The sequence below is a fragment of the Paracoccus sp. J39 genome, assembly GCF_000518925.1.
Classification (GTDB): domain Bacteria; phylum Pseudomonadota; class Alphaproteobacteria; order Rhodobacterales; family Rhodobacteraceae; genus Paracoccus.
In genome coordinates, this window is record NZ_JAEN01000011.1 from 105,269 (window position 1) to 160,637 (window position 55,369).

The 55,369-nt window shown below is 69.6% G+C and carries 48 protein-coding genes, 4 tRNA genes and 1 riboswitch (1 of these 53 only partly in view); of the genes, 30 read left to right on the forward strand and 22 right to left on the reverse strand.

What is annotated here, in order from left to right; translation table 11 throughout:
- From L632_RS0112570 to cobU, 5 genes are all read right to left on the reverse strand, one after another.
- A protein-coding gene (locus L632_RS0112570) for a TRAP transporter large permease subunit (RefSeq protein WP_028712090.1) crosses the window boundary here: on the reverse strand, positions 1-1,025 show its 5' portion. Its footprint begins 898 nt before the window's first position; the window shows 1,025 of its 1,923 coding nt (coding positions 1-1,025); its start codon is at positions 1,023-1,025; its stop codon lies off the left edge, out of view.
- A complete protein-coding gene (locus L632_RS0112575) occupies positions 1,022-1,645 on the reverse strand; it encodes a TRAP transporter small permease subunit (RefSeq protein WP_028712091.1) in 624 nt (207 codons plus the stop codon). Before L632_RS0112575 ends, L632_RS0112570 begins: the two co-directional genes overlap by 4 nt.
- A gap of 120 nt (positions 1,646-1,765) precedes the next feature.
- Positions 1,766-2,533 carry an adenosylcobinamide-GDP ribazoletransferase gene (gene cobS / locus L632_RS0112580; RefSeq protein ID WP_028712092.1) on the reverse strand — a complete coding sequence of 256 codons (768 nt, stop codon included), beginning with the start codon at positions 2,531-2,533 and terminating at the stop codon, positions 1,766-1,768.
- Complete coding sequence (gene cobT, locus L632_RS0112585; RefSeq protein WP_028712093.1) at positions 2,526-3,482, reverse strand: nicotinate-nucleotide--dimethylbenzimidazole phosphoribosyltransferase; 957 nt, start codon at positions 3,480-3,482, stop codon at positions 2,526-2,528. Before cobT ends, cobS begins: the two co-directional genes overlap by 8 nt.
- Positions 3,479-4,012, reverse strand: a complete 534-nt coding sequence (gene cobU / locus L632_RS0112590; RefSeq protein ID WP_028712094.1) for a bifunctional adenosylcobinamide kinase/adenosylcobinamide-phosphate guanylyltransferase — start codon at positions 4,010-4,012, stop codon at positions 3,479-3,481. Before cobU ends, cobT begins: the two co-directional genes overlap by 4 nt.
- Positions 4,013-4,150: 138 nt before the next feature.
- On the opposite strand from cobU, the gene L632_RS0112595 reads away from it, so the two are divergent.
- The 6 genes from L632_RS0112595 to L632_RS0112620 all read left to right on the forward strand — a co-directional run bounded on the left by L632_RS0112595 (position 4,151) and on the right by L632_RS0112620 (position 10,273).
- On the forward strand, positions 4,151-5,755 hold the full coding sequence (locus tag L632_RS0112595; protein WP_028712095.1) for a peptide ABC transporter substrate-binding protein: 1,605 nt from the start codon (positions 4,151-4,153) through the stop codon (positions 5,753-5,755).
- A 64-nt stretch (positions 5,756-5,819) separates the two neighbouring features.
- Complete coding sequence (oppB, locus tag L632_RS0112600) at positions 5,820-6,737, forward strand: oligopeptide ABC transporter permease OppB (protein ID WP_028712096.1); 918 nt, start codon at positions 5,820-5,822, stop codon at positions 6,735-6,737.
- A 3-nt stretch (positions 6,738-6,740) separates the two neighbouring features.
- A complete protein-coding gene (locus L632_RS0112605; RefSeq protein WP_028712097.1) occupies positions 6,741-7,664 on the forward strand; it encodes an ABC transporter permease subunit in 924 nt (307 codons plus the stop codon).
- A 1-nt stretch (position 7,665) separates the two neighbouring features.
- Positions 7,666-8,721, forward strand: coding sequence for an oligopeptide/dipeptide ABC transporter ATP-binding protein (locus L632_RS0112610; RefSeq protein WP_028712098.1), 1,056 nt, complete (start codon positions 7,666-7,668; stop codon positions 8,719-8,721).
- Positions 8,718-9,731 (forward strand): oligopeptide/dipeptide ABC transporter ATP-binding protein, encoded by a 1,014-nt coding sequence (locus L632_RS0112615; RefSeq protein WP_028716918.1) that lies wholly within the window; start codon positions 8,718-8,720, stop codon positions 9,729-9,731. The genes L632_RS0112610 and L632_RS0112615 overlap by 4 nt, the downstream gene beginning before the upstream one ends.
- A 56-nt stretch (positions 9,732-9,787) precedes the next feature.
- On the forward strand, positions 9,788-10,273 hold the full coding sequence (locus L632_RS0112620; RefSeq protein WP_028712100.1) for a HugZ family protein: 486 nt from the start codon (positions 9,788-9,790) through the stop codon (positions 10,271-10,273).
- A gap of 39 nt (positions 10,274-10,312) precedes the next feature.
- On the opposite strand, the gene L632_RS0112625 is transcribed toward L632_RS0112620, so the two are convergent.
- Together L632_RS0112625 and L632_RS0112630 are read right to left on the reverse strand one after the other, a co-directional pair.
- Entirely contained in the window at positions 10,313-12,607 is a 2,295-nt protein-coding gene (locus tag L632_RS0112625; protein WP_028716919.1) for a hypothetical protein, read from the reverse strand.
- Positions 12,608-12,747: 140 nt separating this feature from the next.
- Complete coding sequence (locus L632_RS0112630; protein WP_028712102.1) at positions 12,748-14,340, reverse strand: lysine--tRNA ligase; 1,593 nt, start codon at positions 14,338-14,340, stop codon at positions 12,748-12,750.
- A gap of 89 nt (positions 14,341-14,429) precedes the next feature.
- Between L632_RS0112630 and L632_RS0112635 the strand changes: the two genes are divergently transcribed.
- Positions 14,430-14,852 (forward strand): tellurite resistance TerB family protein, encoded by a 423-nt coding sequence (locus L632_RS0112635; RefSeq protein WP_028712103.1) that lies wholly within the window; start codon positions 14,430-14,432, stop codon positions 14,850-14,852.
- On the opposite strand, the gene L632_RS0112640 is transcribed toward L632_RS0112635, so the two are convergent.
- The 7 genes from L632_RS0112640 to L632_RS0112670 all read right to left on the reverse strand — a co-directional run bounded on the left by L632_RS0112640 (position 14,849) and on the right by L632_RS0112670 (position 24,573).
- A complete protein-coding gene (locus L632_RS0112640) occupies positions 14,849-16,300 on the reverse strand; it encodes a D-alanyl-D-alanine carboxypeptidase (protein ID WP_028712104.1) in 1,452 nt (483 codons plus the stop codon). The genes L632_RS0112635 and L632_RS0112640 overlap by 4 nt on opposite strands.
- The gene (locus L632_RS0112645) at positions 16,297-16,902 is read right to left on the reverse strand and encodes a nicotinate-nucleotide adenylyltransferase (RefSeq protein ID WP_028716920.1); all 606 of its coding nucleotides are present in this window, start codon (positions 16,900-16,902) and stop codon (positions 16,297-16,299) included. The genes L632_RS0112640 and L632_RS0112645 overlap by 4 nt, the downstream gene beginning before the upstream one ends.
- A 3-nt stretch (positions 16,903-16,905) precedes the next feature.
- Complete coding sequence (locus L632_RS0112650) at positions 16,906-18,573, reverse strand: formate--tetrahydrofolate ligase (RefSeq protein ID WP_028712106.1); 1,668 nt, start codon at positions 18,571-18,573, stop codon at positions 16,906-16,908.
- Positions 18,574-18,641: 68 nt separating this feature from the next.
- A complete protein-coding gene (locus L632_RS0112655; protein WP_028712107.1) occupies positions 18,642-19,775 on the reverse strand; it encodes an OpgC domain-containing protein in 1,134 nt (377 codons plus the stop codon).
- Positions 19,772-21,910 carry a glucans biosynthesis glucosyltransferase MdoH gene (mdoH, locus tag L632_RS0112660; protein WP_230378505.1) on the reverse strand — a complete coding sequence of 713 codons (2,139 nt, stop codon included), beginning with the start codon at positions 21,908-21,910 and terminating at the stop codon, positions 19,772-19,774. The genes L632_RS0112655 and mdoH overlap by 4 nt, the downstream gene beginning before the upstream one ends.
- A gap of 5 nt (positions 21,911-21,915) precedes the next feature.
- Positions 21,916-23,469: a glucan biosynthesis protein gene (locus L632_RS0112665; RefSeq protein ID WP_232220976.1), complete on the reverse strand. Its 1,554-nt coding sequence runs from the start codon at positions 23,467-23,469 to the stop codon at positions 21,916-21,918.
- Positions 23,470-23,688: 219 nt separating this feature from the next.
- On the reverse strand, positions 23,689-24,573 hold the full coding sequence (locus L632_RS0112670; RefSeq protein ID WP_028712110.1) for a hypothetical protein: 885 nt from the start codon (positions 24,571-24,573) through the stop codon (positions 23,689-23,691).
- 129 nt (positions 24,574-24,702) lie between these two features.
- On the opposite strand from L632_RS0112670, the gene L632_RS0112675 reads away from it, so the two are divergent.
- From L632_RS0112675 to L632_RS0112690, 4 genes are all read left to right on the forward strand, one after another.
- Positions 24,703-25,092: a hypothetical protein gene (locus L632_RS0112675; protein WP_028712111.1), complete on the forward strand. Its 390-nt coding sequence runs from the start codon at positions 24,703-24,705 to the stop codon at positions 25,090-25,092.
- 24 nt (positions 25,093-25,116) lie between these two features.
- Positions 25,117-25,779, forward strand: coding sequence for a response regulator transcription factor (locus tag L632_RS0112680; RefSeq protein ID WP_028712112.1), 663 nt, complete (start codon positions 25,117-25,119; stop codon positions 25,777-25,779).
- Entirely contained in the window at positions 25,776-27,116 is a 1,341-nt protein-coding gene (locus L632_RS0112685) for a HAMP domain-containing sensor histidine kinase (protein ID WP_028712113.1), read from the forward strand. The genes L632_RS0112680 and L632_RS0112685 overlap by 4 nt, the downstream gene beginning before the upstream one ends.
- Positions 27,117-27,240: 124 nt before the next feature.
- A tRNA-Ser gene (locus L632_RS0112690) sits at positions 27,241-27,328 on the forward strand.
- A gap of 398 nt (positions 27,329-27,726) precedes the next feature.
- Here L632_RS0112690 and L632_RS0112695 read toward each other — a convergent pair.
- On the reverse strand, positions 27,727-27,924 hold the full coding sequence (locus L632_RS0112695) for a hypothetical protein (protein ID WP_028712114.1): 198 nt from the start codon (positions 27,922-27,924) through the stop codon (positions 27,727-27,729).
- Between the two features lie 524 nt (positions 27,925-28,448).
- A riboswitch (cobalamin riboswitch) is annotated at positions 28,449-28,663 on the forward strand.
- Between the two features lie 134 nt (positions 28,664-28,797).
- Between L632_RS0112695 and L632_RS0112700 the strand changes: the two genes are divergently transcribed.
- The 4 genes from L632_RS0112700 to L632_RS0112715 are packed head-to-tail and all read left to right on the forward strand — an operon-like array spanning position 28,798 to position 33,300.
- On the forward strand, positions 28,798-30,702 hold the full coding sequence (locus L632_RS0112700; protein ID WP_028716922.1) for a TonB-dependent siderophore receptor: 1,905 nt from the start codon (positions 28,798-28,800) through the stop codon (positions 30,700-30,702).
- Positions 30,696-31,547, forward strand: coding sequence for an ABC transporter substrate-binding protein (locus L632_RS0112705; RefSeq protein ID WP_028712116.1), 852 nt, complete (start codon positions 30,696-30,698; stop codon positions 31,545-31,547). The genes L632_RS0112700 and L632_RS0112705 overlap by 7 nt, the downstream gene beginning before the upstream one ends.
- Positions 31,544-32,542: an iron ABC transporter permease gene (locus tag L632_RS0112710; RefSeq protein ID WP_028712117.1), complete on the forward strand. Its 999-nt coding sequence runs from the start codon at positions 31,544-31,546 to the stop codon at positions 32,540-32,542. The genes L632_RS0112705 and L632_RS0112710 overlap by 4 nt, the downstream gene beginning before the upstream one ends.
- Before the next feature lie 2 nt (positions 32,543-32,544).
- On the forward strand, positions 32,545-33,300 hold the full coding sequence (locus L632_RS0112715) for an ABC transporter ATP-binding protein (RefSeq protein WP_156929430.1): 756 nt from the start codon (positions 32,545-32,547) through the stop codon (positions 33,298-33,300).
- A 364-nt stretch (positions 33,301-33,664) separates the two neighbouring features.
- On the opposite strand, the gene L632_RS0112720 is transcribed toward L632_RS0112715, so the two are convergent.
- A tRNA-Glu gene (locus L632_RS0112720) sits at positions 33,665-33,739 on the reverse strand.
- A gap of 93 nt (positions 33,740-33,832) precedes the next feature.
- Entirely contained in the window at positions 33,833-35,047 is a 1,215-nt protein-coding gene (locus tag L632_RS0112725; RefSeq protein WP_051416161.1) for a multidrug effflux MFS transporter, read from the reverse strand.
- 114 nt (positions 35,048-35,161) lie between these two features.
- Between L632_RS0112725 and L632_RS0112730 the strand changes: the two genes are divergently transcribed.
- A complete protein-coding gene (locus tag L632_RS0112730; protein ID WP_028712120.1) occupies positions 35,162-35,584 on the forward strand; it encodes a DUF1489 family protein in 423 nt (140 codons plus the stop codon).
- A 28-nt stretch (positions 35,585-35,612) separates the two neighbouring features.
- On the opposite strand, the gene L632_RS0112735 is transcribed toward L632_RS0112730, so the two are convergent.
- Together L632_RS0112735 and L632_RS0112740 are read right to left on the reverse strand one after the other, a co-directional pair.
- Positions 35,613-35,686, reverse strand: a tRNA-Gly gene (locus tag L632_RS0112735).
- 138 nt (positions 35,687-35,824) lie between these two features.
- Positions 35,825-37,456, reverse strand: coding sequence for an acyl-CoA synthetase (locus tag L632_RS0112740; protein WP_028712121.1), 1,632 nt, complete (start codon positions 37,454-37,456; stop codon positions 35,825-35,827).
- 188 nt (positions 37,457-37,644) lie between these two features.
- Here L632_RS0112740 and L632_RS22655 point away from each other — a divergent pair, with 188 nt between their 5' ends.
- The 14 genes from L632_RS22655 (at position 37,645) to L632_RS0112805 (ending at position 52,662) form a co-directional block, all read left to right on the forward strand.
- Positions 37,645-39,033 (forward strand): efflux RND transporter periplasmic adaptor subunit, encoded by a 1,389-nt coding sequence (locus tag L632_RS22655; protein ID WP_084637784.1) that lies wholly within the window; start codon positions 37,645-37,647, stop codon positions 39,031-39,033.
- Between the two features lie 37 nt (positions 39,034-39,070).
- Positions 39,071-42,193 carry an efflux RND transporter permease subunit gene (locus tag L632_RS0112750; protein WP_028716923.1) on the forward strand — a complete coding sequence of 1,041 codons (3,123 nt, stop codon included), beginning with the start codon at positions 39,071-39,073 and terminating at the stop codon, positions 42,191-42,193.
- Between the two features lie 121 nt (positions 42,194-42,314).
- Complete coding sequence (locus L632_RS0112755) at positions 42,315-43,712, forward strand: LapD/MoxY N-terminal periplasmic domain-containing protein (protein ID WP_028716924.1); 1,398 nt, start codon at positions 42,315-42,317, stop codon at positions 43,710-43,712.
- Positions 43,709-44,383 carry a response regulator transcription factor gene (locus L632_RS0112760; protein WP_028712124.1) on the forward strand — a complete coding sequence of 225 codons (675 nt, stop codon included), beginning with the start codon at positions 43,709-43,711 and terminating at the stop codon, positions 44,381-44,383. Before L632_RS0112755 ends, L632_RS0112760 begins: the two co-directional genes overlap by 4 nt.
- Positions 44,384-44,386: 3 nt before the next feature.
- A complete protein-coding gene (locus L632_RS0112765; protein ID WP_028712125.1) occupies positions 44,387-45,673 on the forward strand; it encodes a helix-turn-helix transcriptional regulator in 1,287 nt (428 codons plus the stop codon).
- A gap of 58 nt (positions 45,674-45,731) precedes the next feature.
- The gene (locus L632_RS0112770) at positions 45,732-46,094 is read left to right on the forward strand and encodes a response regulator transcription factor (protein ID WP_028712126.1); all 363 of its coding nucleotides are present in this window, start codon (positions 45,732-45,734) and stop codon (positions 46,092-46,094) included.
- 8 nt (positions 46,095-46,102) lie between these two features.
- The gene (locus L632_RS0112775) at positions 46,103-46,345 is read left to right on the forward strand and encodes a hypothetical protein (RefSeq protein ID WP_036698152.1); all 243 of its coding nucleotides are present in this window, start codon (positions 46,103-46,105) and stop codon (positions 46,343-46,345) included.
- The gene (locus tag L632_RS0112780) at positions 46,335-48,992 is read left to right on the forward strand and encodes an ATP-binding protein (protein WP_028716926.1); all 2,658 of its coding nucleotides are present in this window, start codon (positions 46,335-46,337) and stop codon (positions 48,990-48,992) included. Before L632_RS0112775 ends, L632_RS0112780 begins: the two co-directional genes overlap by 11 nt.
- A gap of 179 nt (positions 48,993-49,171) precedes the next feature.
- Positions 49,172-50,233 (forward strand): flagellar motor switch protein FliM, encoded by a 1,062-nt coding sequence (locus L632_RS0112785; protein WP_232215666.1) that lies wholly within the window; start codon positions 49,172-49,174, stop codon positions 50,231-50,233.
- A gap of 184 nt (positions 50,234-50,417) precedes the next feature.
- The gene (gene infA, locus L632_RS0112790; protein WP_010397442.1) at positions 50,418-50,636 is read left to right on the forward strand and encodes a translation initiation factor IF-1; all 219 of its coding nucleotides are present in this window, start codon (positions 50,418-50,420) and stop codon (positions 50,634-50,636) included.
- 43 nt (positions 50,637-50,679) lie between these two features.
- Entirely contained in the window at positions 50,680-51,306 is a 627-nt protein-coding gene (locus L632_RS0112795; RefSeq protein WP_051416162.1) for a nucleoside triphosphate pyrophosphatase, read from the forward strand.
- On the forward strand, positions 51,303-52,364 hold the full coding sequence (locus tag L632_RS0112800; RefSeq protein ID WP_028712131.1) for a ribonuclease E/G: 1,062 nt from the start codon (positions 51,303-51,305) through the stop codon (positions 52,362-52,364). Before L632_RS0112795 ends, L632_RS0112800 begins: the two co-directional genes overlap by 4 nt.
- Entirely contained in the window at positions 52,361-52,510 is a 150-nt protein-coding gene (locus L632_RS23865; protein ID WP_084637785.1) for a DNA gyrase inhibitor YacG, read from the forward strand. Before L632_RS0112800 ends, L632_RS23865 begins: the two co-directional genes overlap by 4 nt.
- Before the next feature lie 76 nt (positions 52,511-52,586).
- Positions 52,587-52,662 (forward strand) — tRNA-Phe (locus L632_RS0112805).
- Positions 52,663-52,944: 282 nt separating this feature from the next.
- On the opposite strand, the gene L632_RS0112810 is transcribed toward L632_RS0112805, so the two are convergent.
- From L632_RS0112810 to L632_RS0112820, 3 genes are all read right to left on the reverse strand, one after another.
- Positions 52,945-53,535 carry a hypothetical protein gene (locus L632_RS0112810; RefSeq protein WP_028712132.1) on the reverse strand — a complete coding sequence of 197 codons (591 nt, stop codon included), beginning with the start codon at positions 53,533-53,535 and terminating at the stop codon, positions 52,945-52,947.
- 122 nt (positions 53,536-53,657) lie between these two features.
- Positions 53,658-54,866 (reverse strand): Hint domain-containing protein, encoded by a 1,209-nt coding sequence (locus L632_RS23870; protein ID WP_028712133.1) that lies wholly within the window; start codon positions 54,864-54,866, stop codon positions 53,658-53,660.
- A 212-nt stretch (positions 54,867-55,078) separates the two neighbouring features.
- A partial coding sequence (locus tag L632_RS0112820) for an integrase core domain-containing protein (RefSeq protein WP_028716928.1) occupies positions 55,079-55,369 on the reverse strand: 291 nt, incomplete at its 5' end.

Sequence of the window (55,369 nt, forward strand, 5' to 3'; positions counted from 1 at the left end):
CGGTTCTTGACCCCTGCCAGCAGCAGCGCGCCGACCGCGCCCATGGCCCCGCCCTCGGTCGGCGTGGCGATGCCCAGGAAGATCGTGCCCAGCACCAGGAAGATCAGCGCCAGCGGCGGGATGAGCACGATGATGACCTGCTGCGCCAGCCGCGACATCAGGTTGATCTTCAGCGCCCGGTCCAGCAGCGCCAGCACATAGATCACGATCACCGCCAGCGCCGGCGCCAGGATGTCGGCATCCCGCCCATGCGTCGGATAGAGCCAGCGGAAGGCCAGCCAGGCCCCGCCCGCCGTCAGGGCCAGCGCGATCAGCAGCGATGTCACGCCCGAGCCCAGCGTCCGCGCCTCTTTCGGCAGGGCCGGCAGGCTGTTCGGCCGGATGATCGACATCACGAAGATATAGGACATGTAGATGCCGGTCAGCACCAGGCCGGGGATCAGCGCGCCCTTGTACATGTCGCCCACCGAGCGGCCGAGCTGGTCGGCCAGCACGATCAGCACCAGCGAGGGCGGGATGATCTGCGCCAGCGTCCCCGAGGCGGCGATGGTGCCCGAGGCGATGCGCCGGTCATAGCCGTAGCGCAGCATGATCGGCAGCGAGATCAGCCCCATGGCGATGACCGAGGCCGCGACCACGCCGGTCGTCGCCGCCAAGAGCGCGCCGACGATGATCACCGCATAGGCCAAACCGCCGCGGATCGGGCCGAAAAGCTGGCCGATGGTGTCCAGCAGGTCCTCGGCCATGCCGGATTTCTCCAGCACGATGCCCATGAAGGTGAAGAAGGGAATGGCCAGCAATGTCTCGTTCGACATCACCCCCCATAACCGTTCCGGCATGGCGTTCAGCAAGGGCCAGCTGAGGTTGATGTTGCCGCCCGACAGCGGCGCAAGCTCGACGCCGATGACGAAGAACAACAGCCCGTTCGCGGCCAGCGCGAAGGCGACCGGATAGCCGAAGAGCAGGAAGATCACCAGCGAGGCGAACATGATCGGCGCCATGTTCTGCGCGATGAAGACCATCATTTGCGGGTCTCCCCGTCCTGCCGGTCTTCCTCCAGCGCGGCCTTCATCTCGCGGGCCATGGTCTCGCTTTCCAGCGCCGCGGCCTCATGCGCCGAGACGAAGGGGTTCGGATCCTCGATGATGCCGCGCATGACGGCGATCTTCTTGATGATCTCGGAAATGCCCTGGAAGAACAGCATGACGAAGCCGGCCAGCAGCAGCATCTTGGCCGGCCACAGCACCAGCCCGCCGGCATTGGTCGAGACCTCGCCCCGGTAATAGGAGCGCATCGCCCAGGAATAGAGATACCAGATCATCAGCGTGACGAAGGGCATCAGGAAGAAGACATGCCCGATCAGGTCGATCCAGTGCTGGCGGCGCCGGCTCCAGAGGCCATAGATGATGTCGATGCGGATATGCTCGTTTTCCTTGAGCGTATAGGCGGCGGCCCCGAGGAAGGCGGCGCCGAAGAGATACCATTGCAGCTCCAGCCAGGCGTTGGACGAGGTGTTCAGCACCTTGCGGATGACCGCGTTCCCGGCGCTGACCAGAACGGCGACGAGGATCAGCCAGCTCACGCTTCGGCCGATGACCGAATTGACGCGGTCGATGCCGCGAGAAAGCCCCAGCAGGGCGCCCATGTGAAAACCTCCCTCAATGTTCTTGTGGCCCGCGAGCAGGGGTTTCCCCCTTGATGTAGCCGTTTCGTATGAATGAACCCCTAAAGGCGGTCAAGAAAAAGCAAAGCGACGTAACGGCGCTTAGGCCAGCGCGGTCAGGGCGACCAGCCCCGCGACCTCGCCCGCCTGCTGCATGGCGCCCAGAACGTCGCCGGTCTGCCCGCCGAGCCCGCGCATCGCCCGCCGCGCCAGCCAGAGCTGCGCCGCCGCCATGGCCGCCGCCGGCAGAAGCCAGGCCGCCGGCGGATACGGTAGGCATAGCGCCGGCAGCAGCAAGGCCGCGGCGCCCAACGCCAGCGCCGCTGCGACGGTGCCGCGCCCCGGCCGGCCCGCGGCATGGCCCAGCCCGTCGCGCCGCGCCGGCGGCATCAGCCCCAGCCCCGTCGCCATGCCGGCGCGCGATGCCGCCGCCATCCCGGCCAGGGCTGCCGCGGCCAGCCACGGGTCGCCGAACAGCGCCGCAACCGCCGCCAGGCGCAGCCCGATGGTCACGATCAGGGCCAGGACGCCATAGCTGCCGATGCGGGAATCGCGCATGATCTCCAGCCGCCGCTCGGGCGTGGCGCCGCCGCTGCCATCCGCGAAATCGGCCAGCCCGTCTTCGTGCAGCCCGCCGGTGACAAGGATCATGGCGCCCACCGTCAGCAGCGCCGCGACCGGTGCCGGCAACCCGGCAAAGGCGGCCAGCGCCAGAACGGCGGCGCCGATCAGCCCGACGGCCAGCCCCGCCAGCGGAAAGGCCCAGGCCGCCCGCGCCAGGGCGGGCGGCGTCGCGGGCAACAGCCGCCCCGCAGGCAGCCGGGTCAGCCAGACCAGCGCCAGCGCCGCCTCGGCCGGAAGCCTAGCCAATCCCGGCCTCGGCAAAGGTGGCCATGCCGTTATGGCATTCCAGCGCCGCGCGCAGGATCATCAGCGCCACCGCCGCGCCCGAGCCCTCGCCCAGGCGCATGTCCAGCGTCACCACCGGCTTCTTCTGCATCACCGCGATCAGGCGGCGATGGCCCGGCTCGGCGCTTTCATGGCCGATCAGGCAATGGTCCAGCGCGTTGCGGTCGTTGACCAGCAGCACGCCCGCCGCCGCCGAGCAGATGAACCCGTCCAGGATCACCGGGATCCCCAGCTCGCGCGCCCGGATCACCGCGCCGCAGATCGCCGCCTGCTCGCGCCCGCCATAAGAGCCCAGGATCGAGGCCGCCGTCGCAGCGCCCTTGTGGCGCTTGAGCCCGGCCGCGACGGCGCGCAGCTTGTTGGCCATGACCGCGTCGTCGGCGCCGGTGCCGGGCCCGACCCAGTCCTCGGCCGTGCCGCCGAAGGTCGCCGCCGCCAGCGCCGCCGCGACGGTGGAATTGCCGATCCCCATCTCGCCCAGCAGGATCACGTCGGCCTTCGGGTCCACGGCGTTCTTGCCGGTCTGGATGGCGGCGACCAGCTCGTCGACCTCCATCGCCATGCCTTCAGTGAAATCCCCGGTCGGCCGGTCCAGGTCCAGCGCGATGACCTGCAGCTCGGCCCCCGCCAGCCGGCAAAGCTGGTTGATCGCCGCGCCGCCCTTGCGGAAATTCTCGACCATCTGGGCGGTGACTTCGGCCGGGAAGGCGTTCACGCCCTGCCGGGTGATGCCGTGATTGCCGGCAAAGACCAGCGCCTGCGCGCGCTCGATCGCCGGCCGCTCGCGGCCCTGCCAGCCGGCCATGAACACCGCCAGCTCTTCGAGCCGGCCCAGCGAGCCGGGGGGCTTGGTCAGCTGGTCCTGGCGGTCGCGGGCGGCGGCGGCGGCGGTCTCGTCGAACTCTTTCACGATGTCCCTCTTTGCGGTTTGAGGCGTAGCGGCAGGCCGCTGACGGCCATCCAGACCTCGTCCGCGACCCCGGCCACCGCCTGGTTCATCCAGCCATGCTCGTCCCGGAAGCGGCGGGCAAGCGCATTCTCGGGCACGATGCCCAGACCCAGCTCGTTCGTCACCAGCACCACGGGGCTGTTCTGCGCGCCCAGCACCGCGCAAAGCCGGCGCACCTGCGGGGCGGGATCATCCCCGTCGGCCATCAGGTTCGACAGCCACAGCGTCAGGCAATCGACCAGCCGCACCCCCTGCCCGTCCGTGCGCGCCAGCGCGCCGGCCAGATCGCGCGGCTCCTCGACCGTCTGCCAGCCGGTGCCGCGCCGGTCGCGGTGCCGGCCGATACGCTGCGTCATTTCGTCGTCCCGGGCTTCGGCCGTGGCGATATAGATCCGCGCGCCCGGGTGACGGGCGGCGATGGATTCGGCCAGCGCGGACTTGCCCGAACGGGCGCCGCCGGTGACCATGATGATGCGCGGATCGCTGCTCATGTCCGTGTTGTTTCACATGGGCGGGCCCTGCGAAAGCCGGAAATCTCTCTTGCTGTCTTACAGGTTTTGGGCTCAATTTCGGTCATCCGCGCGGCATGGACAGCAAGAACCGCGCTATGAACATCAGAGAGGTGCCCCATGATCCGACTGTTCCTGACGACCGCTCTGGTTGCAGGCATGGCCCTGCCTGCGCTGGCCGTGAAGCCCGCCGAGGGCGAGAAGCTGGCCGAGAACCAATCCTATACCTTCTGGCTGCTGGACGCGATCAAGACCGCCGACCCGCAGAAGAACACCGATGTCGAGGGCTCGGACATCATCCGCCAGCTCTTCGAGGGCCTGCTGAACGAGGACGAGAAGGGCGCGCCGGTTCCCGGCGTCGCGACCGGCTTCGACCTGTCCGAGGACAAGCTGACCTATACCTTCCACCTGCGCCCCGAGGCGAAATGGTCGAATGGCGATCCGGTCACCGCGCATGATTTCGTCTATAGCTGGCGGCGGCTGGCCGATCCGGCCACCGCCAGCGAATATGCCTGGTTCATGGAGCTGATGAACGTCGAGAACGCCACGGCGGTGGTCAAGGGCGAGAAGACGCCCGAGGAGCTGGGCGTCAAGGCCGTGGACGACCACACGCTGGAGGTCAGGCTGACCACCCCCACGCCCTATTTCCCGAAAATGGTCACGCATGGCTCGACCTTCCCGGTCCACCAGAAGGTGGTCGAGGCCGAGGGCGACAGCTGGACCCAGCCCGGCAAGCTGGTCGGCAACGGCGCCTATGTGCTGAAAAGCCACGACCTGGGCGTGCAGATCAGCATGGAGAAGAACCCGGAATACTGGGACGCGGACAATGTGATCATGGAGCGGATCAAGGGCCTGACGGTGAACGACAACAACGTCGCGCTGACCCGCTATCAGGCGGGCGAGCTCGACCGCGTGCAGATCCCGGCCGGGCAATATCCGCGGCTCAAGGAGCAATTCCCCGACCAGGCGGTCTCGATCCCCTATTCCTGCACCTATGCCTATCTTCTGAACGTCAGCGAGAAAGGCCCCGAGGCGCTGAAGGACGTGCGGGTGCGCAAGGCGCTCAGCTATGCCATGCAGCGCGACGTGGTGGTGAACCAGATCCTGCAGGGCGGCCAGAAGCCGGCCTATAACTGGACGCATTGGGCCATCGAGGGCTTCCAGATGCCCGAGATCGACTATGCCGGCTGGTCCCAGGCCGAGCGGCTGGAAAAGGCCAAGGCGCTGCTGGCCGAGGCCGGCTACGGTCCCGACAAGCCGCTGAAGCTGACCCTGCAATACAATACCGACGAGAACCACAAGAAGATCGCCGTCGCCGCGCAGCAGTTCTACAAGCAGATCGGCGTCGAGCTGACGCTGAACAACGTGGAATGGAAGGTGCATACCGACCGCATGCAGTCGCAGGATTTCGAGATGGCCCGCTATGCCTGGTGCGCCGACTATAACGAGGCCTCGACCTTCCTCGACTATTTCCGCAGCACGGGCATGAACTACGGCAAGTATTCCAACCCGGAATTCGACAGGCTGATGGACCAGTCCAAGACCTCGGAAGACCCGAACGAGCAATATACCGCGGCCGAGAAGATCCTGGCCGAGGACATGCCGCTGGTCCCGGTCTATCAATATTCCAAGGTCGACATGATCCGCGACGACATCAAGGGCCTGCCGACCGAGAACGTGATGAACGACTGGTATGCCAAGGACATCTACCGCATCCAGAAATGACCCCCGGGGGTGGCCGCGCGGCTGCCCCTGAACACGTCCGGCACCTGTCATCGGGAACCTGCGCATGTTCGGCTTCATCCTGCGGCGGCTCGCGGTCGCCATTCCGACGCTGCTTCTGCTGATCGTCGTCTCGTTCCTGCTGATGCATGCCGCGCCCGGCGGGCCCTTCACGCAGGAACGCGCCCTGCCGCCGCAGGTGCTGGCCAACCTGAACGCGAAATACGGGCTGGACGAGCCGCTCTGGCGGCAGATCGCGGGCTATGTCTGGGGGATCGTGGCGCATTTCGACTTCGGTCCCAGCTTCGTCTATCCCGACCGTTCGGTGAACCAGATCATCGCCGCCGGCTTTCCGGTGACGCTGACCTATGGCGGCATCGCCTTTGTCGTGGCGGTGGCGGTCGGCGTGGCCCTGGGCGTCGCGGCGGCGATCCGGCAGAACAGCTGGATGGACTACCTGGCCGTCGGCATCTCGATCGGCGCGCAGGTGCTGCCGAATTTCGTCATGGCGCCGCTGCTGGTGCTGGTCTTCACGCTGTGGCTCGGCTGGCTGCCGGGCGGCGGCTGGGGCGGGCCGATCTACTGGATCATGCCGGTCGTGGCGCTCTCCACCAGCTTCATGGCCTCGATCGCGCGCATCACGCGGTCCTCGATGCTTGAGGTGCTGGGCTCGAACCACATCCGCACCGCCCGCGCCAAGGGGCTGCCCGAACGCGCGGTGATCCTGCGCCATGCCTTGAAGCCCGCCATGCTGCCGGTCATCAGCTACCTTGGCCCCGCCTTCGTCACCATGATCACCGGATCGGTGGTGATCGACATGTATTTCTCGACCGGCGGCATCGGCCGCAGCTTCGTCGATTCGGCGCTGAACCGCGATTATGCGGTGATGATGGGGATCACCATCCTCGTCGGCGCGCTGACCATCCTTTTCAGCCTCGTGGTCGATGTGCTCTACGCCTGGATCGACCCGAAGATCCGGTATTGAGCCATGATCGACAGCCGTCAGATGCAATCGCTGGCCGCGCGGCTTGCCGAACCCGAGGTCAGGGGCCGCAGCCCCTGGGCCGACGCCCGCCGCCGCTTTCGCCGCAACAAGGCCGCCATGGTCAGCCTCGCGGTGCTGGTCCTGGTCGGGCTGTTCGCGCTGCTGGGCAACCAGCTGGCCGCCTGGTCGAACGAGGAGATGGACTTCTCGATCATGGGCCAGGCCGCGCAGCTCGGCGCGCCCAGCTGGTCGAACGGGCATTATTTCGGCACCGACGACCTGGGCCGCGACCTGTTCTCGCGCACGGTGCAGGGCACGCAGGTCAGCCTGATGGTCGGGCTGATCGGCGCCGGCATCGCGGTCGTCGTCGGCACGCTTTACGGCGCGACGGCAGGCTATGTCGGCGGGCGCACCGATGCGGTGATGATGCGCGCGGTCGATGTGCTGATGTCGATCCCCTACATGTTCGTGCTGATCCTGCTGCTGGTGGTCTTCGGCCGCTCGATGTCCATGCTGTTCCTGGGCATCGGCCTGATTTCCTGGCTGGACATGTCGCGCATCGTGCGCGGCCAGACCCTGAGCCTGAAGAACCGCGAATTCATCGAGGCCGCCCGCGCCACCGGCGTCCCAGCATGGCGGATCATCCTGCGCCATATCGTGCCGAACCTGATGGGCGTGGTCGCGGTCTATGCGACGCTGCTGGTGCCGCTGATGATCCTGTCGGAAAGCTTCATCAGCTTCCTGGGCCTTGGCGTGCAGGAGCCGCTGACCTCCTGGGGGGCGCTGATCTCCGAAGGGGCGGGGACGATGAACTACGGCACGCTCTGGCAGCTGGCCTTTCCGCTGTTCTTCTTCTGCATCACGCTGTTTGCCTTCTTCTTCGTCGGCGACGGCTTGCGCGATGCGCTGGACCCGAAGGATCGCTGACATGGCGCTGCTGGAAATCCGCGACCTGACCGTGCGCTTCGCCACCACCGACGGCGAGGTCTCGGCCGTGAACGGAATCGACCTGGACGTGGAACGCGGCCAGACGCTGGGCATCGTCGGCGAATCGGGCTCGGGCAAGTCGCAACTGGCGTTCTCGATCATGGGCCTGCTGGCGCGGAACGGCCGCGCCACGGGCTCGGTTCGCTTCGACGGCACCGAGATCCTGAACGCCCCGCCCAAGGTCCTGAACCGCATCCGCGCCCGCCGCATCGCCATGGTGTTCCAGGACCCGATGACCAGCCTGAACCCCTATATGCGCGTCTCGGACCAGATGGCCGAGGTGCTGATGCTGCACAAGGGCCTGGGCAAGCGCGAGGCGGTGGCCGAGGCCGCGCGGATGCTCGACGCGGTGAAGATCCCCGACGCGCGCGGCCGCATCCGGCTGTATCCGCACGAGTTTTCCGGCGGCATGCGGCAGCGGGTGATGATCGCCATGGCGCTGCTCTGCCGTCCGGACCTGCTGATCGCGGACGAGCCGACCACGGCGCTGGACGTGACCGTGCAGGCGCAGATCATGGAACTGCTGGCCGATCTGCGCCGCGAATTCGGCATGGCGATGATCCTGATCACCCATGATCTCGGCGTGGTCGCCGGCGCCTGCGAGCGGGTGATGGTCATGTATGGCGGCAGGGTGATGGAGCGCGCGCCGGTCGGGCCGATCTTCGCCGACCCCGCGCATCCCTATACCCAGGGCCTGCTGGCGGCGATCCCGCGCGTGGACCAGAAGGGCGAGCGGCTGACCGCCATTCCCGGCAGCCCGCCCAACATGACCAACCCGCCGCCCGGCTGTCCCTTCGCGCCGCGCTGCGCCTATGCCATGCCGGTCTGCGAGACCATGCCGCCGCTCGACCCCTTCGCGCCGGGGCGCGAGCGGGCCTGCCATGCCGGCCTTGCCACGGTGCGCGCCGGCCATGCCCCGCAGCCCGACCTGCCCGAGCCCGCCGCCGCCGATCTGGACGAGGCGCCGGCCGGGATGCTTCAGGAGGCCAAGCCATGACCGCCAAGCCGCTGATCGAGGCGCGCGACCTGCGCGTCACCTTCCAGCTTCCCGCGCAAGGCGCCCTGCCCTGGGCCAGGCCACGCCTGCTGCATGCCGTCGGCGGGGTGGATTTCACCCTGATGCCGGGAGAGACGCTGGGCATCGTCGGCGAATCGGGCTCGGGCAAATCGACCTTGGCGCGGGCGCTGACCGGCCTGGTCCCGGCGACGGGCCGGGCGATCTGGCAGGACGGCACCGACCTGATCGGCCTTTCGGCGCGAGGGATGCTGAAATACCGCAGCCAGATCCAGATGGTGTTCCAGGACCCGCTGGCCAGCCTGAACCCGCGCATGACCGTGGGCCAGATCATCGCCGAGCCGCTGGCCACCCATCACAAGGGCCTGGGCCGCGACGAGGTCAAGCGCCGCGTCAAGGACATGATGGACCGCGTCGGCCTGCTTCCGAACCAGATCAACCGCTATCCGCACGAATTCAGCGGCGGCCAGTGCCAGCGCATCGGCATCGCCCGCGCCCTGATCGTGCAGCCGAAGCTGGTGATCTGCGACGAGCCGGTCTCGGCGCTGGACGTGTCGATCCAGGCCCAGGTCATCAACCTGCTGGACGAGCTGCAGCGCGACCTGGGACTGGCGCTGATCTTCATCGCGCATGACCTCTCGGTGGTGAAGCATATCAGCGACCGGGTGCTGGTGATGTATCTGGGCCGGGTGATGGAGCTGGCCGGGTCGCAGGCGCTCTATGCCGATCCGCAGCATCCCTATACCCAGGCGCTGCTTTCGGCCGTGCCGATCCCCGACCCGCAGTTGGAACGCGACAAGCGGATGATCCCGCTGCGGGGCGAGCTGCCCTCGCCGATGAACCCGCCCTCGGGCTGCGTGTTCCGCACCCGCTGCCCGCGCGCGCAGGCCCTCTGCGCCGCCGAGCGGCCGGCGCTTCTGGGCGACGGGCACCTGACCGCCTGCCATTTCCCCGGCGCGCTGCGTCCCGAGGAACTGGCGGCGAGCGCCTGACCCATGCCGTCAAAGACCGGTTGCCGGCCGGGCCGGGACCGGCGCAGCATGGCGCCATGAAGATGGACCCGATTCGCGAAACCACCGACGAGGCCCGCGCCCTGGCCCGGCAATTGCTGGAGGGCGCGCGCCATGCCAGCCTCGGCACGCTCGACCCCAAGACGGGCGTGCCGCTGGTCACCCGCATCGCCTTGCAGACCGATGCGGACGGCACGCCGCTGGCCCTGCTGTCGGGACTGGCGGCGCATACCCGCGCGCTGGCGGCCGACCCGCGGGCCGGGCTGCTGATCGCGGCCGAAGCGGCCAAGGGCGACGCCATGACCCATGCGCGCCTGTCGGTCCTCGGCCGGGCCGTCCCCGCCGACCCGGACCAGGACCGCCGCGCCCGCTGGCTGGCGAAGGATCCCAAGGCCAGGGTCTATCTCGACCTGCCGGACTTCCGCTTCTGGCGCATTGAGCCGCTTTCGGGCCTGCTCAATGCCGGTTTCGGGCAGGCGTTCAGGCTCCGGCCGCCGGACATGCTGAAACCCCCGGCAGAGTGATCCGCCGGGGGCCTTGGGAGAAATCCTGAAAGGACCGCCTTAGTCCGGGTTGACCATCCGCGCCCGGATGCTGACCGCCCCCCGCGCCGCCGCGTTCCAGTTCAGCGCGATCTGGCGCTGGTTCGCCGCCAGTTGCGTCTGCACCCAGGGCATCTCGCTGATCCGGGCGTTGGCGGCATTGGTGATGGCGCTGGTCGCGACCACGGATTCGACATTGCGCACCCAGCCGTTGAAGGGCAGCGCCTTGTCCACGGTGATCAGCCAGCGATTCGAGGCCGTGGCCTGGCTGTGGGTGATGTCCACCGGGTTGGCGACATAGGTGTTCACGCCGTTGAACATGTTGCCTTGGAACTGGATGTTGCGCATCCGCTGATAGTTCAGGTCGGCAAAGGTGGTGTCCACCCGGTCGATGCGGGTGATCTTGTTGAACAGCGACTTGAACACATTGCCCATCACCGCCAGGCCGTGGATGAAATGACCGGTGCCGTAGGGCTTGACCACCAGCCAGTTGAAGCCCAGCGTCGTGTTCGAGGCGAGGAAGGTGTTCCCGGTGATGGTCAGCCCGCCGAAGGAATATTCCTCGCCCTCGAAATTCGGGCGGGGGTCGTGCTCGTTCGTCCACTCGATCGAGCAATTGTCGATGTAATTGCCGGTCACCGTGGTCTGCACATTGGTCTGGGTCAGGATCAGCCCGCCGAAGCGCACGCCGTTCTGGGCGTTGTCGCCCTGGAACCAGTGATTGCCCTCGATCATGTGGCCGCCGCCGTTCATCACCGCAAAATGCGCGAAGCGGATGAAGCGGCTGTGGCGGATCTTGGTGTCGTTGTTGTTGACGTTCAGCGCGACGGTGGTGCGGTTCTGCGCCAGATCGCTCATCTCGTTGGACAGGAACTCGCAGCGATCGACCAGCATCCCCTGGCAGGCCGAGCCGATCGAGGTGATGCCGCGATCCCTGGGCCGGGTGAAATAGCAGTCGCGGAAACAGTTCATGTTACCGGTCTTGGCCAGCATGACGCCGCTGGCATTGCCCTCCAGCAGAAACTCGATATCGTCGAAATTGAAGCGGCTGAGCTGCTCCATGTCCGAGAAATCAATGGCATAGCGATAGCGCGTGAAGGTATAGCTGCGCGTGCCCTGCCCGCCGTAAAGCGGCTGCGACAGCGTCAGCGTGCCGGCCGCCACGTTCCGGGCCATGACATAGACCTCGCGCCCGACGCCGTTGCCGCTGACGCGCGAGCCGACCTCGATATTGGCGATGTTGCCGACCGCGGAAAGCGTCAGCGACTGGCCGGGATTGTAGGTCGCGACCGAGTTCACCACCCGGCTGTCCCAGGCCGGGCCGGGCACGATGCTGATCTGGCCATTGGCGATGACCCGGCGGTTGGCAAAGCTGGTCATGCTCGGGGCCGAGCCGGAAATGGTGATCGGCTCGACCAGATGCACGTTGCGGCCGCACAGGTCCAGCATGGAATGGTCGGTAAAGCCCAGAAGCGCCTGCAGCGCGCGTTTCATCCCCTCGGTCTCATCGCCGAAGGCTGCGGCATAGGTCGGGTAGTCGAAGCTGCGCGTCAGCGCCAGCCGCGCCGCGCGCGGCATGGTCAGCGTGCCGACGAAGCGGACGGGCGCGGACAGGCTCAGGTCCGAGCCGATGAAATACCGGCCCTCGGGCACCAGCAGCTGACGCCCGGCGGCGGCCTGGTCGGCGGCGACAAAGGCGCCCCGGTCATTGGCCACGCCGTCGCCGATGGCGCCGAAATCGCGCACGTCGACCCAGTCCAGCATCCCCGGCACGAAGGCCGCCGTCACGTCCTCGATGACGATGCTCTCGATGCGGATCGAGCCGTTGTTGTCGCCGGTCAGGTCCAGGCCGAAATGGCCGAAGGTGGCATTGCGCCCCCAAGGCATGTCCACGCCCGCACGCCGGCCGGTGCCGACGATGGCCGAGACCTCGACCACCTGCCCATAGCCCGGCAGCGTGGCCGCGGGGCCCATCTGGGTCACGCCCGCGACATTCTCGCCCGCGGCATTGCCGGCGAAGGCGGCGATGCGCACCTGCGGCAGGTTGCCGGCGATGGCCTTCACCCGCGCCGAGACGCGCAGATAGCTGCCCGGATTGATCGGCGTGCGCTGCATGTAGCGGATGGATGTCACCGTCTCGAGCTTGAGGATTTCGAGACAACTGCCGAAATCCTCGTCCGCCGGGACGACCGCCGCGTTCGCCGCACCCGCCCAGGTCGGAGACCCGGCCCGGCCATCGGTCTGGGACCACTGATTCAGGCCCAGCCGGAAGGCGCGCGGCATCAACGACTGGTTGCCGATAATCGCAATGGTCATGCCAATTTCTCCCTATTCCAGATCATGCGAGGCAGATGCCCGCGCGGTCTGTCAGGACTCTGGCAATGTCGCGTTAACCGGTCGTTAACCATGCGCGCGCGGCAACACGGCCGCGCGCAACATGAGATTCCTGCGCAGGATCAGGCGGTTGCCTCACCCGCCAGTTCGCCGGCCAGTGCCCGCTCGATCAGCGCCCGCGTCTCGTCCACGCCGTAAAGCGCGATGAACCCGCCGAAGCGCGGCCCCTGATCGGCACCCAGCAGAACCTGGTAGAGCGCCTGGAACCAGTCCTTCATCGGCTCGAATCCGTGCTCGCGGCCGATGGCGAAGACCATGGTCTGCAGGGCCTCGGCATCCGCCGGCTGTTCCCAGGCGGCCAGCCGTCCGGCCAGATCCTCCAGCGCCCGGCGCTCGATCTCGGAAGGCTGGCGATAGGTCCGGGTCGGGGCGACGAAATCGTTGAAATAGCGCACGGCGAATTCCGCGGCCTGGTCCAGCGCCGGGTTGGTCTCGGGGCTGGCCTCGGGCGCATAGCGGCGGATGAAGCCCCAGAGCCCGGTCTTGTCCTTGGCCCCCGCCACCGAGGCGAGATTCAGCAGCATCTGGAACGGCACCACCATGTCCGATTCCGGCACCTTCCCGCCATGGATGTGCCAGACGGGGTTGGCCAACTGCTGCTCGACCGTCTGGTCGGGATAGGCGCGCAACTGCTGGTGGTATTCGTCCACCGCCTTGGGGATGACGTCGAAATACATCCGCTTCGCGGTCTTGGGCTTCTGGAACATGAAATAGCTCAGGCTCTCGGTCGCCGCATAGGTCAGCCATTCGTCGATGGACAGGCCGTTGCCCTTGGACTTGCTGATCTTCTGACCGTGCTGGTCCAGGAACAGCTCATAGGTGAAATGCTCGGGCGGCCGGCCGCCCAGGATCTTGCAGATGCCGTCATAGATCGGCGTATTGGTGCTGTGATCCTTGCCATACATCTCGAAATCGACATCCAGCGCCGCCCAGCGGGCGCCGAAATCCGGCTTCCACTGCAGCTTCACATGGCCGCCGGTGACCGGCAGGGTCAGCTCCTGCCCGTCCTCGTCGTCGAAGGTGATGGTGCCGGCTTTCGCATCGACATGCTTGATCGGCACGTAAAGCACCTTGCCGGTCTTGGGGCTGATCGGCAGGAAGCAGGAATAGGTCTGCTGGCGTTCCTCGCGCAAGCTGGCCAGCATCACTTCCATGATGGCGTCGTATTTCTCGGCCGCTTTCAGCAGCGTCTCGTCGAACTGGCCCGACTTGTAGAATTCGGTCGCGCTGATGAACTCGTATTCGAAACCGAAAGTGTCCAGGAAGCGGCGCAGCATGGCGTTGTTATGCCCGCCGAAGCTGTCATATTCGCCGAACGGGTCCGGGACGGTGGTCAGCGGCTCCTGCAGGTGCTGGCGCAGCATCTCCTGCTGGGGCACGTTGTCGGGCACCTTGCGCATGCCGTCCATGTCGTCGGAAAAGCAGAACAGCCGCGTCGGGATGTCCGAGATGATCTCGAAGGCGCGGCGCACCATGGTCGTGCGCGCCACCTCGCCGAAGGTGCCGATATGCGGCAGGCCCGAGGGGCCGTAGCCGGTTTCGAACAGCACATAGCCCTTTTCGGGGTCCTTCTTCTCATAGCGTTTCAGCACGCGGCGAGCCTCCTCGAAAGGCCAGGCCTTGGATTTCATCGCGGCGTCACGCAGGGCGGTCATTTTCGGGTCTCCATTGGCTCGGAACTTCCCCGTATTGAAACGCTGGCGGATGGTCAATAATTACCCCCGGAAACGCAAGGAGAAATGCCATGACCGACAGCCTGCCCTCGTTCTCGCCCTGCGACGCGCTGGTCGCGGTCATGGTGGCGGTCTCGGCCTCGGACCAGAACCCGCGCACCGCCGAACTGCTGGCCATCGAACGCGCGGTGAACCATACCCCGGTCTTTGCCGATTACGACATCGACCGCATCCGCGCCGTGTCGCAGACCGTGGTGACGCTGTTCGAGGAAGAGGACGGGCTGGACGCCCTCTTCGGCCTGGTCCGCGACGCGCTGCCGGAAAAGCTCTATGACACCGCCTATGTGCTCGCTTGCGACGTGGCAGCCTCGGATGGACGGCTGGGCGAGATCGAGGCCGAGATGCTGGCCGAGATCCGCGACCAGCTCGATATCGAGCGCCTGCACGCCGCGGCCATCGAACTGGCGGCCCGCGCCCGGCACCGCCTGCTCTAGGGCCTGCCCTCAAGCTCGGGCGCGGCCGTGGCGATCGCCGGGGCGCCGAACTCGCCGACCCAGCCCTCGATCAGCGCCTGCTGCAGGGTCTTGGAGCGTTTGGTCCAGCCCGTGACGCCTTCGGGCAGCTCCTGCCCCTCGCTGGCCGCGCGGCGCGGCTCGTCGCCGGTCAGGATGGCGAAGGCCAGTTCCCGCCCGCCCGGGCGCTGCGCATAGCCGGCCAGGTTCGAGACGAAGTTCAAGGTGCCGGTCTTGGCCTCGACGGCGATGTCGCTTTGCTTGCGCTTGCCCTGCGCGTCCCGCAGCGGGATCGTCTTCATCAGCCCGCGCAGCCCCCGCGCCGCGCCCGGCCCGGCGACCAGCTGCGCCAGCACGCGCGCCGTGACGCGGTTCCGGGGCGACAGGCCGGAATGGTCGTGAAAGGCGAAGTCGCCGGCGATCCCCTGCCCGCGCAGCCAGTCCGCCATGGAAGCGGCCGAGACCGCCGTATCGCCCGCCCGGCTGGCGGCCAGCCCGATCACCTCGGCGGTCAGGTTGGTGGAATATTCCATCATGTCGCGCACGATCCGGCGCAGCTCGGGGCTTTCGTGGCGCGCGATCTCGACCCCCTCGGGCAGGATCTCGATCACCTCAGGATTGGGCAGCGCCAGCCCGCGCGCCCGGCACAGGGTCTGGAACACGTCCCCCGCATAAAGCTCGGGGCGGCGGACCGGCAGCCAGCGGCTGCCGGACTTGCCGAGGCTGCGCCGCGCGATGGTCCAGCTCTCCAGCTTGCCCGCCTCATAGGTGAACAGCGGCAGGGCCCGGTCCACCGCGGCGACGGAGGCCGTATAGGCCCGCGGCGACAGCTTGCGGCCCCGCGCCTGCAGGGACAGCTGATAGCCCTTGTCGCCGCGCCGCCAGTCCAGATGCACGCGGTTGAAGTTCAGGATCATCCCCGAGATCGAGGGGTTGTAGGGCAGATGCTCGTCCTGCGCCGGGTCCAGCCGGCCGATGCGCGGCAGCGCCCCGCCCCAGACGGCAAGGGCGGTCGGCGCCGCGCGGCCCGCGGCCTGCTCGTCCGCGACGGTTGCCGCGGCCAGGGCGTCCAGCGCATCCGTGTCCAGCACCGGATCGCCGCCGCCCGCCAGGATCAGCGTGTTGCCGGCGCGAATGACCCGGGTCGCGAAACGGTGCCCCTCGCCCAGCCGGTCCAGCGCGTAAAGCGCCGTCACCGCCTTCAGCGTGCTGGCCGGCGCCATCGGCCGGTCCGCCTGCCGTTCGGCCATGAGCTGGCCCGAGGCGGGATCGATCACCGCCCAGCCCACCGCGCCGCCCAGGCCGGCCCCGGCCACCAGCGCCTCGGCGTCGAAGCCGGCGGGCGCCACCTGCTGCGCCGCCGCCATGCGGGGCGCCAGCGCCAGCAGCCCCAGCCCGGCCATGAAGCCACGCCGCGTCCATCCGTTCATGCGCGTCCTTTCGGCCCCAGCGCGCGGATCGCGGTGGAGCTCAGCTTGTTCAGCGGCAGGTTTATCATCGCCCAGGCCGGCGGCCTAGCGCGCGCGAGTTCACGGGCGCGCGACTCGGGCAGCCGCGCGCGCCACAGCATCCGCGCCGCGCGCGAGAACCGCGCCGGCATCCGCCAGCCCGGCCGCGCGATCACGCCGATCGGCACCCGCGCGGCGATGTCCTGCCAGCGGTCCCAGCGGTCGAACTGCACCAGGTTGTCCGCCCCCATCAGCCAGACGAAGCGCACGCCGGGATAAAGCCGTTGCAGCGCGGCGATGGTGTCGCGGGTCATGCGGGTGCCCAGCCGCGCCTCGATGCCGGTGACCTCGACCCTGGGATCGCGCATGATCCGCCGCGCCCGCGCGATGCGTTCGTCCAGCGGCGCCGGGCCGTGCGGCTTGAGGGGGTTGCCGGGGCTGACCAGCCACCAGATCCGGTCGAGGCCGAAGCGGCGCAGCGCCTCCTCGGTGATATGCGCATGGCCTTCATGCGCCGGATCGAACGAGCCGCCCAGAAGACCGACCGTCATCCCCGGCCGGGCGATGGGAAAGCCTGCCCGCATGCCCTAGAACAGGCCCTGCACATGGCCGTCGGCATCGATCCCCACCCGCAGGGCCGAGGGCTCGCGCGGCAGGCCGGGCATGGTCATGATGTCGCCGCAGATCGCCACCACGAAACCCGCCCCTGCGGCCAGCCGCACCTCGCGCACCGGGATGGTAAAGCCCTCGGGCGCGCCAAGCGCCGCCGGATCGGCGGAAAAGGAATATTGCGTCTTGGCCATGCAGACCGGCAGATGGCCGTGGCCCGCCGCCTGCCATTCCTCCAGCCGCTCGATGATATGCGGCAGGAACTCGACCTGGCCCGCGCGATAGATCCGGCGGCAGATGGTCTCGATCTTCCCGGCCAGCGGCATGTCGTCGGGATAGAGCGGCGCGAAATCCGCGCCCCCCTCGGCCAGCGCGACCACGGCGCGGGCCAGGTCCTCGGCGCCCTTGCCGCCCTCGGCCCAGTGCCGGCACAGCACCGCCTGCACGCCCTGCGCGCGGCAATAATCGGCCAGCGCCGCGATCTCGGCCTCGGTATCGCCGGCGAAATGGTTGATCGCCACCACCACCGGCAGGCCGAAGCGGCGCAGGTTCTCGATATGCCGGCCCAGATTGGCGCAGCCCGCGCGCAGCGCCGCGACGTCCTCGGTCCCCAGATCGGCGCGGGCGGCGCCGCCGTTCATCTTCAGCGCCCGCACGGTCGCCACCAGCACCGTCGCGTCGGGCTGCAGCCCGGCCAGACGGCACTTGATGTTCAGGAATTTCTCGGCCCCCAGATCGGCGCCGAAGCCGGCCTCGGTCACGACGTAATCCGACAGCGCCAGCGCCGTGCGCGTCGCCATGACCGAGTTGCAGCCATGCGCGATATTGGCGAAGGGCCCGCCATGGACGAAGGCCGGGTTGTTCTCCAGCGTCTGCACCAGGTTCGGCTGCAGGGCGTCGCGCAGCAGCACCGTCATCGCCCCCTCGGCCCCCAGGTCGCGCGCCGTCACCGGCCTGCGCTCGAAGGTCTGGCCGATGACGATGCGGCCCAGCCGCGCCTGCAGGTCGGCCAGGTCCGAAGCAAGGCACAGGATCGCCATCACCTCGGAGGCGACGGTGATGTCGAAGCCGCATTCGCGCGGCACGCCATTGGCCGGCCCGCCAAGCGCCACCACGATCTGCCGCAGCACCCGGTCGTTCATGTCCATGACCCGCCGCCAGGTCACCCGCCGCGGGTCGATGCGCAGCGCGTTGCCCCAGTGGATATGGTTGTCGATCATCGCCGCCAGCAGGTTGTGCGCGCTGGTCACCGCGTGGAAATCGCCGGTAAAATGCAGGTTCATGTCTTCCATCGGCACGATCTGCGCATGGCCGCCGCCGGCCGCCCCGCCCTTCATGCCGAAATTCGGCCCCAGGCTCGCCTCGCGGATGCAGACCGTCGCCCGCTTGCCGATCCGGTTCAACCCGTCGCCCAGACCGACCGTGGTCGTGGTCTTGCCCTCGCCCGCCGGCGTCGGGTTGATCGCGGTGACCAGGATCAGCCGGCCCCGGGGCCGCCCGGCCAGCGCGGCGACGGCCTCATGCGAAACCTTGGCCTTGTCATGGCCATAGGGCAGGAAATCGGCCTCGGCCAGGCCCAGCCGGCCGGCGATCTGCGCGATGGGCAGTTTCCGCGCCTCGCGGGCGATCTGGATATCCGATTTCATGATCCCTCCTCGGTTTGCGCGGACAGTTGAGCGGCTTGCGCCGGGCGAAGCAAGCCCCCGCCGCCGCCTTAGCGCAGTCCCAGCCGCGCCTGCAGGGGCGGCAGCCAGCCCTCGCGGCGCATCCAGACCGCCGCGATGGCCCAGAAGGCGGTGACCAGCCAGATGTCGATGCCGAGCCGCAGCCAGAAATTCAGCGGCCCGGCCGGAGCCGTCATGTCCAGCGCGTCGCCCCAGATCGACAGCATCACGCAGACGATGAACGAGAACAGCCCGCCGCGCCCGATCTCGGCCAGCGCCACACCCGGCGCGGTCGCGGCCATCCAGGCGAAGGGCCGCGCCAAGGGCACCGCCACGATCCAGCTGGCCGCCAGAATGGCGGTGAAGCGCATGAAATCCAGCGACCACTTGTCGATGCCGCCGGTGATCTGGCGCAGGACCTGGCTGACCGGCTTGGCGGGCGCGCCGATCTTCCAGGCGATCACGATGGTCAGGCCGAACAGCAGCACGCCGGCCGAGATCCAGGTCAGCAGGGCCGAATGCCGGCGCAGCACCGGCATGATGCGGTCGCGGAAGGCGCCCATGGCCACGCCGGCAAAGAACAGCATCTGCCAGCCGAAGGGGTTGAACAGCAGCCCCGGACCCGGGCGCTGGTTCGGGATCAGCGCGTTCAGCGGCTGGGCGAAGATCCAGACCACCACCGAGACCGCCATGGCGAGCCAGGGCCAGCGCAGCATGAAGGGCACCGTCACCGGCACGGTGGCGATCAGCAGCACGTAAAGCGCCAGCACGTCCAGCAGGTTGGGCTGCATCCACATCAGCGCCACGGTGGCGACATAGCCGATGGGATGCTCGACGATCCAGCGCGCGTATTGGAACCAGACCGCGGTATGGTTCATCTGCAGCTTGAACAGCAGCGCCGAGAACAGCGCCAGCAGGATCGCCCCGGCGATCAGCGCCAGCCAGACCTGCGCGGCGCGGCGCAGGAAGCGGAGCTGCGCGGTGCGGCGGCCTTGACGCGCCTCGACCTTGACCCAGACCATGCCGACCAGGAAGCCCGACAGCAGCACGAACAGCTCGGCCGCGTCGAAGACGGCGAAATTGGTCAGCGTCAGCTTGCGCAGCACGCCGATCGGCATGTGGTCCAGCATGATGCAGACCAGCGCATAGCCGCGCAGCATGTCCAGGGCGACGATACGGTTCATTGCGGCAGCCTTGCGAAGGCCTCGATCAGCGCGCGGTTCTCGATCAGCGCCAATTGCTCGGCCGGGCTGAGAAAGCTCAGCGCCTGGGCCTGAGAGCCGGCATGACCGATCTTGGCCTCGGCCGAGATCGCGTCCAGCCGCTCGGCGATGGGGGTGCGCGGCGCCTCGGGCAGCAGCGCCATGATGCGGGCGCGAAGCGCCGGGTCGCGGCCCAGCTGGCCCAGCCCCTCGCGCGGCAGCATGCCGCCGATGCGGAAGTCCAGCGCATTGGCGGCGGTCAGCAGTTCGGGCGGCTCGCGCTCTTCGGGGGTGACCAGCAGGCCCTGCCGGCGCGCCCAGCGGCCGAAGACCGGGCTTGCGGACCAGCGCGAGGTCAGCGGCGACAGGATCAGCCCGGCCAAGATCGGCGACAGCCAGACCAGCTGCCAGGGCGCCAGGAAGGCCAGCACCAGAAGCGTCGCGGTGCCGGTGACGACATGGATGGCATGGCGGCGCAGCACCACGCGCCAGGGCGGCATCTGCCCGGCGCGGACCTGCGCCTCCCAGCCGGAATCGCGGCCGCGCAGGATCTCGGCGATCTGCCGGGTCTGGATCAGCATCTGCACCGGCGCGATCAGAGCCGAAAGCACGATCTCGAACATGGCCGAGGCCAGAAGCCGCACGTTGCCGCCCGAATCCTTGGCCAGCGGCCGCAGCCAGGCGCGAAAGATGGCGATGAATTTCGGCACCAGCAGGAAGGACATGGCGGCGACGAACAGCCACAGCATCCGCACCGGGTCGAAGGTCGGCCAGGTCGGGAACAGCTGATAGGTCTGCGGGAAGTAATCCGGCCGCGACAGCAGCACGTTGGCCGAAAGCGCAAGGCCGACGAGGATCATCGCCAGCCAGATCGGCGACATCAGAAAGCCGAGCATGCCGATGACGAAATGCACCCGGCTGATCCAGGCGAAGCCGCGCGAGAAGATCAGCCGCGCATGCTGCAGGTTGCCCTGCGCCCAGCGGCGCTCGCGCACGGCCATGTCCAGCAGCGTGGGCGGGCAGCCCTCGAAGCTCTGGCGCAGGTCGTGGTCCAGCCGCACCTTCCAGCCGGCGCGGCGCAGCAGAGCGGCCTCGACGAAGTCGTGGCTCAGGATGGTGCCGCCGAAGGGCGGCTTGCCGGGCAGCTCCGGCAGCCCGCAGCATTGCGCGAAGGCGGCGACCCGGATGATGGCGTTATGGCCCCAGAAATTGCCGCTGTCGCCCGACCAGGCGGACACGCCGCGGGCGATGGCAGGCCCATAGATGCGGCCGGCGAATTGCGTCAGCCGGGCAAAGATGGTCTGGCCGCCGACCAGCATGGGCATGGTCTGGATCAGGCCGATGGCCGGGTCGGCATTCATCCGCGCCGACAGCGTCTTGATCGTCGCGGCGCCCAGGATGCTGTCGGCGTCCAGCACCACCATCTGGTCGTAGCGCCCGCCCCAGCGGCGCACGAATTCGCCGACATTCCCCGCCTTGCGGCCGGTATTGCTGCGGCGGCGCCGATACCAGACCGGCACCGGCGAGATGTCGCGCAGCCGGCTGACCGCCGCCATCTCCTCGAAGACGGCGCCCGGCTCGCGGCTGTCCGAGAGCACGAAGATCTCGGCCCGCCCGGCCAGCCCGACGCGATAGAGGTCGCGCGCCAGGGCGGCCAGCAGCCCGGTCGTGGCCGCCGCGTTCTCGTGATAGACCGGCATGATCACGGCGATCCTGGCCTCGTTCGGCCCGTCGGGCGTGCGCAGCCGCCGCGCGAAAAGCCCGGCGAGCATCGAGGCGAAGGAAAAGCCGACCCAGGTGAAGGTCAGCGCGAACAGCACCAGCAGCACCGATTGCAGCCAGGTCGTGCTGGTGCCGAAGGTCAGCACCATCTGCCGCCAGCCCATCCAGGCGATCGCCGCCGCGCCGCCGAAGGCCACCAGCCGCGCCGCGACGGTGCCGGGCGAAGGCCAGCGGCTGTCCGGTCCCTGCGGCGGGCGGCCGCGGAAATCCTGCTCGGGCATCTCCAGCGGCGCCTCGGGCGGCGTCGCCGGCCCCTCGGGCTGCGGCAGGTCCAGCGCCTCCCAGCTCTCCTCCGCCGCAAGGGGCAGCGGGCCGGGGCTGTATGTCGCGCTCACCCTGCTCACTCGCGGGTCCAACGGGCGATCCAGGTTTCGCTGAGCGGCCCGTTGGGGCCGTTCAGCACCGCCGAGAGATCGGCCAGCCTGGCGCCCTCGGGCAGGTATTCGAAGGCCAGCCGCATCCGCCCCTGTTCGGGCAGGCGCAGCAGATAGCTGTGGCCGATGCGGCCGGCCGAGGCGCGCAGCTGCGGCACCGGGTCCTCCGAGCCGAAGAGATCCAGATCGAAATCGACGATATAGGTCCGGGCATTGGCATTGTTGACCGCCTTGCCCGACATCGTCTCGATCACGCGGGAAATCGGCGCCCGGTCAGGCACTTCCGCCGCAAAGGTAAGAATGTAGTCGAAATCGTAGCGATTGCCCTTGCGCAGCGTGTCGGCCGGCTGCCAGAACGAGACGATGTTGTCGTTGAACTCGTTCTCGACCGGGATCTCGACCAGCGTGACCGTGCCCTTGCCCCAGTCGTCCTGCGGCGCGATCCAGGCCGAGGGCCGCTTTTCATAGCGCGCCTCGGCATCCTTGTAGGATTCGAAGTCGCGCGCCCGCTGCGCAAGGCCGAAGCCCAGCGGATCATTGTCCATGAAGGCCGAGATCTGCAGCGTGCTGTGCCCCGACAGCACCCGCCACAGCCGCTGCTCGCTGCCGGTCAGCATTTGCAGCCCGTCGCTGTCATGCACGGCGGGGCGGTAATCGTCCACGCGCGACCGGTCGGTCGGCCCGAACCAATACATCGAGGTCAGCGGCGCGATGCCGACATTGCGCATGTCCTGGCGCGGGAACAGCGCCACCCGGGTGTTGAACACCGTCTCGGCGCCGGGAATGATGCGGAACTGGAAGGCGCCCGAGACCGAGCGGCTGTCCAGGAGCGCATGGACAAGCACCGAGCGGTCCTGCGAGGCGGGCTTGTGGATCCAGAAGCCGCGGAACAGCGGGAACTCCTCGCCCTCGGCGCTGCCGGTGCCGATGGCCAGCCCGCGCGCCGACAGCCCGTAAAGCGTGCCGCGGGCCACGGCGCGGAAATAGCTCGCCCCCTGAAAGACCGCGATCTCGTCCATGACGTCGGGGCGGTTCAGCGGCGCGCGCAGGCGAAATCCCGACCAGCCCATGCTGCCCAGCGTCTCGTAATCCACGCCGTCGGGGAATTGCGCCGGGTCGAAGTCGAACATGTGCGGATCGAAGCGCACCGGGATCACCACGCCTTCGTCGACCAGGCTGATATCCACCGGCTCGTGGAAGATGGCGCCGGGCGGCAGCAGGTCCAGCGCGAAGTCGCGGCTGCCGGCCCAGGGGTCGCGGTCGCGGCGGAAGCGGATGCCGCGATACTGGTCATAGGTCAGGTTAGCGAAACTGCCGACCAGCTCGGCATCGCGATACTCATAGGGCTTGGCGGCCAGGTCCCGGGCCATCTCCACCACGTTCTCGAAGCCGAAGGGCGCGGCCTCCTCGACCGTCTCGACCGGCTCGACCGGCTCGGCGGCGGGTTCCGGCGGGGCTTCGGGGCTTTCCTGCGCCAGGGCCGCCCCCAGCGAGGAAGACAGCGCGCTGACGGCCGTCATGGCCGCTCCGGCAGAGATGACAAATTCGCGACGACGCATCGACCGACCCCATTCTTCGGGCGGAAAAGCCCGGAAATTCCGGGGGGATTTCGCATTGCCGCGCGGATCAGGCAAGCCTTTTCGCGTCGAAAGGCAGGCTCTTGCCGAGAGTTGATCGAAAACGCGCGGGAAAGGGCCGCGCCGGAAAGCCCGCGCGGCCCGTCTTGCCCGTATCCTGCCTTAACGGTTGATTTCCCGCATCACCTGTCCGCGCGGGTTCAGTTCGACCGCGACCGGCTCGCCTTCGGGGTTCACGGCCAGGGCCACGACGCGCGGACCGTCCTGCATGATCTCGCCGATGCGGCTGTAGCCGGCCGAGGTCAGCGCCATGCGCAGTTCGCCCCGGTCAAGCTGGACGGGGGACAGCGCACCCTGCTGCTGCGGCGCGGGCGCCTCGGGCGCGGTCCCGGCGGGCGCCGGCGGCATGTCGCGGCCCGGGGCGGGCCGTTCGCCGCCGCGATCCCCGCGCGGGCCCTGGTGCCGGTCGCGATGACCCTCGCGCCGGTCATGGCCGCGGTGATGGAAGCCCTTGTCCCGCCGGTCGTCATGGCGCTTGCCATGCCGTTCGCCGCGATCGGCATCGCCGCGGCCAAAGCGCAGCAGCGTGCCGTCCTGGGCAAAGGCGGCGCGGACCTTGTTCTTGTCGCCGTCCCGGCCCGCCAGCATCACGCCGCGCTCGCCCGAGAACACCGCCTGCAGGGTGCCCAACTCGCCGAAGACCGCGCTGTCGCGCACGGCTTGCGGCACGAGCTGATCGATCAGCGCCTGCGGCAGGGCGGCCTCGCCACGGGCGCGCAGGCCGCGCAGCTGGCCTTCGGCGTCCAGCATGGCATCGATCTGCGTGCCGTCGGCCAGCTTGCCCTCGATCCTTGTGCTGCCGCGCGGTCCGCGCTTGCTGGTCACGTCGCCAAGCCCCGCATCCTGCAGCGCCTGCGGCAGGGCCACCGGGGCCTGCGCCTCGGCGGCGGGCGGTGCCGCCGGCGGCGTCTCCTGCGCAAGCACCGGCGCCGACAGCACGGCCAGCAGCGCCGAAAGCGCGATCGAGGTCGAGAATGTTCTGCTCATCTCTGGTTCCTTCCTTCTCGGGGCATCTTCAGCGGCCCCGGACGAATCGGTTGATAGCCGCCGCCCGACCAACCGAATGCCAACGACCCGTTTGGCTTTCGTTTGGATTTCGCCCATTAGATAGGGGCGATGAACCGTATGCGCATCCTGTCCCTGCCCCTTGCCGCCGTGCTGGCCCTGCCGGCGCTTGCCGAGGAGCGCCACGACCGCGGCCCGCCATGGCCCGAGGACTGGGCGCCCGAGTTCGAAAGCCTGGAGCGGCGCGATCTCCGCATCCTGCCGCTGCACCGCGCCGCCGAGATCGTCGCCGAACGGTTCCGCGGCCGGCTGATCGCCGCGCGCATCGTGCCGCCCCGCCCCGAGGAGCGCGCCCGCGGCGTGGTGCTGGTGCACGAGCTGCGCCTGCTGACGCCGAAACGCGACGTGCTGCTGATCCGGCTGGACGCGCATCGCGGCGATTTCCTGGAAGTGGCGGGGGCCGGGCTGACCGATGCCCGCCGGAAGGGTCCGAAACCATGAAGTGCCTGCCATGAAATGCCTGCCATGAAATGCCTGATCGTCGAGGATGACCCGACGCTGTCCTCGCAGCTGGCCGCCGCCATGCGCGACGGCGGCTTTGCCTGCGACATCGCCGCCGACGGCACGCAGGGCGAGTTCCTCGGCTCGACCGAGACCTATGACCTGGCGATTCTCGACCTCGGCCTGCCCGGCCTGCCCGGCATCGAGGTGCTGACCCGCTGGCGCGAGGGCGGCGTGACCATGCCGGTGCTGATCCTGACCGCGCGCGGCGACTGGACCGACAAGGTGGCGGGGTTCCGCGCCGGCGCGGACGATTACGCGGTGAAGCCCTTCCGGCTGGAAGAGGTGGTGATCCGCGCCCAGACCCTGGTGCGCCGCGCCGCCGGCCATGCGCAGGCGGTGATCAAGGCCGGGCCGCTGCGGCTCGACACCCAGCTGGGGGTCATCACCCGCAACGGGCTGGCGCTGAAGCTGACCGCATTCGAGACCCGCATCCTCGCCTATCTGATCCATCACCAGAACCGCGTGGTCAGCCGCAGCGAGCTGTCGGATCACCTCTACGATTCCGCCGCCGACCGCGACTTCAAGTCCATCGAGGTGGTGATCGGCCGGCTGCGCAGGAAGATCGGCGACGGGCTGATCGAGACCCGGCGCGGCGAGGGCTATGTGCTGAGGACCGACGCTTGATCCTGCCGCGCGATTCGATCCGCGCCCGGCTGATCGGGCTGGCGGCGCTGCTGACCGGGGTGGCACTGGTCGCGGGCTATCTGGCCATCGCCGCGATCCTCGAGGATTTCATCACCGGCCGCTTCGACGCCGAGACCGAGGCGGTGGCCGACGCGCTGATCGCGGGCGCCACGATCGGCGCCGACGGCCGGCTGGCGGCCGGTCCCGCGCCCGCCGATCCACGATTCGAGATGCCGCTTTCGGGCTGGTTCTGGCAATTGACCCAGGACGGCCAGGTGGTGGCGAAATCGCCCTCGCTCTTCGACAATGTGCTGAACCCGCCCGAGGCGGATTTTCAGGGCGGCCCCGGCCTTGGCCCCGCGGGCGAGCCGTTGCGGGTGGCGCGCCACGCCTTCACCCTGCCCGATTCCGCCTCGGCGCTGGCCGTGACCGTCACCGCGCCGCGGGCCGAGATCGACGCCGCCATGGCGCGGCTGCGCCGGCCGCTGGCGGTCTCGCTCGCCGTGCTGGGGCTGGCGCTGGCGCTGGCCAGCCTTCTGCAGGTGGCGGCGGGGCTGCGCAGTCTCGACCGGCTCGGCCGCGACCTCCGCGACATCCGCGCCGGCCGGGCCGAGGCGCTGCCCCTGCCCGGCGTGGCCGAGCTGCGCCCCGTGGCCGCCGAGATCAACGGGCTGCTGGAACAGAACCGCGCCGTCCTCGCCCGCTCGCGCGAGCATGTCGGCAACCTGGCGCATTCGCTCAAGACGCCGCTGGCGGCGCTGGACAATGCCCTGCCGGCCGATCATCCCGGCCATGCGCTGATCGCGCGCATGGACCGGCAGATCGGCTGGCATCTGCGCCGTGCCCGCAGTTCGGCCGCGCCGCGCCTGCTGGGCCAGCATACTCCGGTCGTCCCGGTGATCCGGGACATCCTGCTGGTGCTGGGCGGCCCGATCCGCGAGGCGGGCTTGCAGGTCGAGATCCGGGCCGAAGCGGACCCCGCCTTCGCCGGCGAGCGGCAGGATCTTGAGGAGATGATCGGCAACCTGGTCGAGAACGCGGTGAAATGGGCCTCGCGCCGGGTCCGCATCACCGCCCTTTCCGAGGGCGAGCGGCTGCGCCTGCTGATCGAGGATGACGGGCCCGGCATGTCGGATGCGGATCACGCGCGGGCCCTGACCCGCGGCGCCCGTCTGGACGAGGCCGGCCCGCCCGGCAGCGGGCTCGGCCTAGCCATCGTCGCCGACCTTGCGGCGTTGCACGGCGGCAGGCTGGCGCTTGAGCGTTCGGCCCTGGGCGGGCTTTGCGCGGCCCTGTGCCTGCCGGGCATTCCGGCTTTGCCGAAGGGGGCGCGCTAGCACGCCGCATCCGGGCCGACGCGCAGGCTTGACTTCCGGTTTCATGTCGGGTCTGTGAACGTCGCAAGCGGCAAGCCGTTGCCATGCCTTGCCCGGCAGGAGCGCCGGCCTGGGGGCTTGATGCGGATGGATGGCCGAGTGGTTTAAGGCACTGGTCTTGAAAACCAGCGAATCGAAAGGTTCCGTGGGTTCGAATCCCACTCCATCCGCCACAATCAATTGATATTTATAAGAAAAATCGCTATCAAGCGGCATACCCGCCATCATGCCCGCCTTTATCTCTGCGGTTGGCTGCTGCCGAGTGCGGTCGTGAGTGATGCGGATGCGCCACGCGCTGGAATGGATCAGAGCTAGCCCCTGCCCCGCCCGCGATCTGTCGCAGGGCCGTGAGCGCACCAGGACGGTTGCCCGTGCCGGCTGCTTTCGATCTGCCCGGCTGCGATCCAGTTCATCACCGTGCGGCGCGTCACGCCCATCCCCACCTTCAGCCAGCGAATCTGACCGACGCCGCCGATCCGGCCTGCCGTGCCGAGATGGACGGGGCCGGGTGCACGACCCCGAAACGCCAAAGGCAGCCCGGAGGCTGCCTTGCAGCGTCGGTGGCGACGCTTCACTCGGCCGCGAAGCTGGTGGCGAACTGTCCGCACCAGTCGTTCGACTTGACGACCGGCCAATAGCCCCTGGTATCCGCATCCTTCTGGGTGACCGGCGGGTTGGCGCGGCACAGGCCGGAATCCGAAAGCGTGCTGGCGGAGTTGGCGACGTGATCCTCATAGAACGCGCAGGCGTTGCAAGCGGTCTTTGCCATGTTTGTTTCTCCTGGCTGGCTGGCTGGGTCCTGTGGTGGCTGGCTGGCTTTCCGCTGGCTGGCGACCTTGAGCCGGATATAGAGAGGGATTCGCGGAAGGTCAATAAATAATCTAGCAAAAACATATAGTTGACAGAATTCCTCGGTGACATTTTCCTGATGCGAACTGTCGGGTTCGGATTTTGCGTCCCGTGGAAAACGCTCAGGAATGGACGGCGCGCCCGTGCCATCCGCGGCCGGCGCCCCGGCCGCGCCCTCCGGCGGTGGCGAGGTTCTCGGGCCGGCGCGGAACCCGCGGCGGCTTCCCGATTCCGGCCCCCTTTTCCGGCAGGCGGCGCCTTCCCGCGCCGCAGGCGGGCGGGTTCCGCCGGTTCCATCCCGCAGCAGGCAGAGGGGCACCGATCCCTCCGGCACCAAAGCGTCCTTGCCCCCGCGGCGCGCTTCAGCGGCCGGTTCCACCCGGCGGATTGTCGCGGCCGCGCGGCGGCACCGGATTGGCGCTTGACAGCCCGCGGCGCCCTGCGGCAATGCAAGGCCGCTACGGTTCCGGCGCCATGCCGGATGAAAAGGGAACACCGGTGCGCCCGCCGGCCGCAAGACGGCCAGGGCAAGGCCGGGGCTGCCCCCGCAACTGTATGCGGTGAGCGAAGGCCGCAGGCGCCACTGGGCAACCCCCGGGAAGGCCGGCCCGAGCAACGATCCGCAAGCCAGGAGACCTGCCGCAGCGATCACCCATTTCCGGCGCGGGGCGCGCCCGGGAAGCGGCCGTTCCGCAGAGGTGACAGTCGCCGTCCCGCGGCCGGGCTGTCGGGCCTGTCCGCAGGGCAGTTCTGCAAATCGCGGGGCCGGGCCCCGTGCTGGAAAGGCTTTGGAATGTTCAGAACCCCGGTCTCCCTGCTGGCCGCCGCCGCCCTGCTCCTTCCGGCCGCCGCCACGGGCCAGGAGAGCCAGGCGCCCGTCATGCTCGACCCCGTGATCCTGTCGGGCGGCCTGTCGCCGGTCGCCGAAAGCGCCTATGGCCGCGCCCACAGCATCCTGACCGCCGGGGATCTGCAAGAGCGCGGCTTCGTCACCGTCCAGGACGCGCTGCGCGACCTGCCCGGCCTGGCCGTGACCTCGACCGGCGAGACCCTGACCAAGGTCCGCATCCGCGGCGGCGAAGCCAATCACGTGCTGGTGCTGATCGACGGGGTCGAGGCCAATGCCCCCGGCAGCGGCGACTATGTGTTCGGCGGCCTGCTGACCGAGGATGTCGAGCGCATCGAGGTGCTGCGCGGCCCGCAATCGACGATCTACGGCGCCAATGCCGCCGCCGGGGTGATCGCGATCACCACCCGCCGCGCCTCGGCCCCGGGGCTGAGCTATGGCGGTGGGGTCGAGATCGGCGGTCAGGGCACCCGCGCCGCCAGCGCCCATCTTCGCGCCATGGGCGCGCGCGGCCAGATCAGCCTCTCGGCCGCGACGCGCCATACCGATGGCGAGGACGCCTCGCGCACGCCGGGCGGCGATACCGAGTTCAACGAGCGCGACAGCCTGACCCTCGGCGGCTCCTACGACATCAGCGAGGCGGTGACCGCCGGCTTCACCCTGCGGCGCAGCTGGCAGGAATACGGCTATGACGAATCGGTGTCCTTCGTCGCCTCGCCCGACGAATACCTGCGGGACGAGCCATGGACCGCCCACCGGGACGAGACTTACGGCTCGCTCTGGCTCGAAGCCGAGGCGCTGGGGGGTCGGCTGCTGAACCGCTTCGCCCTTTCGGGCAGCAACCAGGCCACCGCGCATTTCTACGACGGCCGGCCGGATTACGACGACGCCTCGCGGCTGCGGGATCTCAGATATACCGGCACATGGGCGCTTGATGGCGGCGATGCCCGCAACTCGGCGCAGAAGCTGAACGTCGCGCTGCAGAAGAAACGAGATATCTACGAGGCCTCCTTCGCACCGGGCGGCCGGTATGAGCGTGATACGAGATCGGCCGCGCTGGAATATCAGGGCCGGTTCGACAACGGGATCGGCATCCAGGCCGGCCTGCGGCGCGATTTCAACGAGGATTTCCGCAACGCCACCACCTGGAACATCGCCGGCGCGTGGCAAATGCCCGACCGCGACCTGCGCCTGCGCGCGGCCGCCGGCAAGGCCATCGTCAACCCCACCATGTTCGAGCTTTACGGCTATACGCCCGGCACCTATCGCGGCAACCCGGACCTCTCGCCCGAGACCAGCCGCGGCTATGAGATCGGCGCCGATCTGGGCTTTGCCGGCGGAAGGGGCCAGTTGGGAGCCACGCTGTTCACCAGCAAGGTCGAGGACATGATCGCCGGGGCCGGGGAAACCTCGACCAACATCGCCGGCACCAGCACCCGCAAGGGGTTCGAGCTGGAACTGGATCTGCAGGCAAGCGACCGGCTGCGCTTCGGCGCGAACTATACCTATGCCGATGCGCAGACCGCGGAAGGCGAGCCCATCGCCGGCCAGCCCCGCCACCTGCTGGGGCTGCGTGCCACGGCCGGCTTCGCGCAGGGCCGCGGCTCGGTCACCGCCGATCTGCGCTATGTCGCGGGCAACTACGGCACGGAATGGTTCCGCAACTGGACCCCGCCCACCACCGAACTGCCGGATTACGTGACCGTGAACCTGGCCGCCGGCTATGACCTGACCGGAAATGTCCGGCTGACCGGCCGGGTGGTGAACCTGTTCGACAGGGACTATTCCGAGGCCTGGGGCTATTACGGCCAGGGCCGCACCCTCTATGCCGGGGTGACGGCGCAATGGTAGGGCGGCTCGGCCTTGCCGCCTGCCTGCTGGCCGGCCTGGCCCTGCCCGGCTTCCTGCAGCCCGCCGCGGCCGATCCGCCGCGCCGGGTGCTGTCGATGAACCTCTGCACCGACCAGCTGGCCATGCTGCTGGCGGCGCCGGGGCAACTGGTCTCGGTCTCGTATCTGGCGCGGGATCCGACCGCCTCGGCCATGGCCGAGGAGGCCGCGCGCCTGCCCGTCAATCACGGCCTGGCCGAAGAGATCGTCCTGATGCGGCCCGATCTGGTGCTGGCCGGCGGCTGGACCGCATCGGGGACGATCCGGCTGTTGCAGCGGCTGGACGTCCCGGTCGAGGTCTTCCCGGTCGAGACCGACATTGCCGGCATCCGCGCCAATATCCGCCGCATGGGCGAGGTGCTGGGCCGCGAGGCGGCGGCCGAGGCGCTGCTGGCGCGTTTCGACGCCGATCTGGCGCGGCTGGCCGATGCCCCGCCCGCCCCCCGCCCGCGCGCCGCGCTTTACGCGGTGAACGGCTACAGCTCTGGCTCGGCCACCCTGGCCGGTCAGATCGTGGCGCTGGCCGGCTTCGACAATGTCGCGGACGAGCTGGGCCTGCCCGCGGGCGGGGTGCTGGCGCTGGAAACCCTGCTGCTTTCCGACCCCGACCTGCTGGTCGAGGGCCGCCGCTACCCGGGCCACGCCCGCGGGCAGGAGGTGCTGGACCACCCGGCGCTGAAGGCGCTGACCGCCGACAGGCCCGCCGAGGTCATGGCCGATCCCGACTGGGTCTGCGGCACCCCCTTCATCCTGCGCGCCGTGGCCCAGCTGCGCGCCGCGCGCCTGGCCCTGCGAGAGGCGCGATGAGCGGGCCGCGCTATCCGCTGCTGATCGCCGCGCTTTCGGCGCTGGTGGCAGTGCTGTTTCTGGCATCGCTGCTGACCGGCCCGGCCGGGATCGGCGTGGGCCGGAGCCTCGCCGCGCTGTTCGGCGGGGGCGACGGGACGCTTGCCCTGATCATGCGCGAGCTGCGGCTGCCCCGCGCCATTCTCGGCCTGCTGGTCGGCGCGGCGCTGGGAATGTCGGGCGCGGTGCTGCAGGGCTTCTTGCGCAACCCGCTGGCCGAGCCGGGGCTGATCGGCACCAGCGCCTCGGCGGCGCTGGGGGCGGTGCTGGCGATCCAGACCGGGCTGTCGGCGGCCTTTCCGCTGGGCCTGCCGCTGGCGGCGCTGGCGGGCGCGGCGCTGTCGGTGCTGCTGGTGCTGGCGCTGGCCGGGCCGCGCGGCGGCACGCTGGCGCTGATCCTGGCCGGCATCGCCATCTCGGCGCTGGCCGGTGCCGGGACCTCGCTGGTGCTGAACCTGTCGCCCAATCCCTTCGCCGCCAACGAGATCGTGTTCTGGATGATGGGCTCGCTGGCGGATCGCTCGATGCTGCATGTCTGGATCGCGGCGCCGTTCATGGGCTTGGGCTTCGCGGTGCTCTGGCCCACGCGCGGGGCGCTTCAGGCGCTGACGCTGGGCGAGGATGCGGCGGCCTCCAGCGGCGTGCATCTGGGGCGGCTGCGGCTGATGCTGGTCGCGGGCATCGCCGCGCTGATCGGCAGCGCCACGGCGGTCGCGGGCACCGTGGGCTTCGTCGGGTTGGTGGTGCCGCATGTGCTGCGCCGCGCCGTCGGCGCCAGCCCGGCGCGGCTGGTCCCCGCCGCGGCGCTGGGGGGCGCGGCCACGGTGCTGGCCGCCGACATCGCCGTGCGGCTGATTGCCCCGGGCCGCGACCTGAAGCTTGGGGTGCTGACGGCGCTGGTCGGCGCGCCCTTCTTCCTGCACCTGATCCTGAAAACCCGGCGCGAGGGGCTGTGACCATGCTGGAGCTGCGCGCCCTGTCCCTGCACCGCGCCGGCCGTCCGGTGCTGGACGGCATCGACCTGCGCCTTGGCGGCGGCGAGTTCGTCGGCCTGCTGGGTCCGAACGGTGCCGGCAAGACCACGCTCTTGCGCGCGGCGCTGGGGCTCTTGCCGGCGCGGGGCCACAGCTCGCTGGCCGCGCTGCCGGTGCGCGAGCGCGCCCGCGCCGCCGCCTATATGCCGCAGGGCCGCGAGATCGCCTGGCCGATGCCGGTCGAGGCGCTGGTGGCGCTTGGCCGCATCGCCCATCCGCATTCCGCAGGCAGCGCCGACCGCGCCGCCATCGAACGCGCCATCGCCGCGCTGCATCTGGACCCGCTGCGCCACCGCCGCGCCACCGAGCTGTCGGGGGGCGAGCAGGCCCGCACGCTGATCGCCCGCGCGCTGGCACAGGAAACACCGCTGCTGATCGCCGATGAACCGATCGCCGGGCTGGACCCGGCGGCGCAGATCGAGGTGATGCGGCTGTTTCGCCGGCTTGCCGACCAGGGCCATGCCGTCCTGGCCTCACTGCACGACCTGGGGCTGGCGGCGCGGCATTGCACGCGGCTGGTCATGCTGGACCAGGGCAAGATCGCCGCCGACGGCCCGCCCGGGACGGTGCTGACGGCGGAAAACCTCGCCCGCGTCTTCGGCATCACCGCCCATCTGGCGCAGGGCCCCGGCGGCATCCTGTTCCAGCCGCTCGGCACCATTCCGTCAGAGGCACGGTGACCGGCATGTTGCCCGCCCATCCGGGTCGGCCGGCATATCAACCGCAGGACCGCCAGGCTTGGCTTGCAGAAGCGCGCGCCGTGCCATTCCGCCATCCCCTTCCGGCCGGCAGAATGGCGGCCCTCGCCCGACCGCGACGCTGCGGCGGCTGAAGGACCGCAGCGCCAAGACAGATGCGCAGGCATGTCCGCGCTGACGAGTCGCGCAACCTCCCTGCCGACCGGATGCTGCTCATCGCGCAGAGGCCATAGCGCCGGCGTGGTCTCGGGGAAGGAAACCGGCACGAAGCAGCCCCATCCGTCCGACGGGCCGGGACAAAGGACGTCTTGCAAGATCCGCCGGGGGAAGGAAGAGTTCGTGAAAATGGCAGCCCGTAGGGGAGTCGAACCCCTCTTTTCAGGTTGAAAACCTGACGTCCTAACCGATAGACGAACGGGCCATGCCGGCAAGCCCGCTCTTAAGCCAGGCCCGCCTCCGCTGCAAGGGGCCGGGCGCATTCCGCTGTGGGTAACTCGCCCGGGCTCGCCCTGCCTCAGGCCTCGCGCACCAGGCGCATCAGCAGCAGCGCCAGGCCCGAGCAGACCAGCGTCGCCAGCACGATGGGCCGCGCCGTGCCGTCGTAAAGCAGCCCCACGGGCGCCGCGATCAGCACCGCCCCCAGGGTCGAGACCGCCCCCACGACCGAGGCGGCCATTCCCGCCACATGGCCCATCCGCTGCAGCGCCAGCGCGTTCAGATTGCCGAAGGTCACCCCGGCCATGAAGAACACGCTGACCGCCCAGAAGAAGAAGGCCGGGAACCGCAGCGCCTCGGGCAGCAGGTCGCAGAAGACCAGCAGCGTCATCACCCCGGAGACCACCACCTGCATGCCATAGGCCATGCGCACGATGCGCCGCATGCCCAGCCGCACCACATAGCGCGCGTTCAGCACCGTGCCGGTGCCCGACAGCAGCGCCATGGCCGCGAACCACAGCGGAAAGGACTCGCCCTTGCCATAGGTGTCGACGAACAGCTGCTGGGCCGAACTCAGCAGCGCGAACATCTGCCCGAAGCCCAGCGTCATCACCACCGTCACCAGCTGCACCTGGCCATTGACCAGCACCTCGCGCGCCGCGCCGCCCAGGCTGCCCGGGTTCAGCGGCCGGCGCGCGGTCTCGGCCAGGGTCTCGGGGCGGCGCAGGTTCAGCCACAGGCTGCCGATCAGCGCCAGCACCACGAAGGAGCCGAAGACCCCGCGCCAGCCGACGAAATGGATCACCACCGCGCCGATCGAGGGCGCCACCGCCGGCACCAGGATGAAGATCATCATCACGAAGCTGGTGATCCGCGCCATCTCGCGGCCCTGATACAGGTCGCGCACCATCGCCAGCGCCACGATGCGCGGCGCGGCGGCGCCGAGGCCCTGCACGAAACGCGCCGCCAGCAGCATGTCGAGCGAATCGGCGAAGATCGCCGCCACGGCGGCGGCCGCGTAAAGCGCGAAGCCGGCGGTGATCACCGGCTTGCGGCCCAGCGTGTCCGAAAGCGGCCCGCTGACCAGAAGGCCCAACCCCATGCCCCCGACAAAGGCGGTCAGCACCAGCTGGGCGCGGTTGACATTGCCGGGGGTCAGGGCTGCGGCGATCTCGGGCAGCGCAGGCAGCATCGCGTCGATCGAAAAGGCGATGACGGCAAAGATCAGCGCCAGCATGGCGATGAATTCCGGCAGGGGCTGCCTGGGTATCGGTCGAGCGGCGGGATCGGGCATGGTGGCTTCCACGTCAGGGCACCCCCCGGGGCGTAACGCCGCAGGCCCGGGGGTGCAAGCCCCCGGCCCCGGACGCCCGGTTGCGCCCGCCGGCAGCCGGGCTATATCTGGCGCATGACCGCATCCCTGAACCTGATGAAACTCTGCGTCGGCTGCGACGACCCGGCCGAGCTGGCCGCCTGGCAGAAGCACCGCTTCCAGGGCGGCCCGGCGCGCCATGTCACCCGCATGTGGCCCAAGCGCGCGGCCGAGATCCTGGACGGCGGCTCGATCTACTGGGTGTTCAAGGGCGTGATGCAGGCCCGCCAGCGCATCCTGGACCTGCAGGAGGTGCAGGGCGAGGATGGCATCCGCCGTTGCGCGCTGATCCTCGATCCGGTTCTGGTGCGCGTGGCCGCCGTGCCGCGCCGTCCCTTCCAGGGCTGGCGCTACCTGCCCGGCACCGAGGCGCCGCCAGACCTTCCCGCAAGCCGCGAGGCCGAGCCGGACCTGCCGCCCGACATCGCCCGCGCCCTGGCCGACATGGGCCTGCGCTGAACCGGAATCGCGGCGTTTCGGGGAAAGCTGGAGCGGGTGAAGGGAATCGAACCCTCGTCTTCAGCTTGGGAAGCTGCGGCTCTACCATTGAGCTACACCCGCGGGCCCGGATTGCTTACTGTCTCGCGCCCGCCGCCGCAAGGCCAATTTGCGCCGGCGGCTCTTCCTCGGCCGAAGAGCGCGGGGCCGGGACCGGCCAGCCCGGGCCCCGGCCTTTCCGACAGCCGCAGGGCGGCGGCGTCAGCCAAGCGCCCGCGCCCGCTCGCGCAGCAGGAACTTCTGGATCTTGCCGGTCGAGGTCTTGGGCAGCTCGCCGAACACCACCGTCCTCGGGGCCTTGAAATGCGCCATGTTCTGACGGCAGAAGGCGATCAGATCGGCCTCGGCCAGCACGCGTCCCGGCTTCAGCGCCACGAAGGCGCAGGGGGTCTCGCCCCATTTTTCGTCCGGTCGGGCGACCACGGCGGCCTCCATCACGTCGGGATGCTTGTAGAGCACGTCCTCGACCTCGATCGAGGAGATGTTCTCGCCGCCCGAGATGATGATGTCCTTGGAGCGGTCCTTGAGCTCGACATAGCCGTCCGGATGCATCACCCCCAGATCGCCCGAGGCGAACCAGCCGCCGCGAAAGCTCCTTTCCGTGGCCGAGGGGTTCTTCAGGTAGCCCTTCATCACATTGTTGCCGCGCATGAAGATCTCGCCCATGGTCCGCCCGTCGGCGGGGACCGGCTCCAGCGTCGCGGGATCGGCGACCATCAGCCCGCCAAGCGCCTGGTTCTTCACGCCCTGGCGCGATTTCAGCCGCGCCCGCTCCTCGGCGGGGCGGGCGTCCCATTCCCCCTTCCAGGCGCAGACCACCGAGGGGCCGTAGGTCTCGGTCAGGCCGTAGACATGGGTGACCGAGATGCCCATGGCCTCCATCGCCGCGATCACCGCGGCGGGCGGCGCGGCGCCGGCGGTCATCACCTTGATCTCGTGGTCGAAGTCCTTCAACTCGTCCGGGGCGTTCGCCAGCATGTTCAGCACGATCGGCGCGCCGCAGAAATGCGTCACCTTCTCGTCGCGGATCAGCCGCCAGATCGGCTCGGCCCGGACGGCGCGCAGGCAGATGCAGACCCCGGCATTGGCGGCGATGCTCCAGGGAAAGCACCAGCCGTTGCAGTGGAACATCGGCAGCGTCCACAGGTAGCGCGCATGGTGCGGCATGCCCCAGGACACGATGTTGGCCATGGCGTTCAGCGCCGCGCCGCGATGGTGATAGACCACGCCCTTGGGATCGCCCGTCGTGCCCGAGGTATAGTTCAGCGAGATGGCGTCCCATTCGTCCTCCGGCATCTGCCAGTCGTATTCCGGATCGCCCTCGGCCAGCAGCTCGTCATAGGTCAGGCTGCCGACCCGGTATCCGCCCGCGAAGGACGGGTCGAGGATGTCGACGACCAGGATCTCGCGGCCGCGCGCGATCTTGACGGCGCGGTCGGCGAGCTCGGCGAATTCGGGATCCACCAGCAGCACCTTCGCCTCGCCATGCATCAGGATGAAGGCCACCGCCTCGGCGTCCAGCCGGGTGTTGATGGCGTTCAGCACCGCGCCGGTCATCGGCACGCTGAAATGGCTCTCGAACATCTCGGGGATGTTGGCGGCCAGGATCGCGACCGTGTCGCCCTTGCCGATGCCGCGGCCGGCCAGCGCGCCGGCCACGCGGCGGCAGCGGGCATAGGTCTCGGCCCAGCTGCGGCGCACGCCCTCGTGCACCACGGCCAGCGCGTCGGGATAGACATGCGCCGTCCGCTCCAGATAGCGCAGCGGCGACAGCTGCTCGTAATTGGCCGGGCAGATGTCCAGCCCCTGGCTGTAGATGTCATAGCTGGGCATGATCGGTTCCCCCTTTTCGTCCGGCGCGGGTCCCCACGCCACTCCGCGGGCGAGACTATGCAGTCATCCGGCGCTTTGCCATGGCTATCGGCCGCGATGCGACGATGGGGCGCGAAGCGATTTGGGGATTGATCATCCGGACCTAAACTGTTCGTTATGCTTCGTCAGCACATCTCCGGAGCACAACGATGTTCGCGCTATCGCGCCGCTTGGCGATTACCGTGATCCTCCCGCTCGCGGCGGGGCTCTGTCCCGCGGCCGCGATGGCGCAGGACCCGTCGCAGATGCCGCCCCCGCCCGTGACCGTGGTGACGCTGCACGCGCAGGACGTGGCCCTGACCACCACCCTGCCCGGCCGGGTCACTGCCTCGGCCGAGGCCGAGGTGCGGCCGCAGGTCAACGGCATCGTCACCGAGCGCCTGTTCGAGGAAGGCAGCCACGTGCAGATCGGCGCCCCGCTGTTCCGCATCGACGCGACCACCTATCAGGCGGCGGTGGCACAGGCCGAGGCCGCCGTGGCCCAGGCCCGCGCCCAGGCCGAGGCGGCGCGCCGCGAAGCCGAGCGCGTCGGCGCCCTGCGCGACCGCCGCGTCGCCAGCGAAAGCTCGACCGACAATGCCATCGCGGCGCGCGACGCCGCCGAGGCCGCGGTCAAGGTCGCCGAGGCGCAGCTGCAGACCGCCCGCATCGAACTGGACCGCACCACGATCCGCGCCGAGCTGGACGGCGAGATCGGCCTGGCGCAGACCAGCCAGGGCGCGCTGGTGACCGCAAGCCAGCAGACGCCGCTTGCCGTGATCCGCAAGCTCGACCCGGTGCATGTGGACGTGACGCAATCGGCGGCCGAGCTCATCCGCTTTCGCCGCGAGATGGCGGCGCAGGACGCCGCGGGCCAGCCGGACCGCAAGGTGACGCTGCGCCTGGCCGACGGCACCGAATTCGACCAGGAGGGGACGCTGACCGCCGCCGAGCCCTATGTGAACGAGACGACCGGCGTGGTGACGCTGCGGCTGTCCTTCGCCAATCCCGACCGCACCCTGCTGCCGGGCATGTATGTGCAGGCGGTGGTGCAGCAGGCGACGGCGCGCAACGTGGTGCTGGCCCCGCAAGAGGGCGTCACCCGCGACCGGCGCGGCCAGCCCATCGCGCTGGTGGTCAATGCCGAGAACGTGGTCGAAAGCCGCGCGCTGACCATCCTGCAGGATCTGGGCAACAAATGGGTGGTCAGCGACGGGCTGGCCGACGGCGACCGCATCGTCGTCGAGGGCCTGCAGAAGATCGGCCCCGGCATGACCGTCGCCCCCGAAGAACGCCAGGCCGGCGCAGAGGCCCCCGCAGAGGGCGCCGCAGCAGAGGGTGAAGCCGCCGCGGACGCGGCAGCCACCGCCGAGGCAGGGGCCGAGCCGGGCGCAGAAGGCGCCGATGCGCCGCCGGCGGCGCAAGCCGGGGATGCGGGACGGGCCGCCACGCAACCGGAAGCCGAATCCGCGGCCCCGCCGCCGGCCTCCGGGACCGAAGCCGAATCCGCGACCGGCGCGCCGGGCGAACAGGCCGAAACCGGGCAGCCGGCGGACTGACCCCGAACGCCGCGAGGGAACAGCACAGGAACAGCACATGGCCCGCTTCTTCATCGACCGTCCGGTCTTTGCCTGGGTGATCTCGATCCTCATCATGGGGCTCGGGCTCCTGTCGATTGCGTCCCTGCCGGTGGCGCAATATCCGCAGATCGCGCCGCCCTCGGTCACCATCCGCGCCACCTATCCGGGCGCCTCGGCCGACACGGTGGCCAATACCGTCACCCAGATCATCGAGCAGCAGATGACCGGGCTGGACGGGCTGCGCTATTTCTCGTCCAGCTCGACCTCGGCCGGGACCTCGACCACCACTCTGACCTTCGAGACCGGCACCGATCCCGACATCGCCCAGGTGCAGGTGCAGAACAAGCTGGCCCAGGCCACCGCGCTTCTGCCCGAGCCGGTGCAGCGCCAGGGCATCACGGTCGAGAAATCCGCCTCGGGCTTCCTGATGGTCATCGGCCTGACCTCGACCGACAACCGCTACGAGCAGGTGGACCTGGCCGACTATCTGATCTCGAACCTCGTGAACGACCTTTCGCGGGTCGAAGGCGTGGGCTCGGTGCAGGTCTTTGGCGCGCAATACGCCATGCGCATCTGGCTCGATCCCTCGAAGCTCGCCGCCTACGAGCTGACGCCCTCGGACGTGGTGGCGGCGGTCTCGTCCGAGAACGCGCAGATCTCGGCCGGCTCCTTCGGCAGCCAGCCGGCGCCGCAGGGGCAGATGCTGAACGCCACCATCACCGCGCAATCGCTGCTGTCCACGCCCGAGGATTTCGAGCAGATCGTGCTGCGCGCCGAACAGGACGGCGGGCTGATCCTGCTCAAGGACGTGGCCCGGGTCGAGATCGGCGCCGAGGACTACATGACCAATGCCCGCTACAACGGCCAGCCGGCCTCGGGCCTGGCGATCAGCCTGGCCTCGGGCGCGAACGCGCTGGACACGGCGGAGCGGGTCAAGGACCGGATGGAGGAATTCGCCCGCTTCTTCCCCGAGGGTATGGATTACGTGATCCCCTTCGACACCACGCCCTTCGTGCTGATCTCGATCGAAGAGGTGGTCAAGACGCTGATCGAGGCCATCGTGCTGGTGTTCTTCGTCATGCTGCTGTTCCTGCAGAACTGGCGCGCGACGCTGATCCCGACGCTGGCGGTGCCGGTGGTGCTGCTGGGCACCTTCGGCGTGCTAGGGGCGCTTGGCTTCACCATCAACACGCTGACCATGCTGGCCATGGTGCTGGCCATCGGCCTGCTGGTGGACGACGCCATCGTCGTGGTCGAGAACGTCGAGCGCATCATGGAGGAGGAAGGGCTGGAGCCGCGCGAGGCGACGCGCAAGTCCATGGGCCAGATCACCGGCGCGCTGATCGGCATCGCGCTGGTGCTTTCGGCGGTCTTCGTGCCGATGGCCTTCTTCGGCGGCTCGACCGGGGTGATCTACAAGCAGTTCGCCATCACCATCGCCTCGGCCATGGGCCTGTCGGTGCTGGTGGCGCTGACGCTGACGCCGGCGCTTTGCGCCACGCTGCTGAAGAACGAGCACGGCCACAAGACCCGCGGCTTCTTCGGCCTGTTCAACCGCGGCTTCGACCGCACCATGCAGGGCTATGGCAATTCGGTGAACTGGCTGATCCGCCGGCCGCTGCGGATGATGCTGATCTATCTGTGCATCGGCGCGGCCATGGTCTTCCTGTTCCTGCGCACCCCCACCGGCTTCCTGCCCGACGAGGACCAGGGCATCATGTTCGTGCTGGTGCAGGGCCCGACCGGCGCCACGACCGAGCGCACCGATGCGGTGATCGACCAGATCCAGCAGTATTTCGCGGCAAACGAATCCGAGAACGTCGAGTCCTTCTTCGGCGTCTCGGGCTTCAGCTTCGCCGGATCGGGCCAGAACATGGGCATCGCCTTCCTGCGGCTCAAGGACTGGGACGAGCGGCCGCGCGCCGACCAGTCGGTGCAGGCCATCGCCGGGCGCGCCTTCCCGGCGCTGATGGGCATCCGCGACGCCATGGTCTTTCCCATCGTCCCGCCCTCGGTGATCGAGCTGGGCAACGTCTCGGGCTTCGACTTCTACCTGCAGGCCCGCGCCGGGCAGGCGCATGAGCAATTGCTGGACGCCCGCAACCAGTTGCTGGGCATGTCCGGTCAGGACGACCGCATCGCCTCGGCGCGTCCGAACGGGCTGGAGGACGCGGCGCAATACAATCTCGACGTCGACTGGCGCAAGGCGGGCGCGATGGGGGTCTCGGCCACCGATGTGGGCAGCCTGCTCTCGGTCGCCTGGGCGGGGCGCTACGTGAACGACTTCATCGACCGCGGTCGCATCAAGCGCGTCTATGTGCAGGGCGAATCCGAATCCCGCGCCGTGCCGACCGATATCGACAAGTGGCGGGTGCGGAACAGTTCGGGCGGGCTGGTGCCCTTCTCGAACTTCGCCGAGGGACGCTGGAGCTACGGGCCGCAGGGCCTGGACCGCTATAACGGCGTGCCGGCCATGCAGATCCAGGGCAGCCCGGCGCCGGGCGTCTCCTCCGGCCAGGCCATGGCGGCGGTCGAGGAACTGGCGGCGCAGCTGCCGGCGGGCTTCGCCGTGGCCTGGACCGGGCTCTCGCTCGAGGAACAGCAGGCCGGCAACCAGACCATGCTGCTCTATGGCCTGTCGCTGGCGGTGGTGTTCCTGTGCCTGGCGGCGCTTTACGAAAGCTGGTCGATCCCCTTCGCGGTGATGCTGGCCATGCCCATCGGCGTGCTGGGCGCGCTGGTCGGGGCCTGGCTGGGCGGCTTCGACAACGGCGTGTTCTTCCAGGTCGGCCTGCTGACGGTGATCGGCCTGACCGGCAAGAACGCCATCCTGATCGTCGAATTCGCCCGCGAACAGGCCGAGATGGGCAAGCCGCTTTATGCCGCGGTGGTCGAGGCGGCGCGGCAGCGGTTCCGGCCGATCATCATGACCTCGGTCGCCTTCTCGCTGGGCGTGCTGCCGCTGGTGCTGTCGACCGGCGCCGGCGCCAATGGCCGCAACACCATCGGCGCCACGGTGCTGGGCGGCACGGTCGCGGCCACGGTGCTGGGGGTGCTGTTCGTGCCGCTGTTCTTCGTGCTGGTGCGGCGCGCGCTCGGCCGGCCCGAGGCGCCCGAGCCCGCCGGCTCGCGCGCCTGAACCGGAAGGGGGCGGGATGCCGCGCCCCGCCCCTTTCGCATGGCGCATCGCGCCCGCTTGCCCCGCCCCCATCCGCGTCCTAGTCTTTCCCCGAGGGGCCGCCGCGGCGGCAGGGAGGATCATGGACGCAACCGGCCATATCGCGGCTGTGGGGGACGCGCCGGCCCGACGCGGGCGCGGCGTGGCGCTGCGGTCGCTGGCGCTTGGCGGCTCGGCGCTGGCCTGGCTTGCCATGGTCGCCATCGTCGCCTCGGTGCTGATCCTGAACGCCCGCGGCTCGGTCCGGGACGAGACCGGATCGGCCTTCCGGCTGGCCAATGCCTTCGCCACCCTGCACCTGCCCACCGCCTTCGAGCGGCGCGACATGATGGCCGAGGCCGCCCGCATCGCCGCCGAGATCGAGGCGCAGCGCCACCTGTCCGCCGAGCTGCGCGATGCCGGGGGCCGGCCGGTCGCGCTGGCCCTGCCGCCGCGCCTGCCGCCCGAGCGGGTGCCGGAATGGTTCGCGGGGCTGATCCGCCCCGAGCCGCTGCGCGAGATGATCGCCGTCGCGCAATATCCCAACGTGCTGGGCGTGCTGGAGATCCGCACCGACCCGCAGGACGAGATCGCCGAGGCCTGGGAGAATTTCCGGCTGATCCTGCCGCTGCTGGCCGCGACGGCGCTGGCGGCGATCGGCGTGACCATGGCCATCACCGCGCTGGTGCTGCGCCGGCTCGGCCTGCTGGGCGCGGCGCTGGACCGGATGCGGGCGGGCGATCTGGACCACCCCGCGCCGCAGACCGGGCTGGCAGAGCTGGCGGTGCTGACCGACGGCGTGAACGCGCTGGCCGCGCATCTGGCCGAGGAACGGGCCCGCAACCGCCAACTGCAGGGCCGGATGCTGACCCTGGCCGAGGCCGAGCGCGCCCGCATCGCCAGCGACCTGCATGACGGCATCGGCCCGCAGCTTTTCGCGCTGCAGGCGGCGGCGGGCCAGGCCGGCCGCGCCGCCGGGGCCGCGCGCGACCCGGTGCTGGCCGAGGCGCTTTCCGCCGTCGCCCGCCATGCGCAGGCGATCCGGCAAAGCGCCCGCGCCGCCATCGACGACCTGCGCCTGGCCCCGGCCGAGGACACCAGCCTGCCCGAGATGCTGCAGGAATTGCTGGTCGAGTTCGCCGAGATCGCGCCCGATACCGCCATCGCGCTGGACTGCCCGCCCGATCTGCCCGAGCCGGGCGAGGCCGGACGGATCGCGCTTTACCGCTTCGTGCGGGAAAGCGTGCTCAACGCGTTGCGCCATGCCGCGCCCGGCGCGATCCGGGTCCGGCTTGCATGCGAGGACGGGGGCATCGCCGCCCGGATCGGCGACGATGGCGGCGGCCCCGCCGCCGCGGGCCGCCCCGGGCTGGGCCAGACCGGGATGCGCGACCGCGCCAGCGCGCTTGGCGGGCGCTACCTGCCGCCCCGGCGCGAAGGGGGCTGGACCCTCACCGAATTCCACCTGCCCTGCCCGCCCGACCAAGGAACAGCCCGATGACCGCCACCGCCCCCAGCCCGACCCCGCCGCTGCGCGTGCTGATCGTGGACGACCACCCGGTGGTGGCAGAAGGCTGGGAATGGATCACCCGCGGCCGGCTGGATTGCGAGGTGATCGCCGCCGCCACGCCCTCGCAGGGCTGGCGGGCCTGGCGGCGCCAGGCGCCGGACGTGATCGTCGTGGACCTGACCATGGGCGAGGCCAGGCTGGCCGGGCTGCGGCTGATCGAGCGTCTGCGCGCCGCCGGGGCCAGCCAGCCGATCCTGGTCTTCACCATGCATCGCAGCCCGATCATCGCGCGGCGGGCGCTGCAGGCCGGCTGCAACGGCATCACCATGAAGGACTCGCCCTCGGAGGAGATCTGCGAGGCGCTGCGCGCGGTGGCGGGCGGCGGCGACTACGTCCCGGCCGATCTGGCGCGCCGCATCGCCCTGCTGGAGCGGCCCGGCGCCGCGCCGCCGCGCCCGCGCCTGACCCCGCGCGAGCTCGACATCCTGCGCGCCATCGCCGAGGGGCTCAGCTATCGCGAGATCGCCGAGCGGGCGAATATCAGCTACAAGACGGTGTCGAACGTCAGCCAGACGCTGAAGGACAAGCTGTCGGCGCAAAGCTTCGCCGATCTGGTCGTCAAGGCGATCCGCCATCTGGAGGAGACCCGCGACGGGATCTGAGCCATGCCACGTTCCTTGCCCCGCCACCCCGTCGCCCGGCCGCTGATCGGCACCCGCATCCGCGAGCGCCGGCTGTCGCTCGGCCGGCGCCAGACCGAGGTGGCGCGGCGGGCCGAAATCTCGGCCGCCTATCTGAACCTCATCGAGCACAACCGCCGCCCGGTCGGAGAAGAGCTGCTGTCGCGGCTGGCCGAGGCGCTGGAGATCGACGCGACCGAACTCGCCTCGGACCGCGAGGAGGCGCTGATCGGCACGCTACGCGAGGCGGCGGCGCGCGCCGCCGAACAGCCCGGCGCCCCGGTCGAGCTGGACCAGATCGCCGAATTCGCCGCCCGGTTTCCCGGCTGGGCCTCGGCCCTGGCCGGGACGACGCGCCGCGCCGACGCGCTGGAGCGGCGGCTGGTCGCGCTGTCGGACCGCATGACCCGCGACCCCTATCTGCTGGCGACGCTGCACGAGGTGCAATCGGCGGTGACGGCGCTGCGCTCGACCGCCTCGATCCTGGCCGAGACGCCCGAGATCGAGCCGGAATGGCGCGACCGCTTCCACGCCAACCTGGACACGGACAGCCAGCGCCTGTCGCGCACGGCGCAGTCGCTGGTCGCCTATCTCGACAGTTTCGAGGACGAGGCGGTGCCGATGTCGCCGCAGGAGGAGGTCGAGGCCTGGATCGCCGCCGGCCAGCCGGAGCCCGGCGAGGCGGCGGAACTCGTCTCGGACGCGGCGCGGGTCATCGCGCAGGAGCTCTTGGCGGCGCAGGCGCGCGACCGCGCCGCCCTGCCCAACGCGGCGCTGGCGGCGGTGGTGGACGAGGCGGGCGAGGCGGCCTGCGACCCGGCGCTGGTCGCCGCGCGGCTGGGCCGGCCGCTGGATCTGGTGCTGCGCCGGCTGGGCATGCTGCGCCCCGGCCCCTGGGCGCAGGCCGGGCTGATCGTCTGCGACGGTTCGGGCGCGCCGCTGTTCCGCCAGGCCGCGCCGGGCTTCGAACTGCCGCGCCCGGGCGAGGGCTGCGCGCTCTGGCCGCTGTTCGAGGCGCTGGCCCAGCCGCAGCTGCCGGTGGCCCGGCTGATCGAGACCACGAACGGCAACCGTTTCGCCGCCTGGGCCGTGGCCGAACGCCTGCTGCCGATGGGCTTCGACGGCCCGGCGCTCAGCCGCGCGCAGATGCTGGTCCGCCCCGCCGCCAGCCGCGACCCCCGCCCGGCGCTGGGGGTGGGGCCGGCCTGCCGGATCTGCCCGCGACCGGCCTGCGCGGCCCGGCACGAGCCCTCGATCCTGGGGCCGGTCTGATTTTGACAACGCCCCCGCCCCCCGCCATGATCGCCGCAAAGCTTCAGGAGTGCCGCCCGTGACCGCGACCGTCGATGTGCTGCTGATCGAGGACGAACCCAGCATTGCCGAAGCGGTCCGCTTCATCCTGTCGCGCGAGGGCTGGCGATGCGAGCAATGGCCCGAAGGCAACGGCGCCCTTCAGCGCATCCGCGCCCTGGCGCCGCGGCTGGTGATCCTGGACCTGATGCTGCCCGGCCGCAGTGGCGCCGAGGTGCTGGCCGATCTGCGCGCCGATCCCGGGCTGGCGGCGCTGCCGGTGCTGCTGCTGACGGCGCGCGGCATCGCCAACCTGCCCGAGGGTGCCGACCGCATCCTGGCCAAGCCCTTCGCCAATGCCGATCTGCGCGCCGCCGTGCGCGAGCTGCTCGGCCCGGAATGAGAGCGCGGATGCGCCGCCTGTTCCTGGGCCGGGACGCCTATCGCAAGCGGCGGCTGGGCGATGCCACCCGCGTCCTGCCGGTGCTGTTCGCGCTGCTGGCCGTGCTGCCGCCGATGTGGCTGCCGCAATATTTCAGCTATGCCCGCGGTGCGGTCTGGCTGGCCGCCAGCTGGGCGCTGACCATCGCCGTCACCGCCGCGCTGCATGGCGCGATCGGGGGCGGAGGGGCGGAGGACGAGGATGACGCCTGAAACCCTCGGCGCCGCCTCGGTCGCCTATGTCGCGCTGATGTTCCTTCTGGCCCATGCCGCCGACCGCGCCGCCGCGGCCGGCCGCTGGCGCTGGATGAACCGCCCGGCGATCTATACGCTGTCGCTGTCGGTCTATTGCTCGGCCTGGACCTTCTACGGCGCCGTGGGCTACGCCACCCGCTCGGGTCTGGAATTCCTGACCATCTACCTGGGCCCCGGCATCGTCTTCGCCGGCGCCTGGTGGGGCCTGCGGCGGCTGGTCCGCGTGGCGCGGCTGCATCGCGTGACCTCGATCGCCGACCTGATCTCCAGCCGGTTCGGCAAATCCGCCGGGCTGGCGGCGCTGGTGACGCTGATCGGGGTGCTGGCCTCGACCCCCTATATCGCGCTGCAGCTGCAGTCGGTCTCGATGGCGCTCTCGGCCTTTGCCGTGCCGGGCCATCCGCTGCCCGGCAACGTCGCGCTGTGGGTGGCGCTGGGGCTGGCCGCCTTCGCCATCCTGTTCGGCACCCGCCACCTGGCCGCCAACGAGCGCCATCACGGCGTCATCATGGCCATCGCGGTCGAGGCGGTGGTGAAGCTCGCCGCCTTCGTCGCGGTCGGGGCTTATGTGCTCTGGGGCATCGCCGACGGGCCTGCCGACGTGCTGGCGCGCATCGACCGCATGGCGGTCTCGGCCGGGGGAGAGGGCTGGCTGATCCGGCCCGACCGCTGGTTCGCGCTGATCATGCTTTCGGGCGCGGCGGTCATGGTGCTGCCGCGCATGTTCCACGTCCTGGTGGTCGAGGCCAGCGACGAGGACCGGCTGCGCCAGGCCGGCTGGGCCTTTCCCGCCTATCTGGCCGCGATGTCCTTTCTGGTGCTGCCCATCGCGGTGGTCGGCGCGGACCTGCTGCCCCGGGGCTCGAATCCCGATCTCTACGTGCTGGCCCTGCCGCTGTCGCAGGGGCGCGACACCTTGGCGGCGCTGGTGTTCCTGGGCGGCTTTTCCTCGGCCATGTCCATGGTGGTGGTCAGCGCCATCGCGCTGTCGACGATGATGGCGAACCACTGGCTGGTGCCGCTGTGGCTGTGGCTGCGCCAGGCGGCGCTGTCCGAGCCGGCCGCGGCGCGCGAGGATCTGGGCGCGCTGATGCTGAACGCGCGGCGGCTGGCCATCGTCTCGGTGATCGGCGCCGGCTGGCTCTATCACCGCAGCACCGGCGGCACCACCGCGCTGGCGGCGATGGGCACGGTCGCCTTCTCGGGCATGGCGCAGGTGCTGCCGGCCATGGTGGCGGGGCTGATCTGGCGCGGCGCCACCCGGCGCGGCGCCATCGCCGGCATCCTCGCCGGGGCGCTGATCTGGGGGCGGATGATCTTCCTGCCCTCGCTGGGGCTGGCCGCGCCGCCGGCGATGCCGGCCGGGATCGACCCTTTCGCCGGGGCGGTGCTGCTGGCGCTGGCGGTCAACCTTCTGCTCATGACCCTGATTTCGCTGATGGATTTCCCCGATCCGACCGAGCGGCTGCAGGCGCTGTCCTTCGTCCATGCCATCGCGCCCGACGCCTCGGCCAGCGAGGCCGGCGCCGCCGTGCAGGCCGAGGCGCTGCTGACGCTGGCCGGGCGGATCTGGGGCAACGAACATGCGCTCGACGTGTTCCGCCGGGCGGCCGAGGACCAGGGGAAATCCGGCTATCTTCCCGACCTGACCCCGCGCTTCCTCGCCGATTACGAACGCCATCTGGCCGGCACGGTCGGCGCGGCGACGGCCTCGGCCCTGATGACCCGCGTGGGCGGGCGCGGCGGCGTCACCGTGGCCGAACTCATGGAGGTCGCGGACGAGGCGAGCCGGGCGCGCGAGGACAACCGCCGCCTGGAGCAGACCTCGTCAGAACTGACAAGAACCGCCGCCATGCTGCGGGAAAGCAACGAAAAGCTGACCGCGCTGTCCGAGCAGAAGGATGCGTTCCTCGGCCAGATCAGCCATGAGCTTCGCACGCCGATGACCTCGATCCGCGCCTTTTCCGAGATCCTGATGGAGCCGGACCTGCCGGCCGAGGATCGCGCCCGCTTCGCCGGCATCATCCAGGACGAGGCCGGGCGCATGACCCGGCTGCTGGACGATCTGCTGGACATCTCGGTGCTGGAATCCGGCCGCGCGCAGCTCAAGCCCGGCGTCGCCAACCTGCACGACCTGATCGAGCGGGCGCTGGCCGCGGCCGGGGCGAACGCCGCGGGGCGCGATTTCGCCATCCGCCGCAACCCCCTGGCCGAGCATCTGCCGGTCATCACCGACCCGGACCGGCTGTTGCAGGTGCTGATCAACGTCATCGCGAACGCGCGGAAATATTGCGACGCCGCAGAGCCGGCCATCCGCATCGACGCCCGCCGCACGGCGAGCGGCGGGACCGAGATCGACGTTCACGACAACGGATCGGGCATCGGCCCGGAAGACCGGGCGCTGATCTTCGAGAAATTCGCCCGGCTGGACGATCCGTCGCGCGCCGGAGGCGCCGGGCTGGGCCTGGCGATCTGCAAGGAAATCATGGGTTTCCTGGGCGGTTCGATCAGCTATCTGCCGGGCCAGGGCGGCGCCTGTTTCCGCATCGCCCTGCCGCCGCGACCGCCGCGCCGGGCGGAAAATCCGGAAAATGCCGCGGGTTAAACCTTTCCGCAACCAGTCCGTGCCATCCTGCGCCAAAGGCAGTATCGATTCGGTCGGGTATGGAAAGCGCAGCAACGGAACAGGCGGGCGGCCCGGAACATGCCGGGACGGGACGGAACGGACCCGCGACGGCGGCATCCGGCCGGGTCCTGCGCCGCTGGATCGCGGAACGGGAAAGAATGCGCGACGTCCCGGCCGGGCAGCCGCAGGCCAGCGCCGGATTCCGGCTGGAACGTGCCGCCGCCACCGCCCTCGCCCGCGCGGCCGAGAAACAGGCACGCCTGCCGGTCTTTGTCGAAAGGATCGAACTGGCGCGCATGACCCTCTCCGAATTGCCCGAGCTTTTGCCGGAACGCGCCCTGCTTGCGGTGGTGCAGGGGCGCGGCGACGCCCTGGGCGTGGTCGCCATCTGCCCCGGCCTGCTGGCATCGCTGATCGAGATGCAGGCCATCGGCCGCGTGACGTCGCGCCCGGCGCCGCAGCGAAAGCCCACGCGGACCGATGCGACGATCTCGGCCGATTTCGTGAATGCGCTGCTGGTCGAACTGGCCCGGGAATGCGCAGCGCGGGACGGCTGCCCCGATTTCGGCGCCTTTCGCTATGCCACCTATATGGACGACCCGCGCCCGCTGGCGCTGATGCTGGAGGATGGCGAGATGACGCGCCTGACCTTCCGGTTCCGCATCGGTCCCGGCGGGCAGCGCGACGGCACGGTGACCATCGCCCTGCCGGCCGAAGCGGGAATGCTGGCGGGACCGCCGCCCTCTTCCGGGATGGACCCGATACAGCCGCCGGAGCGGGCCGCCGGGCCGCATCCCGCCAAGGCGTCGCTGGCCGAGGCGGTGCAGGCCGCGCCGATCCGGCTGGCCGGCATCCTCTGCCGCCGCAGGCTCAGCCTGCACCAGCTGCGCGGCCTGACGCCCGGATCGCTGCTGCCCCTGCCGCAGAACGTGCTGGACGAGGCCAGGGTGGAAACGGTTCGGGGCCAATTGCTCGCCCGCGGGCGGCTGGGGGAAAAGGACGGCTTCCACGCCATCCGGCTGCGCGATATCGGCAGCGGGCCGGCGGCCGCCGCGCCCTCCGGGACGCCCGGCGAGGCGGGCTTCGCCTCGCCGCCCGCCGGCCCGCTGCCGATCTTGCCGATCCTGCCGGACCAGGCCGAACCGCCGCTCGCCGATCTTGGCCATCCGGATGCCTTTCGCGCGCTGGACCCTTCCGCGCCGGCGGCCAGGGCGGGCTGAATGTCCTGCCTTGCCCACGCGCGGACCGTCGCAATCCCGCAACTTTTCCACGATATTAGCCGCCGCAATGCGCCATCAAGCCGCAGAAACCCCGGCCAAGTCCAGATTCCCCTTGAAAAACGCCCCGTCTGGACGCATGTAGCTTGCGCCCGCTGCAGCGCGGGTCACCCCTACAGGAGAGAACATGGCCAAGGAAGAAATGCTCGAATTTCCCGGCGTCGTGAAGGAACTCCTGCCGAATGCGACATTCCGGGTCGAGCTAGAAAACGGCCATGAGATCATCGCACATATGGCAGGAAAGATGCGCAAGAACCGCATCCGCGTCCTCGCCGGCGACAAGGTTCAGGTGGAAATGAACACCTACGACCTCACGAAGGGGCGGATCAATTACCGCTTCAAGTAAGACCGCCGGCAATCCGGACCGCGACCTGACGGCGCCGGATGTCATGCCGGATGCGACAGGACGCCCCGCATCCCTGGCGGCAGAGAGGGAGAGGGTGCCGGCCTTGGTCCTCGGCTCGGCCAGTCCGCGCCGGCTTGAGCTGCTGGCCCAGATCGGCATCGTACCCGACCGCATCCTGCCGGCCGAAATCGACGAAACCCCGCTGCGCGGCGAAAGCCCGCGCGACTATGCCCGGCGCATGGCACGCGAAAAGGCAGCGGCCCTGGCCGGCCGCGCCGAGGGGGCGATTCTCTGCGCCGACACGGTGGTGGTCGCGGGCCGCAGAATCCTGGACAAGCCCGCCGATGCGGCCGAGGCGCGGCGGCATCTGCGGCTGCTCTCCGGGCGTCGGCACCGGGTGCTGACCGCGGTCGCGCTGGCCCATGGCGGCCGGCTGCGCGAGCGCCTGGTGGAAACCGTCATCCGCTTCCGCCCGCTGACCACCACACAGATCGAATATTACATCGCCACCGGCGAATGGCAGGGCAAGGCGGGCGCCTATGCCATCCAGGGCCATGCCTCGGCCTTCGCGGCCTGGATGCAGGGCTCTTACAGCGGGGTGGTCGGCCTGCCACTGGCCGAAACCGCAGCCCTGCTCGAGGCGGTGGGAATTCGGGGGAAACCGGCATGAGGGGACGCCAGATCGTCCTGGGGCAGCTGGCTGGCCGCGCTGCTGCGGCACTGATGCAGGACGGCAGGCTCGAGGATCTGATCATCGATCCGGCCGGCGCCACGCCCTTCGCACCGGGCGCGATCTGCCGCGCGCGGGTCGACCGGCTGGTCAAGGGACAGGGCGGCGTCTTCCTGCGCCTGCCCGAAGGCGCGCGCGGCTTCCTGCGCGACCGCGGCGGGCTGCGCGAGGGGCAGGCCCTGCTCGTGCAGGTCAGCGGCAGCGCCGAGGAGGGCAAGGCCGTTCCGGTTTCCGCCCGGCTGAACTTCCGCGGCCGGCATGTCATCGTGACGCCTGGCGCGCCCGGCGTGAACGTCTCGCGCCGGATTCGCGACGATGCGCTGCGCGACCTGCTGGTGCGGCTGGGCGAAACCGCGCTGGCCGGCCGGAGCGATCCGCCCGGCATCGTCTTCCGCAGCATTGCGGCCACTGCCCCGGACGACGAGATCGCCGCCGAGCTGGGGCAGATTCTGGACCTGGCGCAGGCGATCCTGGCGGATCGCGAAGGCGGGCCGGAACTTCTGCTCGACGCGCCCGAACCTGCCGACCAGGCCTGGCAGGACTGGGCCGATCCGCCGCCGGACAGCATCGAGGACGGCGCCGATGCCTTCGAGGCGACCGGCGCGGAGGCGGCGGTGCAGCAGATGCTGCAGCCGCGGGTCGAGCTGGGCGGCGGCGCCTGGGCCGAGATCGAGGCGCTGCGCGCGCTGGTGGCCGTCGACGTCAATACCGGCAGCGACCATTCGCCGGCGGCGGGGCTCAAGGCCAATATCGCCCTGGCCCGCGATCTGCCGCGCCAGTTGCGGCTGCGCGGCCTGGGCGGCCAGATCGTGGTGGATTTCGCCCCGATGCCCAAGCGCGACCGCGGCACGCTGGAACAGACCCTGCGCGCCGCCTTCCGCTCGGAATCGGCCGAAACGGTGCTGATCGGCTGGACGGCGATGGGGCTTTACGAGATCAGCCGCAAGCGTGACCGCATGCCGCTGGCGCGGCTGCTGACGGCGGAGGACCGGCGATGAAATGCCCGATCTGCGGAAAACCCGCTTCGGATCGCTACCGGCCGTTTTGCTCGCGCCGCTGCGCGGATGTCGACCTGGCACGCTGGTTTCGCGGCGATTACCGCATTCCCGGCGAGCCGGTTCCCGAGAGTGACGGGGAAGAGTGAAAATTTCATTTTTGGCTCTGGACACCGGCCCGGAGCTGCCATAACAACGCGCCAGTCCGAAGCAAGATGCTCCGGCGCCCGGATAGCTCAGTTGGTAGAGCAGCGGATTGAAAATCCGCGTGTCGGTGGTTCGAATCCGCCTCCGGGCACCATTTCCCCAGAATATCGCAACAGTCCGTTGGGCCGGTGATGGCCTCCGGCGTCGTCCATCGGCAGACGTCACCCGTCGCCCAGCTCTGCTGCTGGCCCTCCTGTGCGACTGGGCCCAAACAACCGGGCCCAAGCAACCGGGAAGGCGGTTGCCGCGCGCCGGATACGCTGCCCGGCGGGCGGCGCCCCGTCCCCGCGGCGGTCGGGACGGTGCGAAAAGCGGTAGAAGGTGCTTCGTGAAAGGCGCAATTCGAAGCGCGGGCACACCCCTGCCCAGGCCGGTCTTACAGGCCGCAACCCGCCATCGCCGCGCGGATCGCCGCGCCGGAACCGGACAGCGAAAAGCGGACGCGCCCGCGGTCGTCCGAAATCTCGACCGCATTTCCGGACAGCAGGGCGCGGAGCAAGGCAGAATCCCTGGCCGCACTGGTATAGCGCATGCCGCCCCTGCTGATGAATTGCGGCCGGAACGAGGTTCCGTCGACGCGAATGGCAAGCGAGCGGCCCGAGCCGGTCATTCCCTCGACGGCCAGGATGCCGCTCTCGCCGCGCTTGCACATGTAGCTCAGCGAATGGCGCCCGGATTCGATGCCGGCGTACCGCCCCTGGCCGCCGCCGGCCACGCCGCTGACCCAGACCGGGCCGGCCGGCCGCTGGCGGGAGGGTGCGGCCTGTCCGCCGGAGACCTGCCCCTTGCCCTCGCAGATCTCGGCCACGCAGGCGTGATAGGCAGGGCTTGAGGCGGGGCCATGGTGGAACAGGCATTGGTTGACGCAAAGCTGCCCGGCATCCATCTGCGCCCGGGCGGGGCCGCCATGCAGGAGCGCCGCAGCGCCGATCGTCGAAAAGGCTAGCAAACAGAACCGGCGCAACATCGACCCTTCCTTTCCGTTCAGGGGGTTGCCTCCATTCTGCTGGCGCCCGGCGCCCTGTCAATCGGGCACGCGCGCCGGGCGGTCCGGCACGGGCCGCGGCATATGCCGCGGCCCGTCCTGGTTCAGTGCTGCACCAGCGGCCGGCCATGCTGGGCATGGCGGACGGCCAGCTTGCGCGATTGCCGGCCCGAAGGCAGATGCCGCGCCGTTTCCGGCGTGAAACCGGCATCGCGCAGCATCGGGAACAGGGTGAAGATCTCCTCCCGGGCCGCGCGGCCCACCGATTTCAGCGCCTGCGCCCCGGTATACAGCGATTCGGTCGCCGCACCGTTCGAGTTCACGACCTCATGCCGGTCGAAGAGGATGTGGAAATACTCGATCTCGGTCAGGTCTTCGGCGATATCGACGCCTTCGACCTGCAGAAGCTGCTTGGCCGCCACCAGAACCTCCATGGCACCGAACATCTTCATCGCGATCTTCGAACGCACCAGCACGCGATGCTGCGGCGACACCAGCAGGTCGGTCGAGGGGGTGTTGCGGCCCAGGGCGCCGGCCCGGATGCGGATCGCGCGCAATTTGGGCTGCGCCCGCAGACTGGCCACGTTCAGCCTGACCGAACCGATCCAGCGGACGGGCTGCAAGCCGTTGTCGCGGGTCACCACCATGTCGCCCAGCTTCAGCTCCTCGACCGGCACGAAGCCCCTGTCGGTCTCGATCAGGGTGCCGGCGACGAAGCAGAACACCTCGTCATCGGTCAGCGTCAGCGTGCCGTTGACGTCGTGATTCATGGTCACGACAACACCGTTGGCGGTGGTCTGGAGCAGGTCGGCCGACTGAAGAACCAACGGCCCGAGCAGCGGCCCGACGGCTTCGGCAAGCTGATCGGCGATCCCCGAGATCGGCCCGGTCACCGAGATCGGCCCGACCAGCGGAAGGGTAAGGCTGGCGGTCACCGCAAGATGGTCGTCGTCCAGCGGCTCTTCGCTGATGAAGTAATAGGTGCCATCGGCCTCCATCAGGTGGCCGCTGATCGGATTGACCTGCAGGCTGACGGTGGCCACGCCGGGGATGCCCACGCTGGCCGCGGCATTCGCCACCGTGGCCGAACCCTGATAGGTGCCGGGAGCGGTCAGCGGATTGCCGGTATCGTCCACCGGGGTCAGGTTGTCGCCGGCGCTGAGCGTCGTCGCGCTGGTGGCATCGACGTCATATTGCGCGAATTCCTGCGAGCTCTCGAAGGCGTTGAGCAGCGAGGTGTTCGGCACGAAGGCGATCACGCCATCGAGCCCCACCGTGATCAAACTGGAGGGAATTTCCGTGAAATAGGGCATAGGATAAACCTTGTTACAGACCTGCAGCAATTGCGGTCGATTGGGTTGACGAGTTCGCGCCACCCCTGCGGTGGGGAATGGCGTGACTGCGGCACAAGGAAAAAGGAAACCAGGCAACCCGCTATCAACTTATGCGCGATTCGATCTTTTCACGCAAACGTTAACCCATCGCGGCGCGCATTTTTTCTGCCCGCTGACCTGCCCCTGAACTTTCATCCAGCCGCGACCGGAGCCCGGTTAGTGTTTACGCCAATTGGCGCAGGTTGAGCAATCGCCCGACGCGCGGAGCTTTCATCTCGCGCAGCGGGGCGGGCGATTGCGGCGGTCAGGGTCCGCGCGTAGTCAGCCGGGGCCTGGTAGTCCAAGGCCGAGTGCGGGCGTTCGGTGTTGTAGTCGGCAGCCCAGGCGGCGATCACGATACGGGCATGGGCCAGGTTGCGGAACATGGTCTCGTTGAGCAGCTCGTCCCGCATCCGCCCATTGGAACTTTCCACAAATCCGTT

Excerpts from the sequence above, each read along its gene's own strand:
- L632_RS0112670 (WP_028712110.1), bottom strand. The coding sequence starts at position 24,573 with ATGAGCAGAACATTCTCGACCTCGATCGCGCTTTCGGCGCTGCTGGCC.
- L632_RS0112615 (WP_028716918.1), top strand. The coding sequence starts at position 8,718 with ATGACCGCCAAGCCGCTGATCGAGGCGCGCGACCTGCGCGTCACCTTC.
- L632_RS23865 (WP_084637785.1), top strand. The coding sequence starts at position 52,361 with ATGAAATGCCCGATCTGCGGAAAACCCGCTTCGGATCGCTACCGGCCG.
- L632_RS0112635 (WP_028712103.1), top strand. The coding sequence starts at position 14,430 with ATGACCGACAGCCTGCCCTCGTTCTCGCCCTGCGACGCGCTGGTCGCG.
- L632_RS0112775 (WP_036698152.1), top strand. The coding sequence starts at position 46,103 with ATGCGCCGCCTGTTCCTGGGCCGGGACGCCTATCGCAAGCGGCGGCTG.
- L632_RS0112595 (WP_028712095.1), top strand. The coding sequence starts at position 4,151 with ATGATCCGACTGTTCCTGACGACCGCTCTGGTTGCAGGCATGGCCCTG.
- L632_RS0112715 (WP_156929430.1), top strand. The coding sequence starts at position 32,545 with ATGCTGGAGCTGCGCGCCCTGTCCCTGCACCGCGCCGGCCGTCCGGTG.
- L632_RS0112605 (WP_028712097.1), top strand. The coding sequence starts at position 6,741 with ATGATCGACAGCCGTCAGATGCAATCGCTGGCCGCGCGGCTTGCCGAA.
- L632_RS0112760 (WP_028712124.1), top strand. The coding sequence starts at position 43,709 with ATGACCGCCACCGCCCCCAGCCCGACCCCGCCGCTGCGCGTGCTGATC.
- L632_RS0112640 (WP_028712104.1), bottom strand. The coding sequence starts at position 16,300 with ATGAACGGATGGACGCGGCGTGGCTTCATGGCCGGGCTGGGGCTGCTG.
- L632_RS0112650 (WP_028712106.1), bottom strand. The coding sequence starts at position 18,573 with ATGAAATCGGATATCCAGATCGCCCGCGAGGCGCGGAAACTGCCCATC.
- L632_RS0112645 (WP_028716920.1), bottom strand. The coding sequence starts at position 16,902 with ATGCGGGCAGGCTTTCCCATCGCCCGGCCGGGGATGACGGTCGGTCTT.
- L632_RS0112740 (WP_028712121.1), bottom strand. The coding sequence starts at position 37,456 with ATGCCCAGCTATGACATCTACAGCCAGGGGCTGGACATCTGCCCGGCC.
- L632_RS0112750 (WP_028716923.1), top strand. The coding sequence starts at position 39,071 with ATGGCCCGCTTCTTCATCGACCGTCCGGTCTTTGCCTGGGTGATCTCG.
- L632_RS0112710 (WP_028712117.1), top strand. The coding sequence starts at position 31,544 with ATGAGCGGGCCGCGCTATCCGCTGCTGATCGCCGCGCTTTCGGCGCTG.
- L632_RS0112630 (WP_028712102.1), bottom strand. The coding sequence starts at position 14,340 with ATGACCGCCCTGCGTGACGCCGCGATGAAATCCAAGGCCTGGCCTTTC.
- oppB (WP_028712096.1), top strand. The coding sequence starts at position 5,820 with ATGTTCGGCTTCATCCTGCGGCGGCTCGCGGTCGCCATTCCGACGCTG.
- L632_RS0112730 (WP_028712120.1), top strand. The coding sequence starts at position 35,162 with ATGACCGCATCCCTGAACCTGATGAAACTCTGCGTCGGCTGCGACGAC.
- L632_RS0112665 (WP_232220976.1), bottom strand. The coding sequence starts at position 23,469 with ATGACGGCCGTCAGCGCGCTGTCTTCCTCGCTGGGGGCGGCCCTGGCG.
- L632_RS0112680 (WP_028712112.1), top strand. The coding sequence starts at position 25,117 with ATGAAATGCCTGATCGTCGAGGATGACCCGACGCTGTCCTCGCAGCTG.
- L632_RS0112800 (WP_028712131.1), top strand. The coding sequence starts at position 51,303 with ATGAGGGGACGCCAGATCGTCCTGGGGCAGCTGGCTGGCCGCGCTGCT.
- L632_RS0112705 (WP_028712116.1), top strand. The coding sequence starts at position 30,696 with ATGGTAGGGCGGCTCGGCCTTGCCGCCTGCCTGCTGGCCGGCCTGGCC.
- cobU (WP_028712094.1), bottom strand. The coding sequence starts at position 4,012 with ATGAGCAGCGATCCGCGCATCATCATGGTCACCGGCGGCGCCCGTTCG.
- L632_RS0112755 (WP_028716924.1), top strand. The coding sequence starts at position 42,315 with ATGGACGCAACCGGCCATATCGCGGCTGTGGGGGACGCGCCGGCCCGA.
- L632_RS23870 (WP_028712133.1), bottom strand. The coding sequence starts at position 54,866 with ATGCCCTATTTCACGGAAATTCCCTCCAGTTTGATCACGGTGGGGCTC.
- L632_RS0112610 (WP_028712098.1), top strand. The coding sequence starts at position 7,666 with ATGGCGCTGCTGGAAATCCGCGACCTGACCGTGCGCTTCGCCACCACC.
- L632_RS0112655 (WP_028712107.1), bottom strand. The coding sequence starts at position 19,775 with ATGAACCGTATCGTCGCCCTGGACATGCTGCGCGGCTATGCGCTGGTC.
- L632_RS0112700 (WP_028716922.1), top strand. The coding sequence starts at position 28,798 with ATGTTCAGAACCCCGGTCTCCCTGCTGGCCGCCGCCGCCCTGCTCCTT.
- L632_RS0112785 (WP_232215666.1), top strand. The coding sequence starts at position 49,172 with ATGCGCGACGTCCCGGCCGGGCAGCCGCAGGCCAGCGCCGGATTCCGG.
- L632_RS0112795 (WP_051416162.1), top strand. The coding sequence starts at position 50,680 with ATGCCGGATGCGACAGGACGCCCCGCATCCCTGGCGGCAGAGAGGGAG.
- L632_RS0112695 (WP_028712114.1), bottom strand. The coding sequence starts at position 27,924 with ATGGCAAAGACCGCTTGCAACGCCTGCGCGTTCTATGAGGATCACGTC.
- L632_RS0112780 (WP_028716926.1), top strand. The coding sequence starts at position 46,335 with ATGACGCCTGAAACCCTCGGCGCCGCCTCGGTCGCCTATGTCGCGCTG.
- L632_RS0112810 (WP_028712132.1), bottom strand. The coding sequence starts at position 53,535 with ATGTTGCGCCGGTTCTGTTTGCTAGCCTTTTCGACGATCGGCGCTGCG.
- L632_RS0112725 (WP_051416161.1), bottom strand. The coding sequence starts at position 35,047 with ATGCCCGATCCCGCCGCTCGACCGATACCCAGGCAGCCCCTGCCGGAA.
- L632_RS0112625 (WP_028716919.1), bottom strand. The coding sequence starts at position 12,607 with ATGACCATTGCGATTATCGGCAACCAGTCGTTGATGCCGCGCGCCTTC.
- L632_RS0112575 (WP_028712091.1), bottom strand. The coding sequence starts at position 1,645 with ATGGGCGCCCTGCTGGGGCTTTCTCGCGGCATCGACCGCGTCAATTCG.
- L632_RS0112765 (WP_028712125.1), top strand. The coding sequence starts at position 44,387 with ATGCCACGTTCCTTGCCCCGCCACCCCGTCGCCCGGCCGCTGATCGGC.
- L632_RS0112675 (WP_028712111.1), top strand. The coding sequence starts at position 24,703 with ATGAACCGTATGCGCATCCTGTCCCTGCCCCTTGCCGCCGTGCTGGCC.
- L632_RS0112620 (WP_028712100.1), top strand. The coding sequence starts at position 9,788 with ATGAAGATGGACCCGATTCGCGAAACCACCGACGAGGCCCGCGCCCTG.
- L632_RS22655 (WP_084637784.1), top strand. The coding sequence starts at position 37,645 with ATGTTCGCGCTATCGCGCCGCTTGGCGATTACCGTGATCCTCCCGCTC.
- infA (WP_010397442.1), top strand. The coding sequence starts at position 50,418 with ATGGCCAAGGAAGAAATGCTCGAATTTCCCGGCGTCGTGAAGGAACTC.